We start from the raw sequence: 57,671 nt of genomic DNA, 5'->3' as shown, positions 1-57,671 counted from the left end.
GCTGCGCGACGACCCGGAGCTCGACCAGGCCGACGACTACGACTTCGATGGCGCGGCCGGCACCCTGTCGGCGTTCCACCGGGGCACCAGGCGCGGCCGCGCACCCGAAGAGTGAACCCGTGTCTACCCTCAAGGGAACCGTTGGTATGAACCAGAAAACCGATCTGAACTGGTTGCTCGACGACGTGGTCGGGCGGGTTGTGGGGACCCAGCACGCGATCGTGCTGTCGGCCGACGGGCTGCTGCTGGGCCGCTCGACCGGGATGGACAAGAACGACTCCGACCAGCTGTCCGCGATCGCGTCCAGCCTGCAGAGCCTGGCCAAGGGCGTCAGCAGGCACTTCAACCGCGGCCGGGTGCTGCAGAACCTGATCGAGATGGAGGAGGGCTACCTGTTCGTCTCCGCGGCGGGCCGGGGCGCGTGCCTGGCGGTGCTGGCCGAGTCGAGCGTGGACGTCGAGATGATCGCCTACGAGATGAACCGCCTGGTCAAACGAGTCGGTGACTACATGGCAGCCGCGCCAAGGGGAACCGCCGCAGCGACACTGGAGAGGACTTGAGCGTGGACGACGGATGGTACGACGAGGCCGCCGGCCCGCTGGTCCGCCCGTACGCGATCACCAGCGGCCGGACCCCGTCGGCCTCCGCGCGGGCCCAGCTGGACCTGTCCACCCAGGTGATGACGCTGCGGACGGCGACCGACCAGAGCGGCCCGACCCCGGAGCACATGGCCATCCGGCAGCTGTGCCAGCGGCCGTTGTCGGTGGCCGAGCTGGCCGCGCACCTGGACCTGCCGCTGGGCGTGGTGCGGGTGCTGTGCGGGGACCTGATCGAACGCGGCGTTGTCATCACCCGCTCGCCCACGGCCATGGCGGCCAAGGCACCGGACCGGGAACTACTACAGGCGGTACTCGATGGACTCACGAAACTCTGACGACGAACAGGAAGCGGAGTTCATCCCGACCCCGGTAAAGATCATCATCGCCGGGGGCTTCGGGGTGGGCAAGACGACGATGGTCGGCGCGGTCAGCGAGATCCCGCCGCTGACCACCGAGGAGGTGCTCACCGAGGCCAGCGACGGCATCGACGATCTGCTTGGCGTGGAACGCAAGGCGACGACGACGGTGGCGCTGGACTTCGGCCGGATCACCATCTCGCCGAAGTACGTGCTGTACCTGTTCGGCACCCCGGGCCAGGAACGGTTCTGGTTCATGTGGGACGAGCTGGCCCGCGGCGCGATCGGCACGGTGGTCCTGGTGGACACCCGCAGGCTGGACACCAGCTTCGCGGCGATCGACTTCTTCGAGCGCCGCAAGATCCCGTTCATCGTGGCGGTGAACTGCTTCGACAACGCCGAGCGCTACAACGAGGAGGAGATCCGCGGCGCGCTGGCGGTGCCGAGCCACGTCCCGATCGTCATGTGCGACGCCCGGGAACGCGACTCGGCCAAGCTCACCTTGATCCGGCTGGTGAAACACGCGATGAGCGCGCTTCCCGTCGGGTGAACGCGGGTGTGCGCAGTGGTTCCATCCGCAAGTTGAAGTGGCGCAACAGTTTCGGTGCGTCCACCACTCGGTAGCCGGGCACCTGGCCGGGGTCCTTCGCGATGTCCGCGAGGATCCCGGCCACGTAGTCGTAGTGCGCCTGGCTGTAGACCCGGCGCGGCAACGCGATCCGGACGAGCTCGAACGGCGCCGGGGTCACCAGCTCGTTGTGCTCGTCGAACGTGCCCAGGTAAAGGGAGCCCAGCTCCGCACAGCGGATCCCGCCGCGCAGGTACAGCTCGCAGGCCAGCGAGTGGCCGGGGAACGCGGACGGCGGCAGGTGGGTGAGCAGCCGTCCGGCGTTGAGGTACAGCGCGTGCAGGCCCGGCGGGCGCACGATGTCCACGCCCGCATCACCGAGCAGCTGGGCCAGCCGTTCGGTGTCCGCGGCCCGCGCGGCCAGGTAGGCGGGGTCCAGCACCTCGCTCAGGCCCTGGGCCACGCGTTCCAGGTCGTGCGCGGCCAGCCCGCCGTAGGTGCGGAAGCCCTCGGTGGCGATCAGGTTGAGCTCACACCGCTGGGCCAGTTCCGGGTCGCGCAACCCGATGAACGCGCCCATCGGGGCGATGCCGTCCTTCTTCAGGCTCGCCACGGCACCGTCGACGAGCCCGAAGGCCTCCTCGGCGACCTGCCGTGGGGTGTGCCCCGCGTAACCGTCCTCCCGCCGGGTGACCAGAAAGGCGTTTTCCGCGAAGCGGGCGGCATCGAGCAACAATGGCACGTCGTGCCGGCGGCAAATGTCGCGGACCGCCTTGAGGTTGGCCATCGACACGGGCTGGCCACCCCCGCCATTGTTGGTAATGGTCATCAGGATCATGCCGACCCGGTGCGAGTCCGGGCCGGACAAGATCTGCGCGACCGCGTCGAGATCGATGTTTCCCTTGAACGGCGACTCGGAGTCCAGGTCGGCCGCTTCGGCGCACGGCAGGTCGCGCGCCTCGCAGCCGAGCAGCTCGATGTTCGCCCTGGTGGTGTCGAAATGGGTGTTGCTCAGCGAAATCTGTCCCGGCCGCAGGACATTGGTGAACAGCACGCGTTCGGCCGCGCGGCCCTGGTGCACCGGAAAGATGTGCGGAAACGAGGTCAGCTCGCTCACCGCCTCGCGGAACCGGAAGAACGAGTCGGACCCGGCGTAGGAACGGTCACCACGCGCCGCGGCCGCCTCCTGGTCGGTGGACACGGCGCCGGTGCCGGAGTCGGTCAGCAAATCGATCGTGACCGTGTTCGCCCGCAGGTTGAAGCCGTTGTAACCGGCCTCCGCCAGCGCTTTCGCCCGTTGCCCCGCGGTCGTGACCGGGATGGGTGTCACGACCTGGGCGCGGTACGGGGGGAATGGGGACATCGGGGTTTCCTGCTTTCGGTTCACGACACCAGTCCGAGAACGGGCCGCTGCCGGGGCGGGGTCACGCTGAAGGCCTCCGAGGACAGGTAGACCGTGATGCCCGAGCCGACCGCGCCGAGGCGCAGGGAGACGTGCGGGATCAGGCCGACTCCGTCGCGCAACGGCCGCGCGGTCACCGCCCGCAGCGAGCGGTCCAGCTCGGCGGTGTCCATGTTGTACTGCGCCATGACGGCCACCAGGCGCGCCCTGGCCACCTCGTCGTCCGGGACGTAGTCGCGGACCGGGAGATAGAGGCTGTAATTGCTGGGCGTCGCGGTGTCGCCCTCGACGAACGAATAGCTGGAGATCAGCGGGCGGTGGACGAACGGCCCTTTTCCACCGCCCAGAACCGCGCAGAACTCCCGGATCTGCATCGGGTTGATCCCCGGTACCAGAGCGGCCGCCCGTTCGACGTCATCGGTCTCCGCCGACTCGTGTGAGACATACAGTTTCACCCGGGATTTCGGCGTCCGGTTCAGGTCGAGCGCGAAAAACGAGAACGTGTCCTTGTCGCCGCGCGTGAGCGCGTGGTCGACAACGGCCTTGTGGACATTTCTCATGCCCAGTCTGCCGAGTGCCTCGGCGACCAGGTCACTGGAATTCTCCGCCCCTCTCGCGTGTGGGTTCAAATACACCTTGAACACCGGCGGCGAGCCCGATCTGAAAATCATCGAATACCACAGCACGAAGTCACCGGACGGCCGCTCCGGCAGGAAGAGGTCCTGGACGGCGTCCAGCTTGCCGGTGTAGAGATTGAGCCGGCTCGCCATGTTGTCCAGGAACTCCCGGGCGGTCGACGCGCACACGGCCTCGCCGAGCAGGCGCACGGCCCGCTCACCGGTGACGTCGTAGGCGACCGAGAACTCGATCGGGGTCTTGTCGTCGGAAATGCTCGACGACCATTCGGCCGGTCCGAGGAGGTTCGATTCCCCGGCCGCGCCGAGCAGTTCTCCGAGCAGCACACCCGCGGTCCGCCTGATATCCGACGCGCCCGCGGCACGGCAAAGACGGTCTAACTGCCCCGACGTGTGCTCGCGTAAAGAGAGGTTGGCCATGACGTAGGTTCACCCGTTCGCAGGGACGATACGACTTCTACTGGTCTAAACCAAAGCCGGTAAAGAGTTTAGCCCCGCTAATTGGCATCGCGACACCACTGTCAGTGTAGTCCTACGACCGACATTGATCTCGGAGCGTCGCCTTGTGGCGGCAACAACTCCCTGGTCACCCTATTGACGTGCCGTATTCGTTTTGTTATAGGCAGCCGCCATTCGGCCGCTGACGTGTGATGATGTGGCCGGTCACCCGCCTGAATCCTACGCGTCCGGAAAAATAATGCGACCCGGGTCACATCGGACGGTGGGCTGTGGACGGCCCCGATGGACGCGCACAGTGGACAGGTGCTCCGGACTGGCCGCATCCGGCATGCCGGTTTCGGACAGGTCCGACCGGCCTGGAGATCGCCCTTCGCCCTGATACTGGGCCGGACCACCCCGCGCCGAGGAGGACTGGTGTGCCGGAACGGGTTCATCGCCGGTCCGGGCGAACCGCCGATCGCCCGGACGGCGGAGTCCATTGAGGACAGCAGCGGGATCGCCCGCAGGGCCGGGAACTTCGGCGAACTCGTTGCGGGAGCTATGAACCAGCCGCGCTCTCAGTTCGGAAACCTCCCACCGGCGGCCGGCTGGCCGCGCGGCTGCCCGGCGTGATCGTGGACGACTGGTTTTACCTGGGCGTTCCGGGTGGTAGAACGAGTATCGTGCACCCGCTGCAAGCGCTCGGCCTGTCGGTGGCGGCGGAACGGGCCTACCTCGATCTCGTCGAGAACGGGGAGACCGCGTCCGCCGAGCTGGCGCGACGGCTCGAGGTCTCCCCCGCCGAACTCGAGGTGGCGCTCGCCGAGCTGACCGCGATCGGCCTGGTCGAGCAGGGCGTGGACAAGGTGCTGCCGTGCCCGCCGCAGCTCGCCATGGAGGCTTTGGCCGAGCAGCACACGCGTTCCGCCGCCGTGGCAAGGCAAAGCGCGACGCTGCTGTCCCGGGTGTGGAGCGCGGGCGTCGAGGGTCAGACCTATGTGGAGCTCCTTCCGTCCTATGAGGCCGGTCGCGCGGTGCTGGACCGGGTGCAGACCGACGCTCGCACAAGGGTTCGCGCCATCAGCGTGGGCAACCTCGGCCCGGAGGGGCACAAGATCGTCGCGGGCTTGTTCGACGCTTTGGCGCGAGGCGTTGAGTACCAGGTCATCTACGGCACGCACGTGCTGCAGGACCCGGACGCGATGCGGATGGTGCAGCGCTGTGTGGACGCGGGCGAACAGGCCAGGGTGTTCCCGCACGTGTCGATGAACCTGACCATTGTGGACGATCGGTGGGCGCTGATCTCCGCACGGGCCGCGGACACCCCGATCCAGGACATCGCCGCGATCGTGGTGCACGCGTCGCCGTTCCTGTCCGGCCTTGAGGGTGTGTTCGAGGCGTTCTGGCGGATGGCCGTGCCGATCACCACCGAACGCGCGGACGACGCCCCGGACCGCGACACCCAGCGGCTGCTGACGTTCCTGAGCGCGGGACTGACCGACGAGGCGATCGCCCGCGAGTTCGGGGTCAGTGAACGGACGATCGCCCGCCGCATCAGCCGGCTGCAGGAGACCCTGGGCGCCCAGACGCGGTTCCAACTGGGCGTGCAGGCATCCCGGCACGGCTGGCTGTAGCGAGTCCTCAACGGACGGTCAGAGCATCTTGATCAGGCCCTCGTGCACCCGGCGGAGTGTCTCCATGGACGGGCGGCCGAGGGTGTCGCTGTCGTCGTCGGCCATCAGCACGAACCCCTGGGTGATCGCGTCGCACACGAGCACGCGGACCACGCCGAGCGGGGCCTTGAGGTAGGCGGAGAGTTCGGCCACCGACAGCGGGATCTCGCAGAGCGTGCAGATCCGGCCGATGTCGGAGAACTCCGGCGGCCGATAGTGGGGGTTGACGTCCTTCCAGCTGATCCGGGTGATCAGCATGGTCTCCAGGCGCAGGTCGTACGCTGCGGCTGCACGCCCACCGGTACGCACATAGGGCCGGATCACGAGCCCGTCTTCGTACTGGACGTCTGCGGGGGCTGGGTCGGTGAGGGTCGGCTCGTCGAACAGGGGCGAAGAGTGTTCGGAAATCTCGGCTGTCGGACCATCTTTGCCGGGCCGGTCACGTCCAGCCGCGAAACCCTCGCGCGGCATGAAATCGTGATCAACCCATTCCTGGTGGTCCCGCCAGCCGCCGAACTGGAGTGGCGCGAAGTGGGCTTTCACGTCGGAATTACGATGATGTCCCAACTTCCTCATGGCTCATCTCGCTCGGTCGGGCGATGTCCCAAGCTTGCAAGCGTACGACCACGTCAAGACCCCCACAGCACCCGTTCGGGGGACTATGGACTGGGAGGAGTGGCGGCGACGATGAATTCCACTGGGGCGGTTGAACTGTTGCGATACAGATGAGGCTGACGGGAATCGAAGGTGATCGATTCCCCGGTCCGCACCTCATGCATGACACCGGCTATTTCCACTGAAAGCGGGCCCTGTATCACGTATGCACATTCCACCGCGGGGTGCGCCCACGGCTCGTCGGCGGTCACCGCACCGGGCGGCAGGACCGCGCGCAGCATCTCCAGCTTGCCGTTTCCGGGCGCCAGCCGCTCGTAGCGGACCAGTCCGCGCGGACCGGCCAGCGTAGAGCGTTCCCCCGGACGGCTGATGACGACATCGGGCGTGCTCTCGTCCTCGAACAGCGACGCGACCGACTCGCCGAACACACCGGCCAGCCGCCGCAGAGTGGCCAGGCTCGGCTCGGTCACGCCGCGCTCGACCTGGCTGAGCATCGTCGCCGAGAGCCCCGACTCGGCGGCCAGCTGACGCAGGCTCAGCCCGCGCAGGGTGCGCAGGCGCTTGAGCTGAGTTCCGATCATCCGTGCACCAACACTTCACACTCCACCCGGCTCACCTGTTGACCTCGCGGGATCCCTGCGCCTATGGTCGCACAAGCTGTGCACTGTGCCTGCACACCCCTTGGGAGTGACCATGCCTGAGAAACCCCATCGCCTGCTCCTGCTGCTGCCGTTCGTCTGGCAGGTCGGCCTCGTTCCGGTGGTCAACGACGTCCCGTTCGCGCCGTTCAACATACCGTTCCCCATGCTGTGGCAGCTGCTGGGAATCGTCTTCACCAGCGTGGTCATCGGCGTGGTGTTCCACCTGGACAAGCGCACGGGAGCGGACGAATGACGCTCACCATCGCGCTGGTCATCGTGCTCGCGACCACCGCCGGGGCACTGGGTTTCGGCCGCAACGCCACCAAAACCATGGCCGCCTGGGCGGTCGGTGGACGCCGGTTCGGCACGGTGCTGTTCTGGTTCATGAACGCCGGCGAGGTCTACACCACCTTCGCCGTGCTCGGGATCTCGGGCTACGCCTGGGCGTTGGGCGCGCCCGCGTACCTGGCGTTCACGTCGGTCTCGCTGAGCTATGCCATCGGGTACTGGCTGATGCCCAAGATCTGGCGGGCCGGGCGCGACCACGGGCTGATCACGCAGGCGGACTTCTTCGCCACCAGGTACTCCGCGCCCTGGCTCGGGGTGGTGACCGCGGTCGTCGGGATCGCCGCGCTGATCGTGCACGTGCAGATCCAGCTGGTGAGCCTGAGCCTGGTCGTCCGGCTGACCCTCGGCAGCGCCATCCCGCCCAGCCTGGCCGTGGTGATCGGCGCGCTGCTGATGCTGGCGTTCGTGATGCTGGCCGGGCTGCGGTCGGCGGCGTTCTCGGCCGCGGTCAAGGACGTGCTGATGATCGTCATCGTGATCCTGCTGGCATCCCTTGCCGCGGGCCGGGTCGGCGCGGCGTCCCCTTTGGACATCTTCCGGCTGGCGACCGAGCAGCATCCCGGGATCGGCAAGTTCCCCGGCCTGGACCCGGGTTCACCGACGACATCGGTGTGGCTGATGACCTCGGCGCTGAACGTGGCGCTGGGCAACTGGGTGTTCCCGCACCTGTTCCAGGTCTCTTACTCGGCGTCGTCCGCGGTGTCGATCCGGCGCAACGCGATCTGGCAGCCACTGTACTCACTGGCGTACTTCTTCATCATCATGCTCGGGTTCGCCGCGCTGCTCGCCGGGACGCGGCCGCAGGGCGGGAACATGAACGCGGTCCTGCTGCAGTTCGTGTCTGACAAGTTCCCGCCATGGCTGGTCGGTCTCGTTGCCGGGACCGCGTTCCTGCTGGCCCTGGCGCCGGGATCGGTGCTGCTGCTGACTTCCGGCTCGCTCTTCGCGCGCAACGTCGCCCGAGCGTTGCGGCCGGGCATGTCCGATCGGGCAACCCTGATCGCGTCCCGCACGTCCATGGTTGTGTTCGCTGGTGTGGCGGTATGGCTGACCGTGGCGCAGGAGAGTTCGCTTGTGGACATCCTGCTGGCCGCGTACTCGGCGATCGGCATGCTGGCGCCCGGGGTGTTCCTGGCTTTCCTTTGGCGGCCTTCGGCTGTCGCGGTGCTGCTCGGCATTGTCGCCGGGTTCGTCGCGCTGCTTGCGCCATTTGCCAAGGACTTCTGGGCGGCACAGCTGCCGGAGTGGGAGCCCGGCCTGATCGCGATGCTGGTGAACCTCGGGGTCGTCGTCGGCGTGACCGCGCTGGCTCCGAAACGGGAACCTGTTGGGGTGGAGGGGAACTGATGCTGACTGAGCTGTACGACCTGCGCGTGACGGTGGACAGTGTCGAAGGGCGCTCGGTGTGCGGGCTGCGACCTGGGGACTATTTCGAACTTGTGAACAGTTCGCAGCTGAGAATACCTTCGGGTAAACACTTCTGCGTCTACGCGTTGCAGGCGGTGCTACCGCTCTTGCCCGCGAAGCAACGAGATCTGCCCGCCGGTGACTGGCTGGAACGAGACAACTTGGTGTGCTGCCCGGATCCCGAGGAACGACTCGTGATGCGGATCGAGCGGACCGGCCGCTGCCGGCTGGCCACGGAAGAGCTGACATGACCGAGTTCGGGCTGGGCTTCCAGGCCGACAAACGACCCGGCGACTACGCGCGGCTGGCGGTGACCGCCGAGCAGTACGAGTTCGACGTACTCTCGGTGTTCGGCGACCTCATGTACCAGCCGCCGATCGTGCCCTTGCTGGAGATGGCGCAAGTGACCTCGCGGGTGCGCCTCGGCGCGGCCTGCTGGAACCCGTACACCCTGCACCCGTACGAGATCGCCGGTCAGGTCGCCGCTTTGGACCTGGCCTCGTCCGGCCGCGCCTACCTGGGCCTGGCCCGCGGGAGCTGGCTCGGGGACATCGGCGTCGAGCAGGACCGGCCGCTGGCGCACTTACGCGACGCGGCCGGGTTCATCCAGGCCTTGCTGGCCGGAAAGCCTTATAGCGGAGCGGTGTTCTCGCTGACCGGGCATCTGCGCTACGAACCGTTCCGCCCGGAGATCCCGCTGCTCATCGGCACCTGGGGCGCCCAGACGGCGGCTCTCGCAGGCGAGATCGCGGCCGAGGTCAAGATCGGCGGCACGGCCAACCCCGCGGTGGTCCCGGTGATGCGGTCGCGCATCGGCACGGACTCGGTGGGGATCGTCGTCGGCGCGGTGACCGTCGCCGACGAGGACAGCGAACTCGCCCGGGCGGTCGCACGGACCGAGGTCGCCAAGTACATCGCCGTCGTGGCCTCCCTCGACCCGACCGCAGAGGTCCCCGCAGATCTGTTGGCACGGATCAAGTCCCTGCTGGCCGAAGGCGACGAAGAGGCCGCGGGCCGACTGATCCCCGCGGATCTGTTGCGGTTGTTCGCCTTCGCGGGCACACCCGAGGAAATCGCCGAGCAGGCCTCGGCTTTGGTCGCCGCGGGCGTGCACCGCATCGAGTTCGGCACACCCCACGGCATCAACAACGACCACGGCGTCCGATTGCTCGGCGGGCAGGTATTGCCGCTACTGCGGAACTAGCGCAGGAAATCCTTGAGGACGGCGGCGGCGCGGGCCGGGTCCTGGGCCATCCACCAGTGGTTGAGACCATCGAGGACCTCGGTCCGGGCCCCGGCGCGGTCGGCGGCCCGGCGCCGGATCTCGTCGGAGCCGACCGCCTGGTCCTCGGTGGCGAGGATGGACAGGCCTGGGCGTGCGGCCGCTTTGTGCAGATCACGGCCCAGTTCGGCCATCACGGGCTGCGCCGCCGACCGGTACAGCGCGAGGATGCACTGGGCCATCTCGTCGTTCATCGCCTCGGCGACACCGGTGACCACGCTCGCCGGGATCCCTGCGCCGGTCAGGCCCTGGATCCGTTGCTCCAGCGTGCCACCGGTGAACCCGGCGACGGACTTCTCCCCCACCTCAGGCGTTTGCCAGGCCTGCGCGAGCTGATGCCAGACGTAGTCCGGGTCGAACACGCCGACCACGTCGGACACCCAGCTGCGCAACAGATCCGGGCGGGCCATCGCGACGTTCACCACGTGCGCGCCGCCCCAGTCGTGCCCGACCAGGTCCACCGGTTCGCCGATCGCCGCCAACTCACCGACCAGCCAATCACGGTAACCGGTGACCGTGGCCTCGAAGCCGGGCGGCACCGGCACGCCGAACCCGGGCGGGGACAGGCACACGGTGTCGTCGCGGCCCAGCTCATCGAGCAGCGGCCCCCAGATGGCGGCGCTCTCCGGGTTCCCATGAACGAACACGATCGTCATGTGACCATCCTAGGCCGCTGACATCGACAAGCCCGATCGCCGCCACACCGGAGCCGAACATCAGCACCAGCAGCGGGTGTCCAAGAGCGACGACGAGGACTCCGGGGCTACGAGTAGAAGGCGCGCACGCGGGCGACGATCCTGTCCTGGTCCTCGTCGGTCAGGCCGACGTACGTGGGCAGGTAGAGGCCGTCGGCGGCGAACTTGGCGGCGTTGAGCGAGGACCAGTCCGGGCTGTAGTACATCGGCTGGCGGGACATGGGCTGGAAGAAGTACCGGGTCTCGATCCCGCCCTCCCGCAGGAACTTCATCAGCCCGTCGCGGTCCTGGGCGCGCAGGTCGTACATCCACAGCACATCCCGCGTCGGCATCAGGGTGATCCCGTCGATGCCTTCGAGGCCCTTGTCGTAGGTGGCCTCGATGTGCTTGCGGGCGGCCAGGATCTCGTCGATCTGCTCGGCCTGCGCGGTCGCCACCGCGGCCTGCAGGTTGGTCATCCGGAAGTTGTAGGCGAGCTTCTTGTGGATGAAGTTGTGCTCCTTGCTGAACGCCATGCCCCGCAGGTGGGTCATCTGGGCGGCCAGGTGCGGGTCGTTGGTGACGCAGATCCCGCCCTCACCGGAGGTGATGATCTTGTTGGCGAACAGCGAGAAGCAGGCGATGTCACCGGTCGGGCGCACGCCGTGGGCCTCGGCGGAGTCCTCGACCACACGCAGGTTGTACTCGTAGGCGATCTTGAGGATGTCCTCCATCGCGCAGCGGCGGCCGTAGATGTGCACCGGCATGATGGCCTTGGTCCGCGGCGTGATCTTGTCCTCGATCTGGTTCACGTCGATCAGCAGGTCGTCGCCGCAGTCCACGAAAACGGGAGTGGCGCCGGTGTAGGTGACCGCCCAGGCCGAGGCGATCATGGTGAACTCGGGCACGATCACCTCGTCGCCGGGCCCGATCCCCAGTGCGCGCAGGGCAAGCGTGAGCGCGGTCGTGCCCGAGGAGCACGCAACGCCGTGGGCAACACCGTTGTAGCCGGCCCACAGCTCCTCGAACCGCTGGACCATCGGCCCCTGCGAGGACAACCAGCCGGACTTCACCGCGTCGGTGACATACGCGAGTTCCTGGCCTGCGATGTACGGGCGCGAGACCTGGTAGTCGAGGTGCATGCTCTCATCTCCGCTCAGCCGCTGTCGCCCGCGAGCGTAGGCCCGTCTTTGCATGGAAACCACCAGTCGCTCCAGGGCATTCCCAGTGTCCGCTGGGTCACAGTCGGTGCTGTACGGAAAGGAGACGCCCATGGTGACGGCAACAAAGGCGGTGCTCGCCGGAGGTCCCGCGGAGGTCACTGAGGGCCCGGTGGTCACCGGGCTGGACGACAAGGTCAAAGTGCCCTTCGCCTCCGGGTACGAGCACTTCGCGCACAATGGCGAGTTCCTGATGGTCGAAGGCGAGTCCCGGCCGGTCTTCCGCTGGTGCGGCCGGACCAAGATCGCCGAATAGACCATCGCACCCAAAGAGCCGCTGCACCCCCGATGGTGCAGCGGCTCTTTTCCTTGCGCTCGTGAGTGGTTGTCCCGGTTGCAACCAGGACAACCACTCACGAGGGGTTACCGGCCGAGCTCCTGGTCGAGGAGTTCGAACATCTCGGTGTCGGTGGCCGAGTCGAAGTCGAACTCGGTCTCGCTCCCCGTCTCGGCCTGCGCACCCCAACGGGTGCGCAGGATGTCGAGGCGGGCGGCCACCTGCTTGTGCAGCTCAGTGTCCACTTCGGACTCGGTCAAGGCCTTCTCCAGCTTGTCCAGCTCGGCCAGGAGGCCGCTTGCGCTGTCGACCGTGAACAGGCCGCCCAGGTACCCGGTGAGCTCGTCGGGGGTCGGGTAGTCGAACACCAGAGTGGCCGGGAGCTGCAGGTTCGTTGCCACGGCCAGGCGATTGCGCAGGTCGACGGCGGTCAGCGAGTCGAAGCCCATGTCCTTGAACGCCGCGGTCGGGTCGATGGAGTCGCCACTGCTGTGGCCCAGGACCATCGCGACCTCACCGCAGACCAGGTTGCGCAGGGCCTCGATCCGCTTGACGCCCGTGAGCGCCAGGACCTTGTCGAACGCCGCCGTGTTCACCACGGGCGCCTTGCGAGCCGGGGCCTTGATGAGACCGCGCAGGGCGTGCGGGATCTCGCCGCGCTCACGGAACACCGGCAGGTCGAACCGGGCGGGCACAACCACAGCGTGCTCTGTGATCACCGAACTGTCGAACAGCGCCAGCCCCTCTTCGGGCTCGATCGGAACCACACCGGTCCGCGCGAGGCGGGTGTTGTCGGTGCCCATCCCGTCGGCCCACAGGCCCCAGGCGATCGACGTCGCCGGAAGGCCTTGTGCCCGGCGGTGCTCCGCCAGGGCGTCCAGGAACGTGTTGGCCGCCGCGTAGTTCGCCTGCCCGGCGCCGCCCAAAGTGCCTGCCAGCGAGGAGAAGAGCACGAACTTCTCGACGTCTCCGGCCAGTTCGTGCAGGTTCCAGGCCGCGTCGACCTTCGGCTTGAGCACGGTGGCAAGTCGTTGCGGGGTCAGCGAATCGACGATGCCGTCGTCGAGAACCCCTGCGGAGTGGACGATCCCCTTGACCGGGGTGGCCGACAGCAACGCCGCCACCGCACTCCGGTCGGTAACGTCGCAGGCCACGACCGTTGCCTGGGCACCAAGCCCGGCCAGCGCCTCGACCAGTTCGGCCGCTCCCGGTGCGTCCGGCCCACTCCGGCTGGTCAAGACCAGCTCCGTCACTCCGTGTTCGGTCACCAGGTGCTGAGCGATCAACTTGCCTAGACCACCGGTACCACCGGTGATCAGAACCGGGCCCGCCCACGGAGTGTCCTCACCGGACGGTTGCGTCCGGGCCAGGCGGGCGATCCGCACCTCACCGTCCCGGATGATCACCTGCGGCTCGTCCAGCCCGACAGCAGCCGGGATGACCGCCTTGGAGGCCTCGGTTCCGTCGGTGTTCACCAGCGCGAACCGCCCAGGGTTCTCGCTCTGCGCCGACCGGACCAAGCCCCACGTCACCGAGGTCGCCAGGTCCTGCTCGGTCACCAAAACCAGGCGCGAGGAGGCGTATCGCTCGTCGGAAAGCCACCGCTGAAGGAGGTCGAGCACGCAGGCGGCCGTCGTGTGAGCTGCCTCAACGACATCACCCTGGGCCGAGACCGGGACCAGCACGGCCTCCGGTACCTCGGTCAGCTCGTCGAGGTCGTTCACCTGCACGACCGCCGGCCGGTTGCCCATCGCGGGCGCCGGGATCCAGTCGAGCCGGAACAGGTTCTCCGGTGCCGCAGTCGTCACCTCCCGCACTGCCAAGGAGTCCACAGTGGCTACAAGTGCGCCGCTTCGGTCCGTGATGACCAGTGAGATCGCGTTGCTGCCCGCCCCGGACAGCTTGACGCGCAACGTCGCGGCGCCAGGCGCGTACAAAGACACTCCCTCCCAGGCGAACGGCACACCCCGCTGGGACATCTCCAGCAATGAAGCCGCATGCAGCGCCGAGTCGAGCAGGGCCGGGTGCAGGCCGAACCCGTCCGCCTCCGGTACCGAGATCTCCGCGAACACGTCGTTCCCGGACTTCCACGCGGCCGTCAGACCTTGGAACACCGGCCCGTAGTCGAACCCGTTGGCAGCGCGGGAGTCGTAGAAACCTTCCAGATCAACGGGTTCGGCGCCCGCTGGTGGCCAGTGAGCCGGGGACTCGCCGACGGTCGTTGTCTCGGCAAGGAAACCATTGGCGTGCTGGGTCCACGGCTCTTCGTTCGTCCGGGAGAACACCGTCACCGGCCGCCGTCCGGACTCGTCGGCATCGCCGACCCGCACCTGCAGCTGGACCGAGTCGTCCGCGGGCATGATCAGCGGCGCACCCAACATTAACTCCGCGATGCGCCCGCACCCGACCTGCTGTCCCGCCCGCAGCGCCAACTCCACGAATGCGGTGCCTGGGAACAGTGTCTGACCCATGACGACGTGGTCCGCGAGCCACGAATGTGACTGCAGCGAAAGGCGCCCAGTGAACAGCACGCCGTCCGTGTCCGCCAGTTCGACCGCGCCGCCCAGCAACGGGTGGTTGGCCGCGGCGAGACCGGCCGAGGCCACGTCCGCCTTGGCCTGCAACGGCTTCGGCCAGATGCGCTCGTGCTGGAACGCATAGGTCGGGAGGTCCACCCGGCTCGCGTCAGGCAACAGAGCCACCCAGTCAACCCGGCCGCCAACGACGTGGACCTGAGCGACCGCCGAAAGCGCAGCCTGCTCCTCATCACGGTCCTTGCGCAGCACCGGAATCAAAACGGCGCTGTCCGGCAACGACTCGCGAGCCATCGCCGTGAGCACGCCATCCGGCCCGATCTCCACGAACTTCGAGACGCCGGCCTCGTGCACGGCCTGGATGTGGTCCGCGAACCGCACCGCCTCCCGGACGTGCCGCACCCAGTACTCCGGCTCGGTGACCGGTGACAGCATCGGGATCCGCGGCTCCGCGAACCTCAGTCCCTCGACCACAGCGCGGAAGTCGTCCAGCATCGGGTCCATCAGCGGCGAGTGGAACGCGTGCGACACCTTGAGCCGCTTGGACTTCTCGAACCGCGCGGCGATCGCCAGCACCACGGTCTCATCCCCGGCGATGACCACCGAGTTCGGCCCGTTCACCGCCGCGATCCCGACCTTCTCGGTCAGCTGCGGCCGGACCTCGTCCTCGCTGGCCCGCAAGGACACCATCGCCCCACCGGTCGGCAACGCCTGCATGAGACGCGCCCTCGCGGACACGAGCGTGCAAGCGTCCGGAAGGGACAGAACCCCGGCGACATGGGCAGCAGCGATCTCACCGATCGAGTGCCCCACAAGGTAGTCCGGCTTGACACCCCAAGACTCCAGCAACCGGTACAGCGCCACTTCGAGGGCGAACAGCGCGGGCTGCGTGAACCCGGTCTGGTTCAACGCCTCCCCATCGCCCTCCCACATCACCTCACGCAGCGCCGGGTCCAGCTCGCTCAGCACGGCGTCCAAGGTGTCCGCGAACACCGGGAACCGTGCGTAGAGCTCGCGTCCCATGCCAAGCCGCTGCGATCCCTGCCCCGCGAACAGGAAAGCGGTCTTCCCGCTGGTCACCGATCCGGTCGGCTGTCGTCCCTCGGCCAGCCTGGTCAACGCCTCGACCGCTTCATCCCGGTTCCCAGCCACAACCGCGGCCCGGTGCTCGAACCGAGTGCGCTCGGTCAACGACAATGCCACATCGGCCAGCGGCACGTCCTCGCTGAGGTGCGCCGCCAGCCGCCGAGCCTGCCCCCGCACAGCCTCCGCACTCTTCCCCGACACCACCAACGGCACTACCCCTCGTGAGTGGTTGTACTGGTTAGAACCAGTAGAACCACGCACGACCTCAGGGGCCTCCAGGATCACGTGGGCGTTGGTCCCGCTGATGCCGAACGACGACACACCGGCCCGCCGCGCCCGCCCGACCTCAGGCCACGCGGTCTCCTCAGCCAGCAGCTCCACATCACCGGCAGTCCAGTCCACATGCGACGAAGGCTCGCCGAGGTGGATGGTCTTGGGCAGGACCCCGTTCCGCATGGCCATGATCATCTTGATCACGCCGGCCACACCAGCAGCCGCCTGGGTGTGCCCGATGTTGGACTTGATCGAACCCAGCAGCAGCGGCGTTTCACGGTCCTGCCCGTAGGTCGCCAGGAGCGCCTCAGCCTCGATCGGGTCGCCCAGCTTGGTTCCGGTGCCATGGGCCTCCACAGCATCGATGTCCGAAGTGGACAAGCCAGCCGCAGCCAGGGCCTGTCGGATCACCCGTTGCTGCGATGGTCCATTCGGCGCGGTCAGGCCGTTCGAAGCGCCATCCTGGTTCACCGCCGAACCCTTCACGACGGCCAGGATCCGGTGGCCGTTGCGGATGGCATCCGACTGACGCTCCAGCACCAGCATGCCCACGCCCTCGGCCCAGCCCACACCGTCGGCGTCCTGCGAGAACGACTTGCACCGGCCGTCCGGCGAAAGCCCGCGCTGCCGGGAGAACTCGATGAACGCCACCGGAGTGGACATCACCGTCACACCACCGGCCAGCGCCAGTGAACACTCACCAGACCGCAACGCCTGCGAAGCCCAGTGCAGCGCAACCAAAGACGACGAGCAGGCAGTGTCCACAGTGACCGCTGGACCTTCAAGACCCAGCGCGTAGGCAACCCGGCCGGAGGCCACACTGCCCGCGCTGCCGTTGCCCTGGTAGCCCTCGAACTCCCCGCCACCAAGAAGATTGCCGTAGTCGTTGTACATCACGCCCGCGAACACGCCGGTCTGGCTGCCCCGCAAGGCTCCCGGGTCGATTCCCGCCCGTTCGACGGCCTCCCACGAGACCTCCAGCAACAGGCGCTGCTGGGCATCGGTAGCGAGGGCTTCGCGCGGACTCAGCCCGAAGAAGCCGGGGTCGAAGTCGCCCGCGTTGTGAAGGAACCCACCTTCGCGCGTGTACGACGTGCCGAAGTGGTCCGGGTCCGGGTCGTACAGCGAGGCCAGGTCCCAGCCGCGGTCCGTCGGGAACCCGGACACGGCGTCGACTCCGTCCGCCACAAGGCGCCAGAGGTCTTCCGGCGAAGAAACGCCACCGGGGTAACGACATCCCATGCCCACGACCACGATCGGGTCGTTGTCGACCACAACCTTGTCCGGCACGGTCGCCTTGACCGCGACCGCGCCGAACAACTCGCCCAGCAGGTAGTCCGCGAGCGCGGTCACCGTCGGGTAGTCGAAGACCACCGCCGCGGGCAGGCGCATACCCGTCGCCGCAGTGAGCCGGTTCCTGAGTTCGACCGCGGTCAACGAGTCGAAGCCGAGGTCCTGGAAGGCACGCAGCACGTCGATCGCATCGCCGCTGGAGTGCCCGAGCACCATGGCGACCTCACGCCGGACCAGCTCGATGAGAGCGTCCGTCCGCTCCTCAGCCCCGAGACCCGCCAGGTCACGGACCAGACCCGAGTCCGAAGTGGACTTGCTTGCCTTCCGTGAGGGTCGGACCAGCCCACGCATCAGGAACGGGATCTCCCCCTGTGCCCGAACCGCCGCGAGGTCAAGCCCGACCGGCACAACAGCCGCGCAATCCACACCCAGCGCGGCATCCAGCAGGGCCAGGCCTTCGTCTGCTTGAAGCGGTGGCGTTCCGGCTCGCGTCAACCGCTGGACGTCCGCCTCGGCGAGTTCACCGGCCATACCGGTCGCCCACGGTCCCCATGCCAGCGAGGTTCCCGGCAGACCTTGTGCCCGCCGGTGTTCGGCAAGCGCGTCCAGGAAGGCGTTGGCGGCCGCGTAGTTCGCCTGACCAGGGTTGCCGAGCGTGCCTGCCAACGACGAGAACACAATGAACGCAGACAGATCGTGGGTCAGTTCGTGCAGGTTCCAAGCCGCGTCGACCTTCGGCCGCAGCACCGCGTCCAACCGCTCCGGCGTCAACGCTTCGACGACCGAATCGTCCAGCACACCCGCGGTGTGCACGACCGCGTTGACCTCGACCTCGTCCAGCAGCGCCGCCACGGCGTCCCGATCGGCGACATCGCACTCGAACACCCGCACCCTGGCACCGAGTCCGGCCAGTTCCTCGACCAGCTCAGGCGCTCCCGGCGCGGCCAGCCCGCGCCGGCTGGTGAGCACCAGATCCTCAACGCCCTGCGCCACCAAGTGCCGGGCCACCAACGCCCCCAAACCACCAGTACCACCAGTGATCAGCACCGTGCCGTCCCAGGCGTATGTCCCTTGTGGAGTGATCCTCGCAAGCCGGGCCGCGCGGACCTCACCTTCGCGGATCATCAGCTGCGGCTCGCCTGACGCGGCCGCGGCTTCGGCTGCCACCGAGCCGTCCGTGTCGAGCAGGACGAACCGGCCCGGGTGCTCGGCCTGCGCCGACCGCACCAGTCCCCATACCGCCGCCGCGGCCACATCGGTGCCGTCGACCGCGCCTTGGGTCACGAACACCAGCCGTTCCTGCTTGTCCTCGCTGAGCCAGATCTGGATCCGCTCCAGGACGTCGTGGGTCAGCGCGTGCGCCGAGTCGATCACGTCGCCGTTGGCCGCGATCGAGACGATGACGTCGTCGGACTCGGCTTCCGCCACGGTGATCGGCGTCCACTCGACCCGGAACAACGAGTCGTTCTTCGCCTGCTTGGTGATCGGCTCGCGCAGCCCCAGCGAGCCGACCGATGCGACCGGGTTGCCTGCGGTGTCGGCGATCGCCAGCGAGAACGACGAGGTTCCCGTCTTGGCGACCTTGACGCGGACGTCCGTGGCGCCGGTGGCGTGGAAGGCCACGCGGTCCCAGGTGAACGGAACGCCGTCGAGCCCCAGCAGGATGCCAGCGTGCAAAGCCGCGTCCAGCAAGGCCGGGTGGATGGCATAACTGTCCTCTTCGGACACTCGGATCTCGGCGACAACGTCCTCGCCGACCTGCCAGGCCTTCACCATACGCTGGAAGGCGGGCCCGTAGTCGAAGCCCTTGTCCGCGCGGCCCTGGTAGAACTCGGTGACATCGATCGGCTCGGCGCCGGCCGGTGGCCATTCTGCCGCCTCGAACATCACCGGCTGCTCGGTCGTCGTCAGGACACCGGTCGCGTGCCGGGTCCAGGGCTGGCCGTTCGCGGTCCGCGAGGACACCGTCACCGGCCGCCGTCCCGCGTCCTCGCTGCCCACCCACACCTGGATCTGCACGTTGTCGTGTTCGGCGAGGATCAGCGGCTGGGCCATCGTGATGTCCTCGATGGCCGCGCAGCCGACCTCGTCCCCAGCCCGGACCACCAGCTCCAGGAACGCCGTGCCGGGCACGAGAACCGACCCGTGGATCACGTGGTCGGCCAGCCACGGGTGGGTGTGCAGGGAAAGTCCACCAGTGAACAACATCCCGGTGTCCGCCAGCTCGATCGCCGCGTCCAGCAACGGATGGTCGATCCCCGCACCGGTCACCCGCCGGCGCGCGCTCGGCCAGTACCGCTCGTGCTGGAACGCATACGTCGGCACGTCAACCCATTGCGCCCCAGGCAACACCTGCGCCCAGTCAAGCTCAACCCCGGACACATACAGTTGCCCAACCGCCTCAGCAATGGACCGGTCCTTGCGCTGCAACGCGATCGTCGTCGCCTCCTCCGGCAACGACTCCCGCGCCATCGCCGTCAACACACCATCCGGCCCAACCTCAACAAACCTCGTGACGCCAGCCTCGTCGAGCGCCTTCACATGCTCGCTGAACCGAACCGCCTCCCGAACATGCCGCACCCAGTACTCCGGCTCCGACACGGGCGAGAACATCGGAATCTGCGGCTCACCGAATTCCAGCTCCGAGACCACTGCCCGGAACTCATCCAGCATCGGGTCCATCAACGGCGAATGGAACGCATGCGACACCTTCAGCCGCTTCGACTTCTCAAACCGCCCAGCAATCGCCAGCACCTCAGCCTCATCACCAGCGATGACAACCGAATCCGGCCCATTCACCGCCGCAATCCCAGCCTTCTCAGTCAGCTGCGGCCGAACCGCCTCCTCACTCGCCCGCAACGACACCATCGCCCCAGCAGCCGGAAGCGCCTGCATCAACCGCGCCCTTGCCGACACCAACCGCCCCGCATCCGCCAACGACAACACCCCAGCCACATGAGCAGCGGCAATCTCACCAATGGAATGCCCCACCACATAGTCAGCCCGCACACCCCAAGACTCAACAAGCCGATACAACGCCACCTCAAACGCGAACAACGCAGGCTGCGTGAACCCCGTCTGACTCAACACCTCGGCATCATCACCCCACATGATCTCCCGCAACCCCGGCTCCAACACCCCGAGAGCAGCATCAAACGCCTCCGCGAACACCGGATACCGCTCATAGAGATCCCGCCCCATCCCCACCCGCTGAGACCCCTGCCCAGCGAACAAGAACCCAGTCTTTCCACCACCCACAACCCCACTGACCACCGCCGACGACTGGCCATCCGCAAACGCCCGCAACGCCCCCACAACCCCACCCAACTCCCCACCAACAACAGCAGCCCGATACTCAAACCCAGCCCGCCCAGTCCCCAACGACAGGGCCACATCTCCCAACCCACCAGCCGCGCCAGGCGCACCGAGCCGACCATCCGCCGCCCCGGAGCCAACCGCACCCAAGCCACCAGCCCTCTCACCCTCGCCGACCAGGGGAGCAGCCGCCTGCCCAGCCATGCCAGCCGCACTCGCGGCGTCAGCTCGCTCACTGTCCTCCAGGTAGTCCGCGAGTCGTTCGGCCTGAGCCCGCAGGGCCGCCTCGGTCTTGCCCGAAAGCACCAGCGGCACCACCCCAGCCACCACCGGCGCCGAGATCTCCGAAGCCACCCCCTCCAGGATCACGTGCGCATTCGTCCCACTGATGCCGAACGACGACACGCCCGCCCGGCGCACCCGCCCGACCTCAGGCCAGGCCGTGTCCTCAGCCAGCAGCTCGATATCGCCCTCGGTCCATTCCACATGCGACGACGGCTCGGTGAGGTGAAGGGTCCGAGGCAGCACGCCATGCCGCATCGCCATGACCATCTTGATCACGCCAGCCACGCCAGCGGCCGCCTGGGTATGCCCGATGTTGGACTTGATCGAGCCCAGCAGGAGTGGCACCGACCGGTCCTGACCGTAAGTCGCCAAAAGAGCCTGCGCCTCGATCGGGTCACCCAGCGTGGTTCCAGTGCCATGCGCCTCAACAGCATCAACATCCGACGTAGACAACCCCGCCGACGCAAGCGCTTGCCGAATCACCCGCTGCTGCGAAGGACCATTCGGAGCAGTGAGACCGTTAGAAGCCCCATCCTGGTTCACCGCCGAACCCTTCAGAGCCGCCAGAATCCGGTGCCCGTTGCGGATGGCATCCGACTGGCGTTCCAACACCAGCATCCCCACACCCTCAGCCCAACCCACACCATCAGCCGAGTCCGAGAACGACTTACACCGACCATCAGGAGCAAGCCCACGCTGCCGCGAGAACTCCACAAAAGCCAGCGGAGTCGACATCACCGTGACGCCACCCGCCAAAGCCAGCGAACACTCCCCCGACCGCAAAGCCTGAGCCGCCAGATGCATGGCCACCAGCGAAGACGAGCACGCAGTGTCCACAGTGACCGCAGGCCCCTCAAGCCCAAAAGTATAAGAGATCCGGCCGGAAGCCACACTGCCCGCACTGCCGTTGCCTTGGTAGCCCTCGAACTCCCCACCACCCAACAAAGTTCCGTAGTCGTTGTACATCACGCCCGCGAAAACACCGGTCTGGCTGCCCCGCAACGAAAGCGGGTCGATCCCCGCCCGCTCAACAGCCTCCCACGACACCTCCAGCAACAGCCGCTGCTGAGCATCCGTCGCCAGAGCCTCGCGCGGGCTCAACCCGAACAAGTCAGCGTCGAACTCCGCGGCGGTGTGCAAGAACCCACCCTCGCGCGTGTATGAAGTTCCTATGTGCGAAGGATCCGGGTCATACAGACCATCGAGATCCCACCCGCGATCAACCGGGAACCCAGAAACCGCGTCGACACCATCAGCCACCAACCGCCACAGGTCCTCGGGCGAGGAAACTCCACCCGGGTATCGACACCCCATCCCCACAATGACGATCGGGTCATCCGAGACGAGAGCGCCGGACACCACCGGCGCCACAACATCCGTCCCGAACAGCGACTCCAACAGGAACCCAGCCAACGCAGTCACCGTCGGATAGTCGAAGACAACCGTTGCGGGCAAACGCATCCCGGTGACCGTGCCCAAGCGGTTGCGGAGTTCGACGGCGGTCAACGAGTCGAACCCGAGGTCCTGGAAAGCCCGCGTCGAGTCTACTGAGGACCCATTGGCGTGGCCCAAAACCATCGCGACCTGAGTGCGCACGAGGTCAACAAGCACCTCACGGCGCTCACCCTCGCCCAGCCCGGCCAACCGCTCGGTAAGCGGAGTGGCCGAAGCGGAGCGCCGCTTCGGCGCCCGGACCAGGCCCCGAAGCATGTGCGGCACATCGCCGAGAGCCCGGATCACCGGCAGGTCAAGCCGAACCGGCACAACAGCGCCCTTGCTGGAAGCCATCGCCGCATCGAACAAAGCCAGCCCCTGCGAGACACTCAGCGGCGGCAGGCCGGACCGGTTCATCCGCTCGATGTCGGTGTCGGTCAACGTGCTCGTCATCCCGCCGGCCTGCGACCACGGCCCCCACGCCAGGGAAACAGCCGGAAGTCCCTGCGCTCGGCGATGTTCGGCCAGTGCGTCGAGGAACGTGTTGCCCGCCGCGTAGTTCGCCTGCCCCGCGCCGCCGAACGTCCCCGCCACCGAGGAGAACAGCACGAACGCCGAAAGGTCCATGACCTGGGTCAGCTCGTGCAGGTTCCAGGCAGCGTCGACCTTGGGCCGCAGCACCGCGTCTATCCGCTCGGGTGTCAACGATCCGAGCACGCCATCGTCCAACACCCCAGCGGTGTGGATCACCGCCGACAACGACTCGCCGGCCAGCAAGGATGCCAGCGCATCCCGATCGGTGACGTCACAGGCGACCACCCGCGCCGACGCACCCAGCGAAGCCAACTCCGCCACCAGGTCAGAACCACCACCGCGACGGCTGACCAGCAACAGATCACGAACCCCTTGTTCGGCAAGGTGCTTGGCAACGAGACGCCCGAGACCACCGGTCCCACCGGTGATCAGCACCGTCCCGTCCCAGGTGTGCGAAGCGTCCGCGGTGACCCGAGCGAGACGCGCCACGCGCACCTCGCCGTCCCGGATCCGCACCTGCGGTTCATCCAAGCCGAGAGCCGCAGCGACTTCCAGAGAACCGTCGGTGTCCACGAGCATGAACCGGCCCGGCTGCTCGACCTGTGCCGACCGCACGAGACCCCAGACCACCGAGGCCGCAAGGTCGCCTCGAGTCACGAAGGCCAGGCGCTCATCGGTGCCCTGAATGCGGTCAAGCACAGCGGCCGCCACGGCGTGAGCCGAAGCCACGACGTCCTCACCAGCGCTGACCTCGACGATCGTGTAGTCGCCGGAAGCCTTGGCCAGCTTGGCAGTCACCCACTCGACACTGTAGAGGTCGTCCGCGACCGGTTGAGCCTGGGCCCGGACGGTCAGCGAGCCGATCGACGCAACCGGAGCGCCTGCGGAGTCGGCGATCTCGACCGACACCGTGTCAGAGCCAAGGAGCCGCAACCGGACCCGCACCGACGAAGCACCAGAAGCGTGTAGCGACACGTCTTCCCAGGCGAACGGCACACCACGGTCGCTCACGCCCAGCAATCGGGCCGCGTGCAGGGTCGCGTCCAGCAACGCCGGGTGAATGCCGAACCCGGTCTCCTCGGAAGCCAGGCTGACCTCGGCGAACACCTGGTCACCGGCACGCCAGGCGGCGGTCAGCCCCTGGAACAGCGGCCCGTAGTCGAAGCCGTCCGCGGCCCGGCCGTCGTAGAAGTCGGTGACATCCACACAGTCAGCCACCGGCGGCCAGTCGGCCAGCTGGAAGCTCGGTGAGACCGCCGCGGACAGGAACCCACCGGCGTGCTGCGTCCAATGCTGCTCGTCCGCCCGCGCGAACACGCCGATCGACCGGCGCCCATCCTCGTCCGGCGTACCCACCCGCACCTGCACCTGAACCCCAGAGCGCTCCGGCAACACCAGCGCCGCACCCAAGGTCAACTCGTCGATGCGCTCGCATCCGACCTGCTCACCGGCCCGGAACGCCATCTCCACGAACGCCGCGCCCGGCACCAGCACCGAGCCCTGGACGACGTGCTCGGCCAGCCACGGGTGCGTCGAGATCGACAACCGCCCGGTGAACACCACGTCGTCGGAGTCGGCCAGCTCGATCGTGCCGCCCAGCAACGGATGCCCGGCCGCGGTCAGCCCGATCGCCGCTGCGTTCCCGAGCGCCCGGGCCGCCTTGGGCCAGAACCACTCGTGCTGGAAGCCATACGTCGGCAAGTCGACAATCCGCGCCCCGGGCAACAAAGCGGACCAATCCATCGCGATTCCTGCCACAAACAGCTCGCCAACCGCCTGCGCGATCGGCCGCCCCTTGCGCTGCAACGGAATGAAGACCGCCTCATCCGGCAACGACTCCCGCGCCATCGCCGTCAACACACCATCCGGCCCAACCTCAACAAACCTCGTCACACCCACATCACTCAACACCGTGACGTGATCCGCGAACCGAACCGCCTCCCGCACATGCTGCACCCAGTACTCCGGCTCCGAAACAGGAGACAACATCGGGATCCGCGGCTCCGCGAAGGTCAACTCCGCCACCACAACCCGGAACTCATCCAGCATCGGGTCCATCAACGGCGAATGGAACGCATGCGACACCTTGAGCCGCTTCGACTTCTCAAACCGCCCAGCAATGGCCAGCACCTCAGCCTCATCACCAGCGATGACAACCGAATTCGGCCCATTCACCGCCGCGATCCCCACCCGGCCGGTGAGCAGCGGAACGACCTCTTCCTCGGTCGCCCGCACAGACACCATTGCTCCACCAGCCGGAAGCGCCTGCATCAACCGTGCCCTTGCCGACACCAACCGCCCCGCATCCGCCAACGACAACACCCCAGCCACATGGGCAGCGGCAATCTCCCCGATGGAGTGCCCCACCAGATAGTCGGCCCGCACACCCCAAGACTCGACAAGTCGATAGAGCGCCACCTCAAACGCGAACAACGCAGGCTGCGTGAACCCCGTCTGACTCAACACCTCGGCATCATCACCCCACATGATCTCCCGCAACCCCGGCTCCAACACCCCGAGAGCAGCATCAAACGCCTCGGCGAACACCGGATATTGCAGGTAGAGGTCGCGCCCCATGCCCAACCGCTGAGACCCCTGCCCCGCGAACAAGAACCCAACCTTCCCGCCGCTCACACCCCGACCGACAGCCGCCTCACCGTCAGCAACGGCTCGCAACGCCGCAACCGCTTGGTCCCCATCCGCAGCCACGATCGCAGCCCGGTGCTCGAACGGCGACCGGCTCCTAGCCAGCGAAAACGCCACATCGCCGAGCCCAGCCACGCCACCAGAGCCAACCGAGAGACCAGCGTCGAGCTTCCCGTCCTGCGCCGCGAGATGTGCCGCCAGACGCTCGGCCTGCGCCCGCACCGCGTCGTCACTCTTGCCCGACAGCACCAAAGGCACTGGCCCCTCGCTCGGAGCCGCCGTGGCCCCGGCCTCCGCATTCACCCCCTCCAAGATCACATGCGCATTCGTCCCGCTGATGCCGAAGGAGGACACACCAGCCCGGCGTGCCCGGCCCGTCTCTGGCCACTCAACTTCGTCAGTGACCAGTTCAACGGCTCCCTCGGTCCAGTCCACATGCGACGAGGCCGAGGTGACGTGCAGTGTCTTGGGCACCACGCCGTGCCGCATGGCCTGGACCATCTTGATCACACCGGCCACACCGGCAGCCGCCTGAGCGTGCCCGATGTTGGACTTCAGCGAGCCCAGCAGGAGTGGCGCCGACCGGTCCTGACCGTAAGTCGCCAAAAGAGCCTGCGCCTCGATCGGATCACCCAGCGTGGTTCCAGTGCCATGCGCCTCAACAGCATCAACATCCGACGTAGACAACCCCGCCGACGCAAGCGCTTGCCGAATCACCCGCTGCTGCGAAGGACCATTCGGAGCAGTCAAACCGTTAGAAGCCCCATCCTGGTTCACCGCCGAACCCCGGACAACAGCCAGGATTCGGTGCCCATTCCGCACAGCATCCGACTGGCGTTCCAACACCAGCATCCCCACACCCTCAGCCCAACCCACACCATCAGCCGAGTCCGAGAACGACTTACACCGACCATCAGGAGCAAGCCCACGCTGCCGCGAGAACTCCACAAAAGCCAGCGGAGTCGACATCACCGTGACGCCACCCGCCAAAGCCAGCGAACACTCCCCCGACCGCAAAGCCTGAGCCGCCAAATGCATAGCCACCAATGAAGACGAGCACGCAGTGTCCACAGTGACCGCAGGACCCTCAAGCCCGAGGGCGTAGGAGACGCGGCCGGAGGCGATGCTGGGGGCGCTGCCGTTGCTCTGGAAGCCTTCGAACTCGGTACCCGACAGAATGGTGGCGTAGTCGCTGTACATCACGCCCGCGAACACACCGGTCCGACTGCCGCGCAACGCAAGCGGATCGATCCCGGCCCGTTCAACAGCCTCCCATGAGACCTCCAGCAACAGCCGCTGCTGCGAGTCCATGGCTACGGCTTCACGAGGGCTCAACCCGAAGAACGAGGCGTCGAACGCGCCGGCCTCGTGCAGGAACCCGCCCTCGCGGCTGTAGGTGGTGCCGAAGTGCGCGGGATCGGGGTTGTACAACGAGTCGAGGTCCCAGCCGCGGTTGACCGGGAACCCGGACACCGCGTCCACACCGGACGAGACCAGCTCCCACAGGTCCTCCGGCGAGGAAACCCCACCGGGGTAACGACATCCCATGCCGACGATGACGATCGGGTCGTCCGAGACGATGGCGCCGGACACCACCGGAACGTCGACATCCGCCCCGAACAACGAGTCGAACAGGTACGCGGCCAGGGTGTTGACGGTCGGGTAGTCGAACGTGAGCGTGGCAGGCAGGCGCAAGCCGGTCTCGGCGGCCAGCCGGTTGCGCAGGTCGACTGCGGTCAACGAATCGAAGCCCTGCTCCTGGAACGCCCGTGTCGGATCGATGGTGTCGGCGGTGGCGTGCCCGAGAACCAAGGCGACCTGAACACGCACGAGATCAACAAGAGCGGTCCGCCGATCGGCCTCGGTCAGCCGCGCGAACCGGTCAGAGACGGCCGAAGCCACGCCGGCGGTCCGCCGCGTCCGGGTTTTGATCAAGCCGCGGAATGCGTATGGCACCTCGCCACTCGCCCGGAGAGCTGCCAGATCGAAGCGAACCGGAAGAACCGCCGGAGTCCCAGCAGCGAGAGCCGCGTCGAACAAAGCCAAGCCCTGCGCGGGTTCGATCGGCGGCATCCCGGCCCGGGCGAGCCGCTGCATGTCCGCTTCGGACAGTGCGCTGGTCATCCCGGATGCCTGCGCCCACGGCCCCCACGCCAACGAGGTCGCCGGAAGGCCCTGAGACTGCCGATGAACGGCCAAAGCGTCGAGGAAAGCGTTTGCGGCAGCGTAGTTCGCCTGCCCTGCACCGCCGAGCGTGCCGACTACCGATGAGAACACGACGAACGCCGACAGATCCTGAGTCAGCGAGTGCAGGTTCCAGGCAGCATCCACCTTGGACCGCAGCACGGTCGCGAACCGTTCGGGAGTCAGCGACTCGATCACGCCGTCATCGAGGACACCAGCGGAGTGGATCACCGCGGTGACCGGGTTCGCGGCGAGCAACTCGGCCACAGCATCCCGATCGGCCATATCACAAGCATGGACCCGAGCGGTCGCACCGAGATCCGCAAGCGACGCCACCAACTCGGCAGCACCCGGCGCTTCCAGACCACGACGGCTGACCAGCACCAGATCCCGAACGCCTTGCCCCGCGAGATGCTTGGCGATCAGAGCACCCAATCCACCTGTACCGCCGGTGATCAGCACAGTGCTGTCCGGCGCCCATTCGAATGTGTCGATCGCGGCCACCCGGGCAAGCCGGCCGATCTTCACCTCACCGTCACGAATCACCAGCTGCGGCTCACCAGAGGCCACCGCGGCGACAAGGTCCGAGCTGCCATCGGAATCAACGAGAGTGAACCGGTCCGGGTGCTCGATCTGTGCCGACCGCACCAGACCCCACACCGCCGCCGCGGCCAAGTCCGAGCCATCGACAGCACCTCGGGTAACGAACACCAGACGCGAGTCGTCCGCCAACGCGGCCTGAACCCGTTCCAACGCCGTTGTAGTTGCGGCGTAGACATCACCTTCGACAGCAACCGTCTCGAAGTCCACAGTGGCATCACCAACGCTGAACGGCACCCAGTCCAGCCGGAACAACGGGTCCCGAGAAGAACCGGCCGTCGACATCGGACGCAACACCAGAGACTCAACGCAGGCAACCGGTCCACCAGCAGGGTCGGTCAGCGCGATGGAAACCTCATTCGGGCCCACCGGGGACATCTTGACGCGGACCGAAGTCGCACCCTCGGCATGTAGCGAGAAACCCTGCCACGAGAACGGCAACACGCCAGGCTCAGCGAGTGCGCCGAGCGCAGTGGCCCGCAGAACGGAATCCAGCAACGCGGGATGCAGGCCGAACAGGGAAGCGTCGGCCCGGTTCTCCTCGTTCAGCGAGACCTCGGCGAACACCTCACCATCGCGCTGCCAAGCGGCCGTGAGCCCTCGGCAAGCAGGACCGTAGTCGAACCCGTTGGCAGTCAGCTGCGAGTAAAGCCCATCCAGGTCAATGATCTCGGCACCTGCGGGCGGCCATTCCACACTGTCGAAGTCAACCGAGACGGCGCCCGTGGTCAACAGCCCGGATGCGTGCTTGGTCCACTCGACTGTCCCTGCTGGACGCGAATAGAACGCCACCGACCGCGACCCGGACCCTTCCGGTCCGACGGCGACCTGGATCTGCACGCCGCCTTGCTCGGGAACCACCAGCGGCGTCGACAAAGTCAGCTCCGCCAGGGTGTCACACCCGACGTGATCGCCGGCCTGAACCGCCAACTCGACAAAAGCCGTTCCAGGCAACAGCACACTGCCCCTGATCCGGTGATCGGCCAGCCACGGATGGGTTTGCAGCGAAACGGTACCGCTCAGCAGCGACTCACCAGGCGAATCCGCCAACTCAACAGCGGACGACAACAAGGTCCGGCCAGCCGACGGCCAGTAGCGCTCATGCTGGAACGCGTAGGTAGGCAGGCCGATCCGCTGTGCTCCAGGAACCAAGGCCGCCCAGTCGATCCGACCGCCGTGCACCAGCAGCTGACCGAGCGCGGTCATCGCGGACAACCCCTCGGGGCGATCCTTGCGCAGCACCGGAACCAGCACGGCCGAGTCCGGCAACGACTCGCGAGCCATCGCGGTCAGCACGCCATCCGGCCCGATCTCGACAAACCTCGAGACTCCAGCCTCGTGCAACGCCCGCACATGATCCGCGAACCGAACCGCCTCCCGCACATGCCGAACCCAGTACTCCGGATCCGAAACAGGCGACAACATCGCGATCCGCGGCTCGGAGAACTCCAACTCCGAAACGACCGCACGGAACTCATCCAGCATCGGATCCATCAACGGCGAATGGAAAGCATGCGAGACCCGCAGCCGCTTGGACTTCTCAAACCGCGAGGCAATCGTCAGAACCTCAGCCTCGTCACCGGCAACCACCACCGACGTAGGCCCGTTCACAGCCGCGATCCCGACCTGCGAGGTCAACAAAGGCGAGACCTCGTCCTCGGTCGCCCGCACCGAAACCATCGCGCCGCCCGCAGACAACGCCTGCATCAGGCGAGCCCGAGCGGTGACCAACTTGCAGGCGTCCGAAAGCGACAGCACCCCAGCAACATGAGCGGCCGCGATCTCACCGACCGAATGCCCCACCAAGTAGTCGGGCTTGACACCCCAGTTCTCAAGCAACCGGTAGAGGGCTACTTCGAGAGCGAATATGGCGGGCTGCGTGAACTCGGTGCGGTTCAGCGCCTCCGCATCCGCACCCCACACAACAGAACGGACAGCAGGATCCAGACCGGCGAGAACGGCATCGAGAACGCCAGCGAAAACATCGAATCGGTCATAGAGGTCCTTCCCCATGCCAAGCCGCTGGGAACCCTGCCCAGCGAACAGGAATCCGGTCTTGCCGGGCACCGGTGACCCGGTCAGCACGCCCAGTGCCGGGCGGCCCTCGGCGAGTGCGGCCAGGCCTGCCAACACCCCGTCGCGGTCCTCGGCGACCACGGCCGCCCGGTGCTCGAAGCCCGACCGGCCGGCCAACGAGAACGCGGTGTCCGCAATGGACGCTCCGGCTTCGAAGTGCTCCACCAACCGGGCGGCCTGCGCGGACAGGGCTGCCGGGCTCTTCGCGGACAGCACCAACGGCGGGGGTGTCTTCACCGCGACAGCCGTCGCCTCGGCGTTCACGACCTGTTCCAGGATCACGTGCGCGTTGGTGCCGCTGATCCCGAACGAAGACACCCCCGCCCGGCGCACCCGGCTCACCTCGGGCCAGGCGACCTGTGAAGTGATGAGTTCGACAGCACCCGCAGTCCAGTCCACATGCGACGAAGGCGCGTCGACGTGGAGGGTCTGGGGCAGCTCGCCGTGCTGCATGGCCTGGACCATCTTGATCACACCGGCGACACCCGCGGCCGCCTGAGTGTGACCGATGTTCGACTTGATCGAGCCCAGGAGCAACGGGTTCTCGCGGTTCTGGCCGTAGGTCGCGAGCAGCGCCTGCGCCTCGATCGGGTCACCGAGAGTGGTCCCGGTGCCGTGCGCCTCGACAACGTCGACGTCCGAAGTAGACAGGCCAGCAGACGCAAGCGCTTGCCGGATCACTCGTTGCTGCGACGGGCCGTTTGGCGCGGTCAGGCCGTTGGAGGCGCCGTCCTGGTTGATGGCCGAACCCCGGAACACAGCTAGGATGGGGTGGCCATTGCGGATGGCGTCCGACTGGCGCTCCAACACCAGCATGCCGACGCCTTCAGACCAGCCCACACCGTTCGCGGACTCGGAGAACGACCGGCACCGGCCATCGGGAGACAAGCCACGCTGCCGTGAGAACTCCACAAAGGACCGTGGAGTCGACATCACCGTGACACCGCCGGCCAGCGCCAGCGAGCATTCACCGGACCGGAGCGCCTGCGCCGCCATGTGCATGGCCACCAACGAAGACGAGCATGCGGTGTCCACAGTGACCGCTGGCCCCTCAAGACCCAGGGTGTAGGACACGCGGCCGGTCACGACGCTGGCGAAGCTACCGTTGATGACGTGGCCCTCGAACTCGTCGCGCTCAAGGACCTTGCCGTAGTCGTTGTACATCACACCGGCGAAAACACCGGTCTGGCTGCCGCGCAACCCCACCGGGTCGATCCCGGCACGTTCGACCGCCTCCCACGACACCTCCAGCAACAGCCGCTGCTGAACGTCGGTGGCAAGCGCCTCGCGCGGGCTCATTCCGAAGAAGGCCGCGTCGAACTCGGCCGCGGTGTGCAGGAACCCGCCCTCACGCGAGTAGGACGTGCCCGGGTGATCCGGATCGGTGTTGTACAGGGCATCCAGGTCCCAGCCACGGTCAGTCGGGAAGCCAGAGATCGCGTCGGCGCCGTCGGTGACCAGCCGCCACAGATCCTCGGGCGACTCGACCCCACCCGGATACCGGCAGCCCATGCCGACGATCACGATGGGGTCGTTGCCGACCAGCACACCGGGGATCACCGGCGAAAGCACGTCCGTGCCGAAGAGTTCGTCGACGAGGTGGCCGGCCAGGCCGGCCACGGTCGGGTAGTCGAAGATCACCGTGGGCGAGAGCCGCAGCCCGGACTTGGTGCTCAGCCGGTCGCGCAGCTCGATCGCGGTCAGTGAGTCGAACCCGATCTCCTTGAACGTCATCCCGCCGTCGATACCCGCCGCCTCGGCCGCCAGCACCGCAGCCGCCTGCGCCCGAACCAACTCGGCCGCCGCAGTCAAGCGCTGCTCAGCGTCCAGCCCGGCCAGGCTCTGCGCGAATGAACCATTCGCCGCCCCAGCCTGAGCGGCCCGCCGGGTCCGGCGGACCAGACCACGCAGCGCCGACGGGACCTCATCACGTTCCCGCAGGCCAGGCAGGTCAAGCCGGACCGGAACGACCACGGGTTCACCCGAGGCGAGCGCAGCATCGAACAGCCGAAGACCGTCCGCGCCTTCAAGGGGAAGCATGCCCGCCCGGGCAAATCGTTGCATGTCCACATCGGACAGGGACCCGGTCATGCCGCCGAGTTCTTGCGCCCACGGTCCCCACGCGAGCGACAGCGCGGGAAGGCCCTGAGCGTGCCGTAGGCGCGCAAGACCGTCGAGATATGCGTTGGCGGCGGCGTAGTTGGCCTGTCCGGCGCCGCCGAGGGTGCCGATGACCGACGAGAACATGATGAACGCGGCCAGATCCATGTCCTGGGTCAGTTCGTGCAGCGCCCAGGCGGCGTCCGCCTTGGTCGCCAGCACGGTATCCAGCCGCTCCGGGGTGAGCGAGGCCAGCAAGCCGTCGTCGAGAGTTCCCGCAGCGTGGACAACCGCGGTCAACGGTCCGTCCAGACTGGACAGAAGCTGAGCGAGGGCGTCCCGGTCGGTGACGTCACAGGCAGCGACGGTGATCGAGGCGTCCAGGTCCTCCAGCCCCTCAACGACGCCACGGCGACTGACCAGAAGCAGATGGCGGACCCCATACTCGGTCACCAGGTGCCGGGCCAGCAGGCGGCCCAGACCACCGGTACCGCCGGTGATCAGCACCGTACCCTCGGGATCCCAGGCGGGAAGCTCTTGGACAGGCGCGACTTTGACCAGACGTCCGGCGTAAAGCTTGCCATCGCGGACGATCTGCTGTGGTTCGTCGGTATTCAGCGGTGGAAGGTCGCCGTCGCTGTCCACGATCACGAACCGGCCCGGGTACTCCACCTGAGCCGCCCGAACCAGACCCCACACCGCTGCAGCCGCGAGGTTGTCCTCGAACGCGCCCCGAGTCCGAACCACCAGTTGCGAGTCCACGTTGGACTGGAGCGCGGCCAGAACGGTGTGGACGTCCGTGCCCTGAACGACCGGAGCATCCAGGGAACCACCGGCCACCGGCACCCAGTCCATGCGATACAGCGAATCCACGCTCGTGAGCTGCGCGGCCGACGGAACCCGCATGACCAGCGAGTCCACCGTCGCCACCGGCTGCCCAACGCCGTCAGCGACCGAGATCCCAACAACCTCCGGACCAGCGGGAATGACCTTCACCCGCAGCGCCGACGCGCCGACAGCGTGCAGCGAGACGCCCTGCCACGAGAACGGCAGCGCCCCGGCCAGGCCAGCGAAGTTGGTGGCGTGCAAGACCATGTCGAGCAGGGCTGGGTGCAGGCCGAACGCGTTGGCCTCCCTCTCCTCGTCGACGTTCAGGCCGACCTCGGCGAACACCTCCTCACCGCGCCGCCACACCGCCCGCAACCCCTGGAAAGGCGGGCCATAGGCGAAGCCACGGTCGGCGAGCTGGTCGTAGAACCCATCCAGATCAACGGACTCGGCGCCCACCGGCGGCCATTCCGTATCGAAGGAACCAGCCGAAGCGCCCCCAGCCAGCACACCGGTCGCATGCTGGACCCACGCCTGCTCGTCGGCCGAGTCCGGCCGCGCGTAGATCCCCAGTGACCGGCGGCCCGATTGGTCCACACCCACCGAGACCTGGACGTGCACACCGCCCCGCTCAGGCAGGACCAGAGGCGCCGACAAAGTCAGTTCCTCGACGGTGTCGCAGCCGACCTCGTCCGCGGCCCGCAGTGCGAGTTCCAGGAACGCGGTCCCAGGCAACAGGACCGATCCGTCGATAACATGCCCGGCCAGCCACGGATGAGACTGCAGCGACAACCTGCCGGTGAACAACACCTCGCCCGGCGACCCGGCCAGTTCGACCGCCGCACCCAGCAGTGGGTGCTGAGCTGAGGTCAGACCAATCGCCGACGCACTCCAGCCGCGCACTGGTTTGGGCCAGTACCGTTGGTGCTGGAACGCGTAAGTCGGCAGGTCAACGCGCTGAGCATCGGGGAAGAACGCCTTCCAGCCGACCGGGACACCGGCCTCGAACAGCTGGCCAACGGCCTGAGCGATCGCGGTGTCCTCGCCACGGTCCTTGCGCAGCAGCGGAATCAGAACGTCGTTTTCGGACAGTGACTCGCGAGCCATCGCGGTCAGCACGCCATCCGGCCCGATCTCGACGAACTTCGAGACCCCAGCCTCGCGCAGCGCCTCCACGTGGTCCGCGAACCGAACCGCCTCCCGCACATGCCGGACCCAGTACTCCGGTTTCGAAACAGGCGACAACATGGGAATTCGCGGCTCCGAGAAGTCCAGTTCGGCGACCACAGCCCGGAACTCGTCCAGCATCGGGTCCATCAACGGCGAGTGGAACGCGTGCGAGACGCGCAACCGTTTGGCCTTCTCGAACTGCGCGGCGATAGCCATCACTTCGGCTTCATCGCCCGCGATCACGACCGAGCCCGGCCCGTTCACCGCCGCGATGCCGACCTGCGAGGTCAGCAACGGCGCGACCTCCTCCTCGGTCGCCCGCAGCGAAACCATCGCCCCACCAGCCGGAAGCGCTTGCATCAGCCGGGCCCGCGCGGACACGAGCTTGCAGGCATCCTGAAGCGACAGCACCCCCGCCACATGAGCGGCCGCGATCTCACCGATCGAATGCCCCACCAGATAGTCCGGCCGCACACCCCAGGACTCGACAAGTCGATAGAGCGCCACTTCCAGCGCGAACAACGCGGGCTGCGTGAACCCGGTCTGGTTCAGCCGCTCGGCGTCCTCACCCCAGATGACATCCGGCAACTCGGAGTCCAGCTCGGCCAGCACCAGGTCGAAGGCGTGCGCGAACACCGGGAACCGCGCGTACAGCTCACGCCCCATCCCCAGCCGCTGCGATCCCTGTCCCGCGAACAGGAATCCAGTCTTGCCCGCCACCGGCCCGGCCGCCGTCCCATCCTCGGCGAAGGCCCGCAGCGCGGCAACCGCCTCATCGCGATCAGCCGCCACGACCGTCGCCCGCTTGTCAAAGGCGGTCCGGGTCGTTGCCAGCGAGAAGGCCACATCAGCCAGCTCGACATCCGCGCCGAGCCAGTCAGCCAGCAGCTCCGCCTGTCCCCGCACCGCCCCCTCACTCTTCGCGGACAGCACCAGCGGAACAGGCCGTGAGTGGTTTTGCGTGGCAGAACGAGCAAAATCACTCACGACCCCCTCGACGATGAGGTGGGCGTTGGTGCCGCTGATGCCGAAGGAGGAGACGGCGGCGCGGCGCACGCGGTCGAGCGCCGGCCACTCGGCTGGCGACGTGAGCAGTTCGATCGAGCCGGCCGTCCAGTCCACATGGGACGATGGCGCGTGGACGTGCAGGGTCCGTGGCAGAACGCCGTGACGCATGGCCTGGACCATCTTGATCACACCGGCGACACCGGCGGCCGCCTGGGAGTGACCGATGTTCGACTTGATCGAACCCAGCAGCAGCGGGTTTTCGCGGTTCTGGCCGTAGGTGGCCAGCAGGGCTTCGGCCTCTATGGGGTCGCCGAGCTTGGTGCCGGTGCCGTGGGCCTCGATCGCGTCGACGTCCGCAGTGGACAGTCCAGCCGACGCAAGCGCTTGCCGGATCACGCGTTGCTGAGAGGCGCCGTTCGGAGCGGTCAGACCGTTGGAGGCGCCGTCGGAGTTGACGGCGGAGCCGCGGATGACGCCAAGCACCTGGTGGCCGTTGCGTTCGGCGTCCGACAGGCGCTCCAGCACGATCATGCCGACGCCCTCGGACCAGCCTGTCCCGTCGGCTGTGTCGCTGAACGACTTGCACCGGCCGTCCCCGGCCAGCCCGCCAAGCTTGGCGAACTCGACGAAAATCCCCGGCTCGGACATCACCGTGACACCACCGGCCAGCGCCAGCGAGCATTCCCCCGCCCGCAGCGCCTGCGCGGCCATGTGCAGCGCCACCAGCGAAGAGGAGCACGCGGTGTCCACAGTGACCGCTGGCCCTTCGAGGCCCAACGTGTAGGCGAGCCGGCCGGACAGCACGCTCGGTGTGGTGCCGACGAGCACGTACCCCTCGGCCTCACCGGACGGTTCATGCAGGCGTGGACCGTAGTCCTGGGCCATCGCACCCACGAAAACGCCGGTACGGCTGCCTTTCAGCGCGGCCGGGACGATCCCGGCGCTTTCCAGGGCCTCCCAGGACACCTCGAGGACCAGACGCTGCTGCGGGTCCATGGCGACGGCCTCCCGCGGCGAGATGCCGAAGAACGCCGGGTCGAAGTCGCCCGCGTCGTACAGGAAGGCGCCCTTGTGCCCGGTCAACTCCCAGCCACGGTCCAGCGGCAGGTCACCGATGGCGTCGATCTCGTCGACCAGCAATCGCCAGAGGTCGTCGGGCGACTGCACACCGCCCGGGTACCGGCAGCCCATGCCGACGATCGCGATCGGCTCGGTGGAGCTAGCAATGACAGCATCGCTGTCACTGACAACCCCAACCAGTGCGGACACCAGGTGGTCGGTCAAGGTCTCAGGCGTGGGATAGCTGAACAGTGTCGTGCTGGACAGCTTGAGACCAGTGGCTGAGTTGAGCCGCACAACCAGCTCCACGGTCATCGTGGAGTCGTAACCCAGCTCCTTGAACGGCATCGAGACGTCGAGCTGCTCTGGATCGGAGATCCCCAGCACCGCCGCGGTCTCGATTCGCACGAGCCAAGCGACATCCAGGCGCTGATCGGCATCGGTCGAGACCGGCTGCGGCCGCTCCTGCGCCGCCGGGATCCCGGTGGGCGCGGAGACACCGTCGAGCCAGTAGCGCTCCCGCTGGAAGGCGTAGGTCGGCAGAGAGGTTCGACGAGTCCCGGGGACCAGCCGGGACCAGTCGACCTCACCACCCTGGACATACAGCTCGGCCAACGACTTGATGAACCTCCGCAGCCCACCTTCGTTGCGGCGCAAAGTCGGCACGGTCACCGGAGTGTGCCCGGCGTGCTGGATGCAGTCCTGCAGCGCACCGATGAGCACGGGATGCGGGCTGCACTCGACGAAGGTGGCCAGTCCCTCGGCGGCGACGGTACCGAGGGCCTTCTGCAGTTCGACGGCCTGACGCAGGTTCCGGTACCAGTAGTCGGCGTCGAGTGACGCGTCCTCGACCAGCTCACCGGTCACCGTGGAGTACAAGGGGATCTCGGGCACGCGCGGCTGGATGTCCGCGAGGACCTCGCGCATCTGCTTCTCGATCCGGACGACCTGCGACGAGTGCGAGGCGTAGTCGATGTTGATCCGGCGTGCCTCTGGCCACTTCTCGATCAGCTCGTTCAGCTGCTCCAATGGCCCGGACACGACCGTCGACGCGGGCCCGTTCACACCGCCGATCGACAGCTGCGGGTGCAGCCTCGCCTTGACCTCGTCCACCGGCAGCAGCACCGAAGCCAGGCCGCCCTTGCCGGACAGGTGGTCCTGGAGCAACTTAGTACGCTCACATACCACCTTGGCACCGTCCGCGAGGGACAGTGCACCCGCGACACATGCAGCGGCCACTTCACCCTGGGACTGGCCAAGAACTGCCGCGGGCTCGATCCCAGCGGCTCGCCACACAGCGGCCAGGGAGACCATCACAGCCCATAGCGCGGGCTGAACGACGTCGACGCGGTCGAGCGAAGGCGCGTCAGGTTCGTCGCGCAGAACGGAGGTCAGCGACCAGTCGATGTAAGGCGCCAGTGCCTCGGCACATTCGGCGATCCGGGCCGCGAACACCTCGGACTGGTCGAGCAGATCGCCGGCCATGCCCACCCATTGCGAGCCCTGGCCGGGGAAGACGAACACCACCGGCCCGGCTGCCGCTGCCGAGCCGGTGATGACGTCCGCGGATGAGCTGCCGACTGCGAGTGAGCGCAGGGATGTCAGCAGCTCCTCACGATCCCCGCCGACCACCACACCCCGCCGCGGGAACCGGGTCCGGGTCGTGGCCAGCGAGAAACCCAGGTCCTGGACCGGGATCTCCGGGGAGTCCTCCATGAACGAGTACAGCCGGGCGGCCTGCGCCCGCAGCGCCTCATCGTCCCGGCCGGACAACGGGAACGCCACCGGGGCGCCGGTCCGGTCCGCAGTCACCGGCCGGGTTTCCGGCGAACCGGAGACGACGATGTGGCAGTTGGTACCGCCGACCCCGAACGACGACACGCCAGCGAGGCCGCCAGGCCAAAGAGTTGTGTCCCGGACGATGTCCAGGTTCCGTTCCTCGAACGGGATCTCGGGGTTGGGCCGCTCGAAGTTCAGGCTGGGCGGCACCATCCCGTTGCGCACCGACAGCGCGACCTTGACCAGCCCGGCGATCCCGGCGGCGGCCTCGAGGTGCCCGATATTGGTCTTGACCGAACCGGTCAGCAGCGGCGTGCCGGGGTCGCGGCCGGCGCCATACACAGCTCCCAGAGCGGAGGCCTCGATCGGGTCGCCGACCTTGGTCCCGGTGCCGTGCAGTTCCACATAGGACACCTGCGAGGGGTCGAGACCGGACCGCCGGCAGGCAGCCCGGATCACGGCTTCCTGAGCATCCGGATTTGGAACGGTCAGTCCCTCGCTGGTGCCATCGTTGTTGACCGCGCTGCCCTCGATGACACAGTAGACTTCGTCACCATCCACAATGGCTTGAGCAAGCTGCTTCAACAGAACCAGCGCGCCACCTTCACCGCGCACGGTCCCGTTCGCGCGATCGTCGAACGTGTACGCGCGCCCATCCGGCGACAGCGCACCAAACCGTTCCATGCCGACAGCGCTCTCCGGCACGAGGTTGAGCTGAACACCACCGGCCAGCGCGATATCGGACTCACCCCGCCGCAGGCTCTCGCACGCAAGGTGCACCGCGACAAGGGAAGAAGACTGTCCAGTGTCGACGACCAGGCTGGGTCCCCGCAGTCCCAGGAAGTACGAGAGCCGGTTGGCGATGATCGCCCGGTTCGTCCCGGTCAGCGTGTGGTGCCCGATGTCCGCGAGACCACCGAGTTTGGCATAGTCATCCGCAGTGACGCCAACGAACACACCGGCGTTGGAGTCGCGCAGCGCCGACGGCAGGAACCCGGCGTCCTCCAAGGCCTCCCAGCCCAGTTCGAGGGTGAGCCGTTGCTGCGGGTCCATCGCGCGCGCCTCACGCGGCGAGATCCCGAAGAAGCCCGCGTCGAACCGGTCCACGCCGTCCAGGAACGCGCCCCAGCGGTTGGCGCCCTCGCCCGTCCACCGTTCGGCCGGGACCTCGCCCACCGCGCTGACACCGTCACACAGCATCCGCCAGAACGCCGCCGGGCTGGGCGCCGACGGAAAGCGGCACGCAATTCCCACAACGGCGATCGCGTCTCGGTTCAACGCACACGCTCCCTAGAAGATCGGGTACCTCACACGGCACAATCCCCGTCCCCAGCCCGTGTTTTCCCCAGTGGTGGCACCCCGGTCTCTAGGAGAACCGCTAGCCGCGCGCGCCGGAGGATGAGCCGCGCGAGAAGTGACCCCTAGGAAGAGGTACCGATGACCGCGACTGAGGATTTGCCGACCCTGGGCACGATGGCTCCGCGGATCGGCCGGATGAACCCGTTGATGCGGAGCCTGCAGGAGCAGGCCGCGGTGTGTCCGGTGCGGACCCAGATGGGCGACCCCGCGTGGCTCGTGACCCGGCACGCCGAGGTCAAGTCGCTGCTGATGGACCACCGGATCGGCCCGACCCACCCGGACCCGCCGAACCGGTCCAAGTACCTCGACAACCCGTTGCTGGACCTGCTGATCACCGACGGCGACCCGGTCGCCGCGCGTGAGCAGCACCAGTGGATGCGCAACATGCTCACCCCGCACTTCTCCGCGCGGCGGATGGCCAAGCTGCAGCCGCGGGTCGAGGCCAGGGTGCACGGCCTGATCGACGCGATCGTCGACCACGGCCCGCCCGCCGACCTGCACGACATGATGTCGCTGCCGATCTCCTTCCAGGTGCTGTGCGACCTGCTGGAGATCCCGGACCGCGACCGGTACCTGTCGCACCTGTCCGACGCGGGCGCGGTCGAGGACGACCGCAATGCCGGTGGCGTGCGGCACCCACTGTTCGGCTACCTCGAGGAAGTCTCCAAGCACAAGCGAGAAAACCCGGACGACGGCCTGATCACCGCGCTGACCGAGAACATCTCCGACGACATGATCGTGGCCGGCCTGACCGCCATGGTGTCGATCTCCTTCCAGGTCACGCCGACCAACATCAGCGCGGGCATCGCCCTGTTCGCGATCAACACCGACCAGCGCGACCTGCTGATCGCCAACCCGGACCTGCAGGCCAAGGCGATCGAGGAGGGCCTGCGGATGAGCAAGGTCTCCGAGTCGTTCGTGCCCCGCTACGCCAGCGAGGACATCGACATCGCGGGCGTCACCATCAAGTCCGGCGACCTGGTGCTGGTCGACCACTACTCGTGCGGCTTCGACGACCGGGTCTTCCCCGAGCCGGAGCGCTTCGACATCACCCGTTCACCCAACCCGCACCTGGCTTTCAGCCGCGGCATCACGCACTGCATCGGCGCACCGCTGGCCCGCCTGGAGATCGCCGAGGTCTACAAGGGACTGTTCAGCCGGTTGCCGAACATGCGGCTCGCGGTGGCACCTGAGGACGTGCCGATGCTCGGTCAGCAGCTCGGTGGCGGCATCGCCGAACTCCCGGTTGTGTGGTGACCCGCGATGACCACCTCGGAAGAGCTTCCGGTCCTGGGCACCGAGTCGCCGGTGATCGCGTGCCTGAGCGCGCAGATGCGGGCGATCCAGGCGGGCGGTGCGATCCGTCGCGTCAGGACACCCGTTGGCGACGAGGGCTGGCTGGTCACCCGGCACGCCGAGCTGAAGCAGCTGCTGCTGGACGAGCGGGTCGGCAAGTCCCACCCGGACCCGGCGAACATGCCGAAGTACCTGGACAGCCCGCTGATCTCGATGACGGTGTCGTCGGATCACGAGACTGCGCGCAAGAACCACGCCCGGATGCGGAAACTGCTGACGCCACACTTCTCCGCCAAGCGGATGGCCGCGCTGCGCCCGAAGATCGCCGAGCGCGCCAACGCGGCGATGGACCAGATCCTCGAGCAGGGCCCGCCCGCGGACCTGCACGCGCAGCTGTCGGTTCCGGTGTCGTTCCAGGTTCTCTGCGACCTGCTGGGCATCACCGAGCATGACACGTTCATGTCCCTGTTGACCGCGCCCACAACCGTTGGCGCGTCGGACACCGACCCGGCCAAGTTCCCACTGTTCACGTTCCTCGCCGAGCTGAGCGCTCACAAGCGCGCACATCCCGGCCCGGACCTGACGACAACCCTGACCCAGGCTGGAATCACCGACCCCGAGGTCGCTTCACTGGTTGCCGTAACAGCGTTCTCATACCTGGTGACCCCGCACAACATCAGCGTCGGCATCGCCCTGTTCGCCAGCAACCCCGGCCAGCGGGAGATGGTGATCAAGGACCCGTCGCTGCTGGCGTCCGCGGTGGAGGAGGTGGTCCGGATGGGCAAGACCACCGAGTCCTTCCTGCCCCGCTACGCGAGCGAGGACATCGAGATCGCTGACGTGTCCATCAAGTCGGGCGAGCTGGTCATGTGCGACCACTACTCCAGCGGCTTCGACGACCGGGTGTTCGAGAACCCGGACAAGTTCGACGTCACCCGCTCCCCCAACCCTCATCCGGCGTTCAGCCACGGAAACTGGTACTGCGTGGGGGCTCCGCTGGCCCGCGTGGAGATGATCGAGATCTACAGCGCGTTGCTGACCCAGCTGCCCGATTTCCAGTTGCAGATCCCGATTTCCGAGCTGCGGATCAACAACGACCAACTGGGTGGCGGCGTCGCCGAGCTACCCGCCACCTGGTAACCCAGAAAGAAGAGAGGCCGCCCGCGGGACTCACCCCCCAGGTCCCGCGGGCGGCCCTTCGTCATACCCGCACCACGTACTTCGCTTCGCCCGTCCCGGTTGCCAGGGCTTGCTGCGCGGTGGCCGCTTCGCTGAGACCGCCGACTTCGGTGACCGGCAGCGTCAAGTCCTTCCTCAGCATCAGGTTCATGGCCTCGGTCATGGCCCGGACGACGACCCCGGGGCTGTTGATGGACAGGGCTTCCAGGCTGAACCCGCCGACCGAGGCGTTGCCCCCGAACAGCCTTCCGGTGGGCACGTCGTTCAACGGGTTGCCGCCGGCGTTGCCGAACAGCACGATCCGGCCGCCCGGCGCGAGCACGGCGAGATCGTCCTCCAGACAGTCGGTGCCTTGGGGGTCGAGCACCACGTCGACTTTTGTCCGGACCTCCGCGGCCAGGTCTGGACCACGTACGATCACGGTGTCGTACCCGGCTTCCTGGGCGCCCGCGACCCGGCTCGCCGCGCCAACGGTGCCGATGAGGGTCTTCACGCCACGCTGACGCGCGACTTCGGCCACGGATCGGCCGACCGCCCCGGCCGCGCTGTGCACCAGAAGGGCGTCACCGCCACGGACCCGCGCGATCTCATCGACCAGCAGCACCGCGGTCGTCGGCGCCCCAGGAACCGCCGCGGCTTGGCTCAACGGCAGGTCTTTCGGCACGGGGGCGACCAGTTCCGCCCGTGCCACAGCGACTTCGGCCAGTCCCCCGGCGTTGGTCAGCGCCACGACCGGGTCCCCCAGCGCCCAGCCGGTCACATCGGGCCCGACCGCGCTGACGTGACCGGACACCTCCACCCCAGGAACGAAAGGCCAGGACGGCACATACCGGGCGTCACCGCGCCGGGCCATGATGTCCTTGAAGTTGATCCCGGCATACCTGACCTGGATCGCCACTTCGCCAGGCCCGGGAACGGGTACGGGCACCCTGGCCACTGAAGTGCCGCTGGTGTCCGGGGCCGGCCGTTCGAATACGAGTGCGTTCATCACCTGCGCATCGCTCACTGCGACGAACGTACTCGCATGTCACCGGCTAGCCGTCGAGAATGGCCGAACGGATCGGGATTTGGGGCTCGATCCAGTAGCGTTTCGTCTGGAATGCGTAGGTCGGCAGGTCGGTGAAAGTGGCCCCGGTGCCGGTGAAGTAACCCCGCCAGTCGATGTCCACGCCTGCCAGGAACAGGTTCTTGACCAGGCCGAAGACGTCTCCGTCCAGGGCAAGGAAGTGCGAGACGCCAGTGGCCTCTTCACGTGACGCCACGACGGGAGCGCCGTCGGAGACCGGTCCGTCGATCAGGAAGCTCGGCCGGACTCCCCAGGAACGCAGGAGCTTGTACAGCCCGGTCTGGAACCCGGTCAGTCCCTCACCTTCGGCACTGAACCCGGGGAACAGGGAGGCGAGCTTCACGCCGCTCTGCCAGTCGGCGTCCGTCGGGAACTCGAGGGCCACCTTGCCACCGCGAGCCGCCACAACCCCAGAAGCCTCGCCCGAAGCCAAAGCAGCCAGCTCATCCAGATCCGTCACGATGGCCCGGTGCGAGAATTTGGCTCGTCCCACGGCCAACGAGTACGCGATGTCCATAACTGAGGCCGAAGCGGCAACCTCCAGCAACCGCTGAGCCTGCTCCCGCAGGGCTTCCGGGCTGCGAGCGGACAGCACCCAAGGCACTACGGGATGTTCGACCACCTCGCAAGCCACACTCGCCGGTCCGGCCTCGAAGATCAGGTGAGCATTCGTACCGCTGGCCCCGAACCCGGACACCCCGAACCGCCGAGGCCGTCCGGACTCCGGCCAGGCCGTGGCGGAGGCCGCCAGTTCGACGGCGCCTGCCGACCAGTCAACCATTGACGTTGGCTTGGCAGCGTAGAGCGTCTGCGGGACAACACCATGCTTCATCGCCATGACCATCTTGATCACACCGGCGAGGCCACTGGCGGTCTGCGTGTTCCCGAAATTGGACTTCACCGAGCCGAGGAGCAAAGGCGTGGCACGGTTCTGCCCGTAAGTGGCCATGAGGGCCTGGATCTCGATGGGATCGCCCATCCGCGTCCCGGTCCCCTGCCCCTCAACCACATCGACATCCGCGGGCGCCAGGCCGGCCGAAGTCAGAGCCGCCCGGATGAGCCGTTGCTGAGACTGCCCGTTGGGTGAACGCAACCCGGCCCGAACGCCGTCCTGATTGACCGCGGACCCCTTCAGCACAGCCAAAACCGGGTGCCCGAGCCGCTGAGCGTCCGAAAGCCGTTCCAGCACCAGCACTCCGGCCCCCTCGGCGAAGGTCGTTCCGTCGGCGCCATCCGAGAACGACTTGCACCGCCCGTCCGGAGCCAGCATTCCGTCCAAAGAGGACGACCGGAACAACTCCGGGAAGGCCATCACCGAGACCCCACCGGCGACAGCCAGCGAGCAGTCTCCGCTCCGCAAAGCCTGGGCGGCCATGTGCACCGCGACCAAACCCGAGGAACAAGCCGAGTCCAGCGCCACACTCGGACCCTCAAGCCCCAGAACGTAGGAAACGCTGTTGGCCACAACGCTTCCCGCGTACGTCACGGGAATCTTCTGCGCCAGCGAGTAGTCGTGGAACATGATCCCGGCATACACACCGGTCGCCGATCCTCGCAGTGAAGAGGGATCAATCCCGGCCCGTTCCAGGGCCTCCCAGACGATCTGCAGCAACACCCGCTGCTGCGGATCGGTCCACCGGGCTTCCTCGTCGGACATCCGGAAGAACTCGGCGTCGAAGTCCCCGGCGTCCTCGATGAACCCGCCCTGGTCGACATACGTCTTGCCAACCTTGCCCTGCTCGGGATCGTAGATCTTGTCGATGTCCCAGAACCGGTTGGCGGGAAACCGCGTCACGGCGTCCACACCGGACGACACCAGCTCCCAGAGGTCTTCGGGCGACCGGACCCCGCCGGGGAACCGGCACGCCATCCCGACCACCGCCACCGGGTCGGTGGCCGTGGCCAGGCGGGCGTTCTCCGCCTTGAGGCGCTCGTTCTCCTTCAGGGTCAACCGGAGCGCCTCGACCAGCTTCGCGTCCGAAGCCACGTCACTCGCCCTTCTCTGCCCCGGCCGCGGCGAACGCCATGGCGAGCAGGTCGTCCTCGGCCATCGCGTCGATCGAGTCCGCCTCTGGCTCGGCCGGGGTCAGCTGCGAAGCGACGAACACGGCGACGGCCTCAGGGGTCGGGTAGTCGTAGACAAGCGTTGTCGGCAGCCGGAGTCCGGTCACGTCCGCGAGCAGGTTCCGCAACTCGGCCGCAGTCAGCGAGTCGATGCCCAGCTCGCCGAAGTTCCGGTCCGGTTCGATCTCCGCGCCGGACGAGTACTCCAGCACCGCGGCGAGCATGTCCCGCACCAGGTCCGTGAGGAACTCGGCGCGTTCCTCTGCGCCCAGCGCGTCCAGCTTCTCCTTCACCGCCGACGCGTCGAGACCGCCGTTGCGGGCGACCTTCTTGGTCGACTTCGCCAGCTCCCGCAGCAAAGCCGGGGTCTCGTCGGTCCGCGACCGCAGGGCCGCAATGTCCACGCGCAACGACACCAGCACGGGCGAACAACTCACGACAGCCGCATCGAACGATTTCAGACCGTCCTCGGCGGACAGAGCCGGAAGACCCTGCCGACGCATGCGCTGCATCTGCACCTCGTTGAGGAACTGCCCGGCACCCGCGCCATCCCACACTCCATATGCGACAGAGGTGGCCGCAAGTCCCTTGGCCTGCCGGTGCGCGGCCAGGGCGTCCAGGAAGACATTGGCAGCAGCGTAGTTCGCGTGCCCAGCGGCCAGAACCATCCCGCCCGCCGAGGAGAACAGCACGAACGCGCCCAGGTCGAGATCCATGGTGAGCGAGTGCAGGTGCCACGCCGAGTCGGCCTTGGCCTGCAACACCGGTTCCCACTTGTCCCGAGACAAAGTGCCTAGCAGACCGGGAGAAGCCACCCCGGCGGCGTGCACAACGCCAGTCAGCGGATGCTCAGCGGGAACCGAAGCCAGTAGCTCGGCCACGGCGTCCCGGGAGCTGACATCGCAAGCGGTGACGGTCACCGCAGCGCCCAGCGCCTCCAGCGATGCCTTCAGTTCGGCCGTCCCAGGAGCGTCTGAACCTCGACGGCTGGTCAGCAGCAGGTGCTGCACGCCGTGCCGAGTCACGAGCCGCTCGGCGACCAGACCACCCAGACCACCGGTGCCACCAGTGATCAGGACGGTTCCGTCAGGGTTGAGCACCCCCGGCTCCACCGCAGGCATCTCGGCGCGGACCAGTCGAGGAACGTGCATTTCCAGGTTACGGACAGCGACCTCGGGTTCACCGGAAGCGACCGCTGGCGCCAGGAACCAGGCCAGCTCGTCGAGCCGGTCCAGGTCCAGCAACACGAACCGGCCGGGGTTCTCGGCCTGAGCCGAACGCACCAGCCCCCACACGGGAGCCTGTGTGACGTCGACATCCTGCCCCTCAGTCAGCGCAACAGCGTTACGAGTCACCACAACGAGCTTGGACTTGGCGAAACGTTCCTCAGCAAGCCAGGTTTGCAGGACGTCCACCGCCCGGTAGAGCGTTGGGCGATCCGGACCTTCGCCGTCCGAAGTGAACTCCAGCACGACGACGTCGGGAACCGTGTCACCCAGTTCGTCCCAAGTGGACGATTCGATGTCGTTGGTGATCGGCGAAGGCGTGGCTTTCCACTCGATCCGGAACAGCACGTCGTCGTCGGAGGCGACCACCTCGGCAGCCGACACCATCTGCCCCAGCAGCGATCCGCACGAGAACACCGGCCGCCCGTCCTGAACCGCCGCGGTCACCTCGAGGGTCTCCGGGGTCAGGTGCGCCATCTTGACCCGCAACGAGGAGGCGCCGGTCGAGTGCAGGGTCACGTCGTTGAACACCGCGGGCCGGAACGCCTTGGCAGCGGCGGGGTTCTTGCGGATGCTGACCAGCATGGCGAGGTGGGTCGTCGCGTCCATCAGCGCCGGGTGCAACCCGAACCCCTCAACCGGCGTGTCCGCTGGCAGCGCGACCTCGGCGTAGGCCTCCTCGCCACAGGTCCAGACCGCTTTCAGGCCCTGGAACACCGGCCCGAACCGGAACCCTGCCTCGGCCATCTCGGCGTAGGCGCCCTGGATGTCCAGCTTGACCGCACCCGCCGGGGGCCACTCGGTCAGGTCGGCCAGCGGCTCGGAAGTCCCGGCCCGCACAGCGCCTTCCGCGTGCAGCGTCCACGAATCGCCGGCGCGGGAGTGGATCCGGACCGAGCGCCGTCCGTTGTCCTCCTCCCCCACGGCAACCTGGATCCGCACGGCGCCACGCTCAGGCACCACCAAGGGCGCTGCCAGCGTCAGTTCCTCGACGACCGAGCAGCCGACCTCGGCCCCGGCCCGCAGCGCGATCTCCATCAGGCCCGAGCCAGGCAGCAAAGTCTTGCCCAGCACCTCGTTGTCCGCGATCCATGGCTGGCCGGCGGCGGACACCCGCCCAGTCAGGACCATGCCGCCGGAATCAGGCGAAGGCACGACCGCGGCGAGCAACGGATGCTCGGCCGAGTCGAGACCCAGTGAAGACGCGTCCCCGCCAGCCCCGGCGTCCGCCAGAGCGGCGATGTCCACCCAGTAGTTCTCGTTCTGGAAAGCGTAGGTGGGCAGGTCCACGCGGCGACCGGGCTGAATCGCCTGCCAGTCCACCGAAACACCGTTGACGTGCAGCTCGGACACGGCGGAGACAACCGTTCGCGCCTCCGGACGGTCCGGCCGAAGCACTGGCACGCACACAGCGTTTTCGCCCAGACCTTCCCGAGCCATCGCCGTCAGCGTGCCGTCCGGGCCCAGCTCGACAAACCGGGTGACGCCACGGTCGGCGAGCCACTGAACGCCATCGTCGAACCGGACCGCGCTGCGAACCTGCGAGGCCCAGTACGCCGGGTCGCGCAAACGCTCGCCCGCCGACTCGCCGGTGACGTTGGAGATGACCGGAATCGACGGCGCCGCATAGGTCAGCCGCCCGGCGAGCTGCTCGAACTCGGCCAGCATCGGCTCCGTCAACGCGGAGTGGAACGCGTGCGACACGTGCAGCCGCTTGGTCTTGCGATCGGCCAGCGCGGCCCGCAGAGCGTCGATCTCCGAGTCCACACCGGACACGACGACCGAGGCCGGCCCGTTGACCGCGGCGATCGACAGGCCGGAAGTCAGCAGCGGCCGGATTTCCGCCTCGGTACCTTGAACCGCGAGCATCGCCCCGCCGGCGGGCAGAGCCTGCATCAAGCGGCCACGGGCGAACACCAGCGCACAAGCGTCCTCAAGGGACAGAATGCCGGCGATGTGAGCGGCGGCCAGTTCGCCGATCGAGTGACCCAGCAGGTAGTCCGGCTTGACGCCCCAGGAGTCCAGCAGCCGGAACAACGAGACTTCCAGGGCGAACAGCCCGGCCTGCGCGTACATCGTCTGGTTCAGCAGGTCCTGGTCGTCACCCCAGATGATGTCCTGCACCGAGCGGTCGAAGTGCTTGTCGTACTCGGCCATGATGCCGTCCCACGCGGCCGCGAAGGCAGGGTGCGCAGCGTGCAGCTCCCGGCCCATCCCGATCCGCTGCGAACCCTGGCCAGTGAACAGGAACGCGACTTGACCGTCCTTCGCCACGCCCTTCACCACGCCACGGGCGGGCTTCCCCGACTCGATCGCAGCCAGCCCAGCCAGGAACTCTTCCCACTGCGTGCCAACGACAGCGGCCCGATACGGGTGGGCGGCGCGGGTCGTGGCCAGCGAGTAGCCGACGTCCAACGCGGACAGGTCGGCGCTCTCCTCTACAAAGGACAGCAGCTTCGCAGCCTGCGACTTCAGCGCTTCAGCGCTCTTGGCCGACAGCGTCCAGGACAACACTCCAGGCGCGGCACCGGGCTCGGGCGTCTCGGCCGCCGGTGCCTGCTCGATGATCACGTGTGAGTTGGTCCCGCTCACGCCGAACGAGGAAACACCGGCACGACGAGGGCGGCCGGTCTCCGGCCATGGCCGAGCCTCGGCAAGCAGCGACACCGAACCAGTGCTCCAGTCCACGGCGGACGTGGGCGCGTCGACGTGCAAAGTCTTGGGCAAAACGCCGTTCTGGATGGCCAGCACCATCTTCATCACACCGGCGACACCGGCGGCGGCCTGGGTGTGCGCCATGTTCGACTTGATCGACCCGAGCCACAACGGTTCACCAGTCCGGTTCTGACCGTAGGTGGCGAGCAACGCGTCCGCCTCGATCGGGTCACCCAGGGAAGTCGCCGTGCCGTGCGCCTCGACAGCGTCCACATCGGCCGGAGCCAGCCCCGCCGAAGCCAGCGCGGAACGGATGACTCGCTGCTGCGAAGGGCCGTTCGGGGCGGTGAACCCGTTCGAGGCGCCGTCCTGGTTGATCGCCGAACCCCGGATCACCGCGAGCACCTCGTGCCCGTTGCGCTGAGCGTCGGAAAGCCGCTCCAGCACCAGGATCCCGGCGCCCTCACCCCAGTTCGTGCCATCCGCCGACTCGGCGAACGCCCGGCAGCGGCCGTCCGAGGACAGCCCACCCTGCTTGCCCATCCCAAGGAACACGTGCGGGGTGGCCATCACCGAAGCGCCACCGGCCAAAGCGATCGAGCACTCCCCCGCCCGCAGGGCCTGTGCGGCCAGGTGCAGGGCTACCAGCGATGACGAGCACGCCGTGTCCACGGTGAACGCAGGACCCTCGAACCCGAGGATGTACGAGATCCGGCCGGACAGCGCACTCGCCGAGTTCGCCGTGTACATGTAGTCAACGGCACCGGGAGTGCGAGCCGCCAACTGCGTGTAGTCCAGGCCATTGCTGCCGGTGAAAACGCCGGTCTTGCTGCCGCGCAAGGCGGTCGGGTCAATGCCCGCCCTCTCCAGCGCCTCCCACACGATCTGCAGCAACAGCCGCTGCTGCGGGTCGGTGACAACCGCCTCACGCGGGGAGATCCCGAAGAACGACGGGTCGAACTGACCCGCGTCGTCCAGGAACCCGCCCAGCCGCGGCCCGGCCGGCCCGCCGACGTCGAAAACCTTGGCGTCCCAGCAACGGTAGCCCGGAGCCTCGCCGATCACGTCCCGGCCCTCGGAAAGCAGCTCCCACAAGGCTTGCGGGGTGTCTGCACCGCCGGGGAACCGGCAGGCCATCCCCACGATGGCGACCGGTTCGTGTTCCCCGGACTCGGCCGCGCGCAATCGTTGCCGGGTCTCGTGGAGATCGGCCGTCACCTTCTTGAGGAAGTAACGGAGCTTCTCTTCGTTGTCCATTGAAGCCTCTCTCAATCAGGAAATGCCGAACTCCTTGCCGATGAACTCGAAGATCTCGTCATCGGACTTCTCCAGCAGTTCTTCTCCGCCCGCCGCCGTCGGGGCGGTGATCCGGGCGAGCAGGGACCGGAGCCTCGCGGCGACGCGGTCATTGAAAGCAGCCTCATCCGGCCTGCTGTTGTTCAATGCCATGCCGGCGAGCATGCCTTCCAGCCGGTCCAGTTCGGCCTGCACCGGGTCCTTGCCGGCCAGGTCGAACACGTCCTCCAGCAGATGCCTGGCCAGGGCGACCGGGGTCGGGTAGTCGAACACGAGTGCCTGGCGGATCTTCACGCCGGTCGCCGCGGCCATCCGGTTGGCGAACTCGACCGCGTTGAGCGAGTCGAACCCGAGGTCCTTGAACGCCTTGTCCGGTTCCACGGTGTCGGTCGTCTTGTGCCCGAGCACAACGGCGGCGGTGTTGCGGACGAGTTTGACCACAGTAGACGCACGTTCGGGCGCGGTCATCGTCGCCAGCTTCTCCAGCAGCGAGTCGTCCTGCTGCGGGGCGGCCTGCATCGCCTGGCGGACACCGGGAATCTCGTTGAGGATCGGGGTCGGGCGCAGGGACATGAAGCTGGGCGCGAACATCTCCCAGTCCACTCCGTACACCATCGGCGCCGCGACCCCGCTGGCCGCGACACGAGCCATGGCCCGCACGGCGAGCTCCGGGTCCATCGCGATCACACCACCACGTGCGGACCGTTCCTCGACACCAGTTCCCGCCGCCAGACCGGATCCGGCCCACAGCCCCCAAGCGACCGAGGTGGCCGCGAGGCCGAGCGCGCGGCGCTGTTCGGCGATCGCGTCCAGGACGGCGTTGGCCGCCGCATAGTTGGCCTGGCCAGGGTTGCCGAGCGAGCCGGCCGCGGAACCGAACAGCACGAACAGCTTCAGGTCACGGTCGCGGGTCAGCTCGTCGAGATGCCGAGCCGACAACACCTTCGACTTGAATACCTGGTCGAACCGCTCCGGCGACAGGCCGTCGATCATGCCGTCGTCGATCACACCGGCCGTGTGCACAACGCCTGTGAGCTGCGGAATGTCCGCCAGAACGGAGGCCAGCGCGTCCCGGTCCGATGCGTCGCAGGCGATCACGTCGACCCGCGCGCCCAACTCGGCCAGCGAGTCGCGCAGATCGGTGGCACCGGGAGCATCGAGGCCGCGGCGACTGGTCAGCACAAGGTGCTCAGCACCCGCTCCGACAAGGTATTTCGCCACATGCCCGCCCAGCGCGCCGGTGCCGCCGGTGATCAGGATCGAGCCGGAGACCGCCAGCTCGCCTTCGGTAACCAGCCGCACGACTCTGCGGCCGAACACGCCGTTGGCCCGGATCGCCACCTGATCCTCGCCGTCTTCGCTGGTCAGGACGGCAGCGACGGGCCGTGCGACCGTGTCGTCGAGGACGGGCGGCAGGTCGATCAGACCACCCCAGCGATCCGGGTGCTCCAGTCCGGCGACCCGCCCGAAGCCCCAGACGCCGCCTTGGTCAGGGCTGGTCACGGCCTCGTCGCGGACGCTCACGGCGCCGCGGGTCACGCACCACAGCGGCGCGTCGGCCTCAGCGTCACCCAACGCCTGGAGCAGCACCATGGTCCGGGACAGTCCCACGGGCACACCCGTGGATTCACTAGTCGCGTCGTCCAGGGCCAGCAGTGACAGAACTCCGTCGAACTCGCCCAGCTCCCGGATCCGCTGGGCCAGCTCCGCCCGGTCGGTTCCGACATCGGTCAATCTAACAGTGTTAGAGAGACCGAAGTCCTCTTCGGACTCCCCGACGATCAGCCAAGTGCCGGCGGGTGAGCCGGTTGGGGTGATCGGCTGCCAGTCGAACTGGTACTGCCATGCGTCCACCGGGTCGGCGCCGATCGGTTCGACGGGCTCCGGCCAGAACCGCTCGTGCTGGAATGCGTAAGTCGGCAGGTCGACGCGACGAGCGCCGGGGAACTGCCAATCGACTGTGCCGCCACGGACGTAGATCTCTGCCGCCGACAACAGGAACCGGGTCAGGTCGCCTTCGTCTCGCCGCAGAGTGCCAGTCACCACTGCGGTCACGTCGGCGTCATCGATGGTCTCGCGAATACCCATGGCCAGCACGGGATGCGGGCTGCACTCGACGAAGAACCGGTGCCGCTCGGCCAGCAGACCGCGGATCGCGGGCTCGAAGCCGACCGTGCCACGGAGGTTGCGGTACCAGTATGTCGCGTCGAACCCGGTGCCGTCCTCCCACTGCCCGGTCACCGTGGAGTAGAACGGGATCTGAGCGCGACGCGGGGCGATGTCCTGCAGGGCTTCGAGAAGCTCGTCATGCAGCAGCTCGACGTGCGCGGAGTGCGAGGCGTAGTCCACTGCGATCTTGCGAACCCGAGTGCTCTCTACCGTCAGCTGCTCGAACAGCGCGTCCAGCGCCTCGGGATCCCCGGCTACCACAACGGAGCTCGGGCCGTTCACGGCGGCGACCGACACCCGGTCGTCCAGCCGCGGCTCGATGTCCGCCAGCGGCAGTGCGATGGACATCATCCCACCGCGTCCGGCCAGCGTCCGGGCGATCGCCTGGCTGCGCAGGGCCACGACCCTGGCAGCGTCCTGAAGGGACAGTGCGCCCGAGACCGCGGCGGCCGCGATCTCCCCCTGCGAGTGGCCGACCACTGCGTCCGGCTTGACACCGTAGGACTTCCAGACCTCGGCGAGCGAGACCATCACCGCCCACGACACCGGCTGGACCACGTCCACCCGGTCGAGATCCTGACCGTCCCGCAGGACATCCAGAACCGACCAGCCGGTGAACGGTTCCAGTGCCGCGGCACACTCGGCCAAGCGCTCGGCGAACGCGGGCGACTCCGCCATCAGCTTCACGCCCATCCCGGCCCACTGCGCACCCTGGCCGGGGAAGACGAACACGGTCCGGCCGTCGATGTCGGCGACACCTTCGACCACAGTGGACGATTGCTCGTTCGCGTACACGGACGTCAGGCCGCCGTCGACGACTACCGCGCGGTGGTCGAACTGGGCCCGGGTCTTGGCCAGTGAGTAGCCGACGTCGGCCGGGTTCAGACCATCCACAACGGACATCAGGCGAGCCGCCTGGTCACGCAGCGCACGGTCGGACTTGGCCGAGATCACCCACGGTACCGGCGTATCCGGCACCTCCCGCTCGACCGGCTTCTCGGCCGGGGCCTGTTCGAGGATGGTGTGCACGTTGGTGCCGCTGATACCGAAGGACGAGACGCCGGCCCGGCGCGGGTGCCCGGTCTCCGGCCACTCGGTCGCGTCGGTCAGCAGCTGGATGTCGCCAACGGTCCAGTCCACCTGAGTGGTCGGTTCGGTGACGTGCAACGTCTGCGGCAGAACGCCGTGACGCATGGCCATGACCATTTTGATCACGCTCGCGACACCCGCGGCGTGCTGGGTGTGGCCGATGTTGGACTTGACCGAACCCAGCAGCAGCGGTCGTTCGCGGTCGCGGCCGTAGGTCGCCAGCAGCGCCTGGGCCTCGATCGGGTCACCAAGGGTGGTTCCGGTGCCGTGCGCGTCCACCGCGTCGATGTCACTTGTGGACAGACCGGCCGAGGCCAGCGCGTCGCGGATGACTCGTTGCTGGGATGGGCCGTTTGGCGCGGTCAGGCCGTTGGAGGCGCCGTCCTGGTTGATCGCCGAGCCGCGGACCACCGCGAGGATCGGGTGGCCGTTGCGGCGGGCGTCCGAGAGCCGCTCGACCAGCACCAGGCCGACACCTTCGGCGAGGTTCATGCCGTCCGCGCTGTCCGAGAAGGCCTTGGCCCGGCCGCTGGCCGCGAGGGCGTTCTGAGCCGTGAAGCCCTGGATCACGCCCGGGTTCGGCATGATCGTGACACCACCGGCCAGCGCAAGCGAGCTGTCCCCGGCCCGCAACGACTGGCACGCCAAGTGCAGTGACACCAACGCGGACGAGCACGCAGTGTCCACAGTGACCGCTGGGCCTTCCAGCCCGAACACGTACGAGATGCGGCCCGAGGCAACGCTCATCGAGCTACCGGTGACCACGTGCCCGCCAGCGTCCGAGGGAGCCGCGTAGCCGAGGCCCGCCGCACCAACAAAGATGCCGGTCTTGGTTCCCCGCAACGTGTTCGGGTCGATGCCAGCGGCTTCGAAGGCCTCCCAGGCGGTTTCCAGCAGCAGGCGCTGCTGCGGGTCCATGGCCAGGGCCTCCCGCGGCGAGATGCCGAAGAAGCCGGGGTCGAACTCGCCTGCCTCGTGCAGGAACCCGCCCTGGGCACCGCCGACCCGCCAGCCACGGTCCGCCGGAGGCGCACCTATCGCGTCCGTGCCTTCGGAAACCAGCTTCCACAGGTCGTCCGGCGAGGAAACGCCGCCCGGGAACCGGCAGCTCATCCCGACGATCACGATCTGGTCGTTGGGGTCGTGCGTCTTGACCGTGCTCACAGTGGACACTGCCGTGTCCTGATCCATCAGCTCAGCCAACAAGTACTCGGCGAGGATGGTCGGCGTCGGGTAGTCGAAGACCATCGTCGCCGACAGCCGCAGTCCAGTCACTGTGCTCAGCCGGTTGCGCAGCTCGACCGCGGTCAGCGAGTCCAGACCGAACTCACGGAACTCGCGCTTAGCGTCCACCTCGTCCTGGGCATGGCCGAGAACCGCGGAAACCTGGGCCCGGATGACGTCGATGACCATCCGCGGCCGGTCATCGGCCGCCGCGTCCTGCAGCTGACGGGCGAACGCGGACGAGGCACCGGTCGCCTGGGCGGCGGCCCGGCGGGTGGTCGCGCCGCGGACCAGGCCACGCAGGATCGGCGGGATGATCCCGAACGAACGCAACGCGGGCTTGTCGAGCAGGACCGGGACGACCACCGGGTGATCGGTGGCGACGGCCGTGTCGAACATGGCCATGCCACGCTCGTTGGAGATCTCCACCAGGCCGGAGGAATCCATCCGGTGGGTCTGCTGGCCGGACACGACCGCGGTCATGCCGCTGTCGTCGGCCCACCGGCCCCACACCAGCGACAGACCCGGAAGTCCCTGCCTGGTCCGGTACTGCGCGAGAGCGTCCTGGAAGTGGTTGGCAGCGGCATAGTTCGACAGCCCCGGAGCGCCGATCGTGCTGGACAGCGACGAGTACAGGACGAACGCGGCGAGGTCCATACCTTCGGTCAGCTCGTGCAGGAACCAGGCGCCGCCCGCCTTGGGGCCCAGCACATTCGCGAGCCGTTCGGGCGTGAGTTGTTCAATGACACCGTCATCGAGCGCGGCCGCGGTGTGCACGACCGCGGTGAGCGGGTGCTCGGCCGGGATACCCGCGATCAGCTCCGCGACCGCCTGGCGATCCGAGACGTCACAGGCCTTGATGGCCACGTTGGCGCCGTGGGCGATCAGTTCGGCCTGCAGCTCCAGGGCTCCCGGCGCGTACGGGCCACGCCGGCTGACCAGGACCAGGTGCTTCATCCCACGCTCGGCCGCGAGATAGAGGGCGAGCTGGCTGGCCAGACCACCGGTACCGCCAGTGATCAGGACCGTGCCCTCGGGGTTCCATTGGCGTGGCTCGGCATCGCTCACCGGCATCTGGACCAACCGAGCGACGTGGGCTTTGCCGTCCCGGACCAGGTACTGCGGCTCACCCGAGGACACAACCGATCCGACAGTGTCCTCTTCGGAATCAACCAGCAGGAACCGGCCGGGGTGCTCGATCTGAGCGGACCGCACCAGACCCCACACCGCGGCTGCGGCAAGATCCGTACCGTCGGTCGCGCCCTGGGTCACGAAAACCAGCTGGGACTGCTCGAACCTCGGATCCGCGAGCCACGCCTGAATCAGCACCAACGCCCGGGAAGTCAAGGCCTGTGCCTGGTCCGGCACGGAGAGTTCGTCGTTGGCCTTGGCCCGGACCACAACCAGGTCCGCGATGTCCTCCAGTTCGGCGAGATCCGTGTCGAGGTCGATCCGGATCTCCGATGCCGCACCGGTCGCGGCCGGGGCGGGCAGCCAGTCGAGTACGTACATGCCTTCGTTCTGGGTGGCCACCGGGGTTGCCTGGTTGCGGCGGGAGACCACGGTCTCGATCGTCAGCACCGGGTTGCCCTCGGTGTCGGCCGTCTCCAGGGTCAGCGCGTCGGCATCGTCCCTGGTCAGGCGCATCCTGATCTGCGACGCACCGGCCGCGTACAGGGCCGCGCCGCCCATCGAGAACAGCAGGCCGCCGCTCTCCGCGTCGCGGTCGAGGAACGTCCCGGCGTGAAAGGCCGCGTCCAGCAGGGCCGGATGCATGCCGTACGCCGTGGCGTCCTCGATCTCGGTCGGCAGCGCGACTTCGGCGAACACCTCACCGTCGCGCTTCCAGACCTTGCGCAGGCCTTGGAAGAGCGGGCCATACGCGAGCCCGGCCTCGGCAAGTCCTTCGTAGAGGCCGTCGATCTCAACGGCTTCAGCATCCACGGGCGGCCAAACGGACGCATCGAACCGGCTGGATGGCGCACCGGTGGCCAGGATGCCGCTGGCGTGCTGCGTCCACGGCTCTTCGGGCGAGTCCGCCGGTCGCGAGTGGACAGTCACCGTGCGGCGGCCCGACTCGTCCGGCGTGCCGACGTAGACCTGGACCACCAATGCCTCGGTGAGCACCAGCGGGACCCCGAGGGTCAGCTCCTCCACCAGGTCACAGCCGACCTGGTCACCGGCCCGGATCACCAGCTCCAGGAACCCGCTGCCGGGCAACAGAGCCACGCCACCGGCGACGTGGTCGGCGAGCCACGGGTGGGTCGCCGGGGAAAGCCTGCCGCTGAACAGAACGTCCTCGGAGGTGGCCATTTCCACGGCCGCGCCCAGCATCGGGTGCTCGGCGGCGAGCAAGCCCAGCCCGGTGGCGTCGCCGGCCGGCATGGTCATGCTCGACCAGTAGCGCTCGTGCTGGAAGGCGTAGTTCGGCAGCGGCACTCGCTTGGCGCCAGTACCAGCGAAAAGACCGGCCCAGTCAACGGCGACGCCCCGCACGAACAGTTCGGCGAGCGAAGTCAGGAAGCGTTGCGTGCCACCATCATCGCGGCGCAGCGACCCGGTGGTCACGGCACGGACATCGGAGTCGTCGATGATGGCCTGCACGCCGAAAGTGAGCACCGGGTGCGGGCTGACCTCGACAAAGGCGCGATGCCGCTCGGCGAGCAGGGCCCGGATGGCCGGCTCGAACTCCACGGTCCGGCGCAGGTT

The 57,671-nt window shown here is 67.6% G+C and carries 24 protein-coding genes (2 of these 24 cut by a window edge); 13 read left to right on the top strand and 11 right to left on the bottom strand.

Features of this window, described 5'->3' with window-relative positions; genetic code table 11:
- The 4 genes in view from AB0J95_RS07175 to AB0J95_RS07160 are tightly spaced (at most 31 nt apart) and all read left to right on the top strand, a layout consistent with a single transcriptional unit that may run on beyond the window.
- Positions 1–115 carry the 3' end of a nitrate- and nitrite sensing domain-containing protein gene (locus tag AB0J95_RS07175; protein WP_364753632.1) on the top strand. 2,183 nt of this gene lie to the left of the window's left edge, so only the last 115 of its 2,298 coding nucleotides appear in the window; its start codon lies beyond the left edge, outside the window; it ends in the stop codon at positions 113–115.
- Positions 116–146: 31 nt separating this feature from the next.
- On the top strand, positions 147–560 hold the full coding sequence (locus AB0J95_RS07170) for a roadblock/LC7 domain-containing protein (RefSeq protein ID WP_364753629.1): 414 nt from the start codon (positions 147–149) through the stop codon (positions 558–560).
- The gene (locus AB0J95_RS07165) at positions 557–934 is read left to right on the top strand and encodes a DUF742 domain-containing protein (protein ID WP_364753626.1); all 378 of its coding nucleotides are present in this window, start codon (positions 557–559) and stop codon (positions 932–934) included. The genes AB0J95_RS07170 and AB0J95_RS07165 overlap by 4 nt, the downstream gene beginning before the upstream one ends.
- Positions 915–1,505, top strand: a complete 591-nt coding sequence (locus AB0J95_RS07160) for an ATP/GTP-binding protein (protein WP_364753623.1) — start codon at positions 915–917, stop codon at positions 1,503–1,505. The genes AB0J95_RS07165 and AB0J95_RS07160 overlap by 20 nt, the downstream gene beginning before the upstream one ends.
- Here the strand turns inward: AB0J95_RS07160 and AB0J95_RS07155 are convergent.
- Together AB0J95_RS07155 and AB0J95_RS07150 are read right to left on the bottom strand one after the other, a co-directional pair.
- Complete coding sequence (locus tag AB0J95_RS07155) at positions 1,453–2,886, bottom strand: tryptophanase (RefSeq protein WP_364753622.1); 1,434 nt, start codon at positions 2,884–2,886, stop codon at positions 1,453–1,455. The genes AB0J95_RS07160 and AB0J95_RS07155 overlap by 53 nt on opposite strands.
- Positions 2,887–2,906: 20 nt before the next feature.
- The gene (locus tag AB0J95_RS07150; RefSeq protein ID WP_364753620.1) at positions 2,907–3,887 is read right to left on the bottom strand and encodes a tryptophan dimethylallyltransferase family protein; all 981 of its coding nucleotides are present in this window, start codon (positions 3,885–3,887) and stop codon (positions 2,907–2,909) included.
- A 546-nt stretch (positions 3,888–4,433) separates the two neighbouring features.
- Here AB0J95_RS07150 and AB0J95_RS07145 point away from each other — a divergent pair.
- Both AB0J95_RS07145 and AB0J95_RS07140 read left to right on the top strand, forming a co-directional pair.
- Positions 4,434–4,631, top strand: coding sequence for a hypothetical protein (locus AB0J95_RS07145; protein ID WP_364753617.1), 198 nt, complete (start codon positions 4,434–4,436; stop codon positions 4,629–4,631).
- A 50-nt stretch (positions 4,632–4,681) separates the two neighbouring features.
- On the top strand, positions 4,682–5,632 hold the full coding sequence (locus AB0J95_RS07140; protein ID WP_364753614.1) for an HTH domain-containing protein: 951 nt from the start codon (positions 4,682–4,684) through the stop codon (positions 5,630–5,632).
- Between the two features lie 18 nt (positions 5,633–5,650).
- Here the strand turns inward: AB0J95_RS07140 and AB0J95_RS07135 are convergent, their stop codons facing one another.
- Both AB0J95_RS07135 and AB0J95_RS07130 read right to left on the bottom strand, forming a co-directional pair.
- Positions 5,651–6,214, bottom strand: a complete 564-nt coding sequence (locus AB0J95_RS07135; protein ID WP_364753612.1) for a DUF742 domain-containing protein — start codon at positions 6,212–6,214, stop codon at positions 5,651–5,653.
- 116 nt (positions 6,215–6,330) lie between these two features.
- Positions 6,331–6,867, bottom strand: a complete 537-nt coding sequence (locus AB0J95_RS07130; protein ID WP_364753609.1) for a cupin domain-containing protein — start codon at positions 6,865–6,867, stop codon at positions 6,331–6,333.
- A 112-nt stretch (positions 6,868–6,979) separates the two neighbouring features.
- Here AB0J95_RS07130 and AB0J95_RS07125 point away from each other — a divergent pair, with 112 nt between their 5' ends.
- Genes AB0J95_RS07125 through AB0J95_RS07110 form a run of 4 tightly spaced genes read left to right on the top strand, consistent with a single transcriptional unit; the run spans position 6,980 to position 9,886 of the window.
- The gene (locus AB0J95_RS07125) at positions 6,980–7,180 is read left to right on the top strand and encodes a DUF3311 domain-containing protein (protein ID WP_364753606.1); all 201 of its coding nucleotides are present in this window, start codon (positions 6,980–6,982) and stop codon (positions 7,178–7,180) included.
- The gene (locus tag AB0J95_RS07120) at positions 7,177–8,622 is read left to right on the top strand and encodes a sodium:solute symporter family protein (RefSeq protein ID WP_364753603.1); all 1,446 of its coding nucleotides are present in this window, start codon (positions 7,177–7,179) and stop codon (positions 8,620–8,622) included. The genes AB0J95_RS07125 and AB0J95_RS07120 overlap by 4 nt, the downstream gene beginning before the upstream one ends.
- Positions 8,622–8,933 carry a TIGR04076 family protein gene (locus AB0J95_RS07115; protein WP_364753600.1) on the top strand — a complete coding sequence of 104 codons (312 nt, stop codon included), beginning with the start codon at positions 8,622–8,624 and terminating at the stop codon, positions 8,931–8,933. Before AB0J95_RS07120 ends, AB0J95_RS07115 begins: the two co-directional genes overlap by 1 nt.
- A complete protein-coding gene (locus AB0J95_RS07110; protein ID WP_364753597.1) occupies positions 8,930–9,886 on the top strand; it encodes an LLM class flavin-dependent oxidoreductase in 957 nt (318 codons plus the stop codon). Before AB0J95_RS07115 ends, AB0J95_RS07110 begins: the two co-directional genes overlap by 4 nt.
- On the opposite strand, the gene AB0J95_RS07105 is transcribed toward AB0J95_RS07110, so the two are convergent.
- Positions 9,883–10,620, bottom strand: a complete 738-nt coding sequence (locus tag AB0J95_RS07105) for an alpha/beta hydrolase (protein WP_364753595.1) — start codon at positions 10,618–10,620, stop codon at positions 9,883–9,885. The two genes, AB0J95_RS07110 and AB0J95_RS07105, sit on opposite strands and share 4 nt — an antisense overlap.
- A 107-nt stretch (positions 10,621–10,727) precedes the next feature.
- Positions 10,728–11,780, bottom strand: coding sequence for a DegT/DnrJ/EryC1/StrS family aminotransferase (locus AB0J95_RS07100; RefSeq protein ID WP_364753592.1), 1,053 nt, complete (start codon positions 11,778–11,780; stop codon positions 10,728–10,730).
- Positions 11,781–11,910: 130 nt separating this feature from the next.
- Between AB0J95_RS07100 and AB0J95_RS07095 the strand changes: the two genes are divergently transcribed.
- The gene (locus AB0J95_RS07095; RefSeq protein WP_364753590.1) at positions 11,911–12,114 is read left to right on the top strand and encodes a DUF5988 family protein; all 204 of its coding nucleotides are present in this window, start codon (positions 11,911–11,913) and stop codon (positions 12,112–12,114) included.
- A gap of 107 nt (positions 12,115–12,221) precedes the next feature.
- On the opposite strand, the gene AB0J95_RS07090 is transcribed toward AB0J95_RS07095, so the two are convergent.
- Positions 12,222–39,617 carry an SDR family NAD(P)-dependent oxidoreductase gene (locus AB0J95_RS07090; protein ID WP_364753587.1) on the bottom strand — a complete coding sequence of 9,132 codons (27,396 nt, stop codon included), beginning with the start codon at positions 39,615–39,617 and terminating at the stop codon, positions 12,222–12,224.
- Between the two features lie 159 nt (positions 39,618–39,776).
- On the opposite strand from AB0J95_RS07090, the gene AB0J95_RS07085 reads away from it, so the two are divergent.
- On the top strand, positions 39,777–40,955 hold the full coding sequence (locus AB0J95_RS07085) for a cytochrome P450 (RefSeq protein WP_364753585.1): 1,179 nt from the start codon (positions 39,777–39,779) through the stop codon (positions 40,953–40,955).
- A 6-nt stretch (positions 40,956–40,961) separates the two neighbouring features.
- Positions 40,962–42,134: a cytochrome P450 gene (locus AB0J95_RS07080; protein WP_364753583.1), complete on the top strand. Its 1,173-nt coding sequence runs from the start codon at positions 40,962–40,964 to the stop codon at positions 42,132–42,134.
- A gap of 61 nt (positions 42,135–42,195) precedes the next feature.
- On the opposite strand, the gene AB0J95_RS07075 is transcribed toward AB0J95_RS07080, so the two are convergent.
- The 4 genes in view from AB0J95_RS07075 to AB0J95_RS07060 are tightly spaced (at most 28 nt apart) and all read right to left on the bottom strand, a layout consistent with a single transcriptional unit that may run on beyond the window.
- Positions 42,196–43,179: a zinc-binding alcohol dehydrogenase family protein gene (locus tag AB0J95_RS07075; RefSeq protein WP_364753580.1), complete on the bottom strand. Its 984-nt coding sequence runs from the start codon at positions 43,177–43,179 to the stop codon at positions 42,196–42,198.
- Positions 43,180–43,207: 28 nt separating this feature from the next.
- A complete protein-coding gene (locus AB0J95_RS07070; protein ID WP_364753577.1) occupies positions 43,208–45,226 on the bottom strand; it encodes a type I polyketide synthase in 2,019 nt (672 codons plus the stop codon).
- Between the two features lies 1 nt (position 45,227).
- Positions 45,228–50,441: a type I polyketide synthase gene (locus tag AB0J95_RS07065; RefSeq protein WP_364753576.1), complete on the bottom strand. Its 5,214-nt coding sequence runs from the start codon at positions 50,439–50,441 to the stop codon at positions 45,228–45,230.
- Positions 50,442–50,456: 15 nt separating this feature from the next.
- On the bottom strand, positions 50,457–57,671 hold the 3' end of the coding sequence (locus AB0J95_RS07060) for a type I polyketide synthase (protein ID WP_364753573.1). The gene runs 11,889 nt beyond the window's last position; only the last 7,215 of its 19,104 coding nucleotides appear in the window; its start codon lies off the right edge, out of view — the gene reads right to left on this strand; the stop codon is at positions 50,457–50,459.

The sequence above is a fragment of the Actinocrispum sp. NPDC049592 genome, assembly GCF_040675465.1.
GTDB lineage: Bacteria > Actinomycetota > Actinomycetes > Mycobacteriales > Pseudonocardiaceae > Kibdelosporangium.
Note: the sequence above shows the minus strand (reverse complement) of the source record. Positions and strands in the feature narration are given on the sequence as shown.

Coding starts and splice junctions, on each gene's coding strand:
- AB0J95_RS07170 (WP_364753629.1), top strand. CDS start 147: ATGAACCAGAAAACCGATCTGAACTGGTTGCTCGACGACGTGGTCGGG.
- AB0J95_RS07160 (WP_364753623.1), top strand. CDS start 915: ATGGACTCACGAAACTCTGACGACGAACAGGAAGCGGAGTTCATCCCG.
- AB0J95_RS07155 (WP_364753622.1), bottom strand. CDS start 2,886: ATGTCCCCATTCCCCCCGTACCGCGCCCAGGTCGTGACACCCATCCCG.
- AB0J95_RS07130 (WP_364753609.1), bottom strand. CDS start 6,867: ATGATCGGAACTCAGCTCAAGCGCCTGCGCACCCTGCGCGGGCTGAGC.
- AB0J95_RS07125 (WP_364753606.1), top strand. CDS start 6,980: ATGCCTGAGAAACCCCATCGCCTGCTCCTGCTGCTGCCGTTCGTCTGG.
- AB0J95_RS07120 (WP_364753603.1), top strand. CDS start 7,177: ATGACGCTCACCATCGCGCTGGTCATCGTGCTCGCGACCACCGCCGGG.
- AB0J95_RS07115 (WP_364753600.1), top strand. CDS start 8,622: ATGCTGACTGAGCTGTACGACCTGCGCGTGACGGTGGACAGTGTCGAA.
- AB0J95_RS07110 (WP_364753597.1), top strand. CDS start 8,930: ATGACCGAGTTCGGGCTGGGCTTCCAGGCCGACAAACGACCCGGCGAC.
- AB0J95_RS07105 (WP_364753595.1), bottom strand. CDS start 10,620: ATGACGATCGTGTTCGTTCATGGGAACCCGGAGAGCGCCGCCATCTGG.
- AB0J95_RS07100 (WP_364753592.1), bottom strand. CDS start 11,780: ATGCACCTCGACTACCAGGTCTCGCGCCCGTACATCGCAGGCCAGGAA.
- AB0J95_RS07095 (WP_364753590.1), top strand. CDS start 11,911: ATGGTGACGGCAACAAAGGCGGTGCTCGCCGGAGGTCCCGCGGAGGTC.
- AB0J95_RS07085 (WP_364753585.1), top strand. CDS start 39,777: ATGACCGCGACTGAGGATTTGCCGACCCTGGGCACGATGGCTCCGCGG.
- AB0J95_RS07080 (WP_364753583.1), top strand. CDS start 40,962: ATGACCACCTCGGAAGAGCTTCCGGTCCTGGGCACCGAGTCGCCGGTG.
- AB0J95_RS07065 (WP_364753576.1), bottom strand. CDS start 50,441: ATGGACAACGAAGAGAAGCTCCGTTACTTCCTCAAGAAGGTGACGGCC.